The following is a 57,671-nucleotide window of genomic DNA, read 5'->3' on the forward strand; positions in this document are numbered from 1 at the left end:
GATCCGCGGGCGGGCGTCCAGTCCGTGGGCTCGTCATCGTGGACGACGAGAGCATCACCATCCGCCAATGAGATCTGGTGGCAGCGATGGGCCGCCTCACTGGGGTGATCGGCATGCCCCATCCGAGCCCCAATCAGGGTTTGTAAATGACCGCCCCGCAGGATCCGGTGCTGCTCAAACATGGGAATCGGAAAGTCCGCGAGCCAGCGACGGTCTGCCAGACGTCCCCCAATTGGAAAAATTGGCTCGGCAGATCCGTCTGCTGTGCTGCGCGACTCTTGGGCAACCGCGTAGTTTGTCGTACAACTATCCATCATGAAAACCATTCGTACCTTTCTCGCCATCCCGCTGCCCCCGCCGCTCGCACGCTGTGCGTCGAAGTGGATCCACGAAATGAAAGATGGGGCGGAAAAACTGAGTCGCCCAACGGAAAAGAATCCGGCGGTGAATCGGCCACCAGTGTCCCCGGAAACGCCCGTTTCCGCGATGGGTATTAAGTGGGTTCCCGAAGACAATTTACATCTGACACTCAAATTTTTGGGTGAGGTCGATAACGTCGAAGTCCCCCAGGTTTGTGACATCGTAGAGGCGGTTTGCGAACCATTCGACCCGTTTGTGTTGAATTTCGTGGGTGCAGGCTTTCTACCGGATAAGAACCGAGCCCGGATTTTGAGCGTGACGATCGAGGATCCCACGGACTCACTCACCAAAATTGTCAGCCAACTCGAGGATCGGTTCGCCGACATTGGCTTCAAACGGGAACCCCGTGACTATGTCCCCCACTTGACCCTCGGCCGGGCACGCAGCGGCAGCCGGCGGTTGTCCGAGCAGGCAATCGATCGTTGGAGTCAGCACGAAGATGATCCGCTCGGCGAAATGACGGTGGACTGCGTGCAAGTCATCGGCAGCTTCCTCGAAAAACGCGGCCCGACCTACAACATCATGGACACGGTCGAATTTTAATAAACCGCGTAACGACGTTCGCCAGAACGTGGACACCACCGTCTGACCGCGATATTTACGGTGAATTTGACATATCTAAAAGGTACAAAATTGTCTGATAGCGGCGACGATGTTCTGTTGGCGATTGAGTCCACCTGTGACGAGACTGCGGCGGCCGTGGTCAGCCGGAGCGGTCGCGTGCTCGGCGAGTGCATCGCCACCCAAGAGAAACTGCACGAGCGGTTTGGTGGTGTCGTGCCAGAGATCGCCGCCCGGGCCCATCTCGAACGCATCCTACCGGTGATCGATACCGCCCTCACCGATGCTGGCATCCGCGGCCGCGACCTGCACGCGATCGCCGTTGCCGATCGCCCCGGGCTGGCCGGCTCGCTGCTCGTCGGCGTCGTCGCCGCCAAGTCGCTGGCCTTGGCGTGGCAGAAACCGCTCGTCGCCATCAACCATTTACACGCCCACCTGTACGCGTGCCAGCTCAGCCATCGAGCCGCCAGCGTTTACCCAGCGATGGGTTTGATCGTCAGCGGTGGGCACACGACGTTGTACCTCTGCCACGACCCTGTCGATCTGGAGTATCTCGGGGGCACGATCGATGACGCCGCTGGCGAAGCGTTCGATAAAGTCGCCGCGATGCTGTCACTCGGCTTTCCCGGCGGCGTCGAAGTCGCCCGCTGGGCCGCTCGAGGCAACGATCGAGCGTTCGCGTTCCCCCGCTCGAAACAGCACGATGGTTCGGACGACTTCAGTTTCAGTGGTCTGAAAACAGCCGTGCGGTACGCCATCGTCGGTCCGGGACGTCAAGATTTTTCGACATTGGAATTGAGCGACCCAACCAAAGCTGATGTCTGCGCCTCGTTCGAAGCCGCTGTCGTTGACGTCTTGGTTGCGAAAACCCGCAAAGCGATCGCCCGCTGCGGCGTCCGTCGGTTACTCGTCGGCGGCGGCGTCGCGGCGAATCAACGTCTCAGACGGGACCTCGCCGCAGCCGGCGAGCAAGACAACTTCGAAGTCGTGATCGCTCCACCGGAGCTCTGCACCGACAATGCCGTCATGGGCGCGATCGCCTGGAAACAAATCGACCGCAACGACTTCGCCACCCTCGACCTCGACATCACTCCCGGTCTCCAGCGCGGGTTTTAAGCAAGTAGGGCCGGTTCCCACCGGCCACATGCGCCCCTTCCACAAACCACGGGAGTGGATACAGCAAGAAAAAAACCGGTCGGTGAGCCGGAGATGGCCGGTGGAAACCAGCCCTGCGCCACTGAATAAGCCGGTCACTCGGGAAGGGAAAAACGTCGCATGGCGAAGCGGCGATCGCAGCCGCTACGTGAGTTGGAATCAGGTGGGACGTGGGAGGTTAAGCCAATACTTCCTTGATCAAATTTCCATGCACGTCGGTGATCCGGCGATCCAGTCCGTTATGGTACCAGGTCAGTTTCTCGTGGTTGAAACCAAGTAGGTGCAGCACGGTAGCGTAGAAGTCCCAGACCGTTGTCGGATGGACTTCGGCGCGGCGGCCGAAATCATCCGTTGCCCCGTGACTGACCCCGGCTTTCACACCAGCGCCCATCATCCAGCAAGTGAATCCGTCGGGATTGTGATCTCGACCGGTCGTGCCCGCCTGATGTGTTGGCATCCGGCCGAATTCGGTCGTCCATAGCACGAGCGTGTCATCGAGCAACCCACGCTGTTTCATGTCGCTCAACAACGCTGCGGTGGGTTGATCAAATACCGGCAGGTGCCGCTCGTAGTCAGCTTTGAGTGTCTTGTGCGCGTCCCAATTCAATAGGCCATCAACACCACTGGCACGCGAGGCACAGTACAGATTCACGCAGCGTACGTCCCGTTCAAGTAGCCGCCGGGCGAGTAGGCAGTTGCGTGCATAGGCGGCCGTGAGTTTGTTCGGTGAATCGGTGCCGTAGAGTTTGTGAATATGCTGCGACTCCGATGCCAGATCGCTGACTTCCGGCGCAGACATCTGCATCCGCGCAGCGAGCTCATAGGCGCTGATCCTCGCGTGCAAATCACTCTCGTGCGGACGTGTGTTGGCATGCCGATTGTTCAGGTATGCCAGCAGTTCGCGAGTGCTTTGGTCCTCGGCGCCGCTGACTCCGGCGGGTAACGCGAGGTTGCGTATCGGCTGGTGACCAGCCATCACGATCGCTTGATGTGTCGCCGGCAGAAATCCATTGGACCAGTTCGCCTTACCGTTGGGCGGCTCACCGCGAATATCAGGAATCGCGACATAGGTCGGCAGATTATCGTTCTCGGAGCCGAGGGCATAGCTGAGCCATGCACCGGCGCTGGGAAAGCCCTCGGTTGAATGGCCGGTGTTCATGAAGATGCAACCGGGCCCATGCGTGTTGGTCGTTGAATGCATCCCATGAAGGAACGCGATATCGTCGACGTGTTTGGACATGTTCGGCATCATCGACGAAATCATCTTGCCACTGGCACCCGCAGGTTCAAATGCCCAGGGACTCTTCATCAGGTTGCCATTAGCGCCTTGGAAACTCTTGACGTTTTCCTCGCCCGGCAGTGGTTTACCGTGCCATTTCTCCAATTCCGGTTTGTGTTCCCATAAATCCATGTGCGACGCCGCACCCGGACAGAAAATCTGTAATACCCGTTTCGCTTTGGGTTGGTGATGGGTGAGGCCCTGGCCAGGACGCCATGATTCATCATCCGAGGTCGACGAGCCCTGGGCATCGCGACCGAGCAGCTGCGACAACCCCACGCCCATCAAACCAGTGGTCACGTTGTTGAAAAAACGACGTCGATTGAATTCTTCAAAAGCGATCATGGGAATCAATCCAGATAGAGTAGTTCGTTTGAGTTCAACAACGCCCGGCAAAACGCGCGAAGGCCGTGCGTTTGAATCACCTCGGTCGATCTGGATAGCTCATCGGGCTGCGGTTGACGCTGATAGGCGAGTTGAAAACCTCGAACAACCTGCAGCTTCAGATCATCGCCCGATTCCGTTTCCAGACGCTTCGCCAACGCATCGGCGGCGTCGACGGTGAAACTGTGATTCAACAACGTCAGTGCCTGAAGAGGCGTCGTGGTCTTTGATCGCCTGGGTACCGAGAAGGCACAATCAGGTTGGTCGAACTCAGACATCAGATCCACCACCGACGCACGTGCATTCTGGTGATAGACCGCCCGGCGATAGGTTTCCGGTCCGTGTTTGTCCAGCGGCACATAAGTGGCAACGTTGTCCTGCTGGTACTCGTACAGTCGGAAGCCTGGGCCACCCATCCTCGTGTCGATTTTGCCGGCGATCTGCAGCATTGTGTCGCGCAACTCCTCGGCCGACAAACGTCGTGGCGGGTACCGCCACAACCATCGACCACCTCCATCGATCTTCGCCGCCGGCTCGCGCCACGTTGATGATTGACGATAGGCCATCGAAGACATGATCAGCCGATGCATCGCCTTCAATCGCCATCCATTCTCGACCAGTTTTCCCGCCAGAAAATCGAGCAACTCCGGGTGCGTGGGACGGCCACCCATGTACCCGAAATCGTTCGGTGTATCGACGATGCCGGTGGTAAAATGGTGCTGCCAAATGCGATTGGCCAGCACCCGCGCCGGCACTGGGTTCTCCGGGTCTGTGATCCAATCGGCCAGTTCACGACGACCCTGTGATTCGGCAGCATCCTGTTCGAGTCGATAGGTTGGCGCGACGTTGCTGAGTGCGGATAGACTGGCCGGTACAACGGTCTGTCCTTTTCTCTCAGGGCTACCGCCGATAAATACATGGTGAATCCCCAGCGTGGGTTCGTGCCGGCCCAGCCACGCTGTCCGCAGTGGAGGAACCGCGTCGATCTGACGCGTTACATCCGCCAATTCACTTTCGATTCGCTTTGCTTCGGCGGTTTCTTCAGCATTTCGTTGCGTTGCCAAGGGATCGAGATGTGCATCGCTGAAGGGCAACCGATCGCCTGCATTGGCCACCTCCCGCCACGCCTTACCGTCGGTTGAAATCTCAACACGATAATCGATCGGAACACGATCCTTGATACGCCCGTCGCGATCTCGGCTCCAAACAACTCGATTCAATTCGATCGTGCTCGCAAATTCGATCTGCGCCCATCCATGAATGTCATTGCCGATCCAGCTATGATTGTTCCCGTGTTGACCATCGTTGAGATGATGAATTTGATGGATGGGATAGCCGGGTAGCAGGGACGACGCGGTCGCCTGACTGCCAGCGGAAGCTAACGCCAAATTCGATGGAGCGGCCGGCCCGTATACCTCCAATTCATCAATGCAGGGCTGGCCGCCGTTGGTCCGCAAAATCGAGAACCGTAGAAACTTGGCAGCGACCGCCGGAAACGTCTCTTCGTTGCGCTGTGCATTGACCGCCGGTCTGGGGTGCTGCCCACCGGACTGTGTTAACCGTTTCCTGGTCCTTTCGTTTAACGCCAACTGCTCCTGAGCGAGGGCGGACTTGCGTTCTTCGAGCGGCTTCAACTTTGCCGCACGTGCCGACCGCTCCTCCGGCGACGCCCATTCGGTGGCCCCGTGCCGGACGCCCGCGAAGGTCGCGTACATGCTGTAGTAGTCCTCCTGTGTGATCGGGTCGAACTTGTGATCGTGACACCGAGCACAACCTACCGTCATGCCGAGAAACGCCTCGCTCGTGGAGCGAATGATTTCGTCGATCGTGTTGGCGCGGATTTGCGCCGCCTGAACGGCATCCTGGTTTCCCACGTCGTCGTAGGGTCCCGCGACCAAGAACGCACTACCGATTTCCTGAGCCGGTTTTCCCTTCCCAATCACGTCGCCCGCGATATGTTCGCGAATCAGTTGATCGAACGGCTTGTCGTCATTGATCGACTTGATGACATAGTCACGAAACGGCCAGAGATCGTTGACAATGACGTTGCGTTCAAACCCGATACTCTCACCAAACCGAACCACGTCCAGCCAATGCCGTCCCCATCGCTCGCCGTAATGGGGCGACTCAAGAAGTCGATCGATTAGGTGGGCGTATGCCTCTGGCGATTCATCGTTGACGAACGCATCGACTTCGGCAGGCGTCGGCGGCAGACCGATCAGGTCGTAGGTCGCCCGGCGGATCAGCGTGCGCCGATCAGCCGGTGAATTGAACGCCAGCTCGTGTTCTGACAACGTTTTGTGAATGAAGTCATCGATCGTCAATGTCGCCTGTCGTTCCTCAACATCACCGTCCAGCCCCACCCCTTTCGGATCCCTAAAAACCGTTTGCAAGGGTTGCAACGACCACCAGGTTGCGTCGGACTTTGGCTTCTCCTTGACGACCAGACCATCAGGCCATGTTGCCCCTTCGGCTATCCAACGCCGTAGCGCTGCGACTTGGTCTTTTGAAAGCGGTTCCGCCTGCTGCGGCATCAAGGGCGGATCACCATCGAGTGGCGTTACCAATTCCAACAAATAACTGCCCTCCGGATCACCAGCGACGACATACTCGTTTGCCTTCAAGTCGTCAAAAGTCGCCAGCGACACGTCCCCCTTATCAATGCCGGGTGAGTGGCAGCGGACACAGTGTTCCTCCAAGATCGGAGCGATCTGATCTTGAAAGTCGATCGGTTGTTCGGCTGCGTACGATTGACGCTCAGCCACACTTAACGCCAGAACAGCGAGAAGCAAAAATCGCCAGGCAAACCGATGAGTGGATGAAATCATTGATGAAGGTCTTTTGGCGATTGATCGAAAAAAAGGTGGCCCAATGATTCCAAAGAACTCCCCGTATACCAGCCCGCAGCCGGGGAGTTCCTGGAGAGTAGAGGTTGCTTCCGCTTCTCCAGACGCAGCGATCCTACCACAGTTGCATCAGCGTGACAAAAAATTCGGACGCCACCGCCATACCTTGAAAATCCGGCACACCTGGATCACCGCTGCGAAACCCACGGTAAACCCGGATGGACCTTTGCGTTTCACGCGAGAAAACCGAGCCTAGCGCCCACCGGCTAATTCGGGTAAGCAGGTTCGGGTTATTTATTCCGCATCAACCTATTAGCCGTTTGGGCGTTAGCCTGGACCGCGAAACCTTTGGGGTTGCAATGCTTTTGCATTGCGCAAGTTTTCTTCTGCATCTCCGCCTCCTAAAGACCAGCCCCAATTGTCCAGTCTCCCCCACGCTTCGTGGGGGAGGCTGGGACGTTTTTGCTTCGCTTGGAATCAATCACTTGGCGGAAACGTCGTAGCAGAAAAGCAATCCTTGGTCGCGAATGTAGAGTTTGCCGTTGGCAACCACCGGATGCGCCCAGGCGGGTGCACTGCTGCGGTCGGGTTGTTCGAAGCTGCCTCGTTCTACCAAACGCTCGCGGGAGGGTTCGATCAATATCACCTTTCCATCTTCACTTCGCAGATAGAGTCGACCGTCCGCCATGACCAGCGCTCCTTTGGGGGCATCACGGTCTCGCCAGAGCAATTCGCCCGTTTTGAAATCCAAGCATGTGAGAAAACCGCCACCGTTCCCACCATTGGCACCGTACAACGCGTCGTCAAACACGATCGTTCCACCATGATGATTCTGCATGTTGGGAGTGAAGTAGACCTCTTCCGCCTCGATTTCGCCATTGGCGTCTTTCACGAGCCGGACCGCCCCACCCCCCGCACCGTAGGCCGATGACGCGAAGATCAAACCGTTCTTGAATATCGGCGTGGTGCAACTGATTCCCATCGCATTGGCTGGATGATCGTATTGCCAAAGCAGAGTTCCATCGGAGGCATCGACTCCGATCACTGTTTTAGCAGTGAACTGAACGTACTGACGTTGGCCTTCAAAATCGATGGCGATCGCCGATGCGTATGCTGCGGTTCCACCGTCCCCACCACGACCTCGACCTCGACCACCGCGCCGACCACCGGATTCTGTGTTGGAGGATTTGGCGACCGATTGGCTCGGACTCACCTCAGACATTTTCGTTTTCCAGATCACCTCGCCCGTCATTTTATTCAGAGCTAGCAGCGTGGTGTCTTTGCCGCCTGGGGTGCAGATAAGTTTTTCTCCGTCAATCAACGGTGATTCGCGATAGCTCCATACGGGCGTTTGGCCTCCGAAATCCGTCACCAGGCTCTTTTTCCAAATCATCTTTCCATCATCCGCGTTGAGGCATGCGATGGTTCCCCCCATGCCGATCACATAGAGTCGCTCACCGTCCACGGTGGGCGTGCAACCGGGGCCTTCCTGGGATTGACGCTTCTGTTGCTCGACCTGGTCACCGATCGCGGACGCCCATAACTCGTGACCATCGGTTTCTGATAAGGCCCAGACGATTTCTTTACCGTCTCGAGCACCCATGCCGAGGATTTTCCCGTCGGCGATCGACGGGGCACTATCGCCGCCCCCCAGACCGTCTACTCGCCATGCCAAGGATGGCCCACCGGCCGGCCATTGTTGCATCAGACCGGTTTCGTTCGAGATGGCGTCCCGATTCGCTCCCTGCCATTGAGGCCAATCGTCAGCCAAGCCGATTGCACTGGAGAATGCGACAATCATGATCGCACGACACGGGTTCCACATCTTTCGCTTCGTAATGATTGACAACATGACGGCTCTCTCGTCCATTCTTTCGATTGTTTCTGGTGCTGTGATTCTCTCTCGCCTGCGTGGTGCTAATTCTACACTGCCGCGGGCGAAGACACAGCAAATCCAACAATGAGCTGCAAACGATCGTCGATACGATCGCCGTCCGTTGTGACTGATCAAAGATGGTCGTCTCGAAACTCACGGCGGACGGATGAGCGAATGACGTCTCCGTTCTCGTCCCGAGCAATGCTTGGAATGGCTTATCGGACCAGTGAGGGGCTTTCGCGGAGAGGTCGTGCCGCTATTTTTAACCATCTGCCTTGGTAGCCTCCTCACCCCCGACACCCTCTCCCCACGAAGCGTGCGGGGCAGGGGAGACTGTTTTTTTGTGAAGTACGCAAACTCGTTGGGGCGAATCGTTGACTTCAGTCCTCACCTCTTATCAACCGCTCGCCGCCATGAATCTCGGTCCCCTGAACGCTCCCATCGCCGCGTGGCTAAGCCTGTCCCATCCAGTGATGATCGTGATCCTGGCTGTACTGGGCATTCTCGCCGGAGCGCTGGCCAACCATGTCATCACCTCCTGGTGTTGGTTTCGCCGCCCGATCTCCCCATGGCTGGGGTTGGCCGACTGGCCGTGGGATGAACCGCAGCGAGCGGTCGTGGCCGAGCTACCGCGACGCACTTGGCGGGATCGTGTACCGGTCATGGGCTGGCTGCGGTTGCGGCGTGAGTCGGACCTGTTCGGTCGAGGTTTTTGGATCCGGCCGCTGCTGATTGAATGCTCCCTGGCGGTCACTCTGCCGCTGATGCATCATTTTTGGATCGCGGGTCTGTTACTGCCAACGAATCTGACATCTGAAATGGTGGTCCACCTCTCCCCCTGGATGACGCTGTTATTTTTCGTGCATGCGATTTTGCTGACGATGATGGTCGCGGCGACGTTCATTGATTTCGATGAACGGACGATCCCTGACTGGATCACGATCCCTGGCACGATTCTCGCCTTGGTTCTCGCCAGTTTGGCGCCCTACATTTTTCTACCCGGCGTGGTGCTGCCCGATGCGATCGCCCCGGTCACGCTCGAACGGCCTTCGAGTTTGTCGCCGTGGTGGATGACCACCCGAGGTCTGTTCGTGTGCTTGGCGATTTGGTCGGTGTGGTGTTTTGCCTTGGCCGACCGCCGGGTGATTCTGCGGCGGGGTTTCTCCAAAGCAGTGACCTATTTCTTCGCCCGTTTGACGCGTCATCCGAGTTGGAAAGTCTTGGCCGCTATCTGGATCGCGGGCGTGATCGCCATCTCGATCGTCTTTCTCGTTGGCGATACTTCGTGGTTGGGCCTGGCCAGTTCACTGATGGGAATTGCCGTCGGGGGCGGGATCGTGTGGTCGATCCGCTTGGTCGGTAGCTGGGCGATGCAGACCGAAGCGATGGGGTTCGGTGACGTGACGTTGATGGCGATGATCGGCGGCTACATCGGTTGGCAAGCCTCGATCGCCGCTTTCTTTCTGGCTCCCTTCGCCGCCATTGCGATCGTGTTGGTGCAGTTCGTCATCACCCGCGACCGCGCCACGCCCTTTGGTCCCTATCTCTGTGCAGGCACCCTGTTGACGGTCGTATTCTGGGACCAGGTCTACAACGCCAACCTGCGGCTGACGATCGCCGATATGGACGCCATCATGGACGGCATGCTGCTGTGGCTCAGTCTCGCCCTGCTCGGTTTGCTCGGCAGCATGCTGTGGGTGTGGCGATTGATCAAGCAACGCATCTTCGCTTGAAGATGCCTCATCGAATGGTCTTCTGCGGAAACGTTTTCTATTTCGCTCGAACCGTGGCGGGTGGTCGATCTTAATGAGCCGAGTCGCCTAGGCGGCCGGGTGCCGGGCACGGGCACGGGCACGGGCACGGGCAAGACCGGTGGTTGATGGATCTGAGGGCGGTACGCGGGGCCCTCACAGCACTCGGCTCCATCGTGAGAAATGGCTGGTGCTCCGCATTGCCCTGCGGGGCGTTTTATCGAGTCTGCTCGACTACCCAGCGGGCGTATCCAGATGCCGCTGCGGTGACAGGGGTGATCAATATCTGAGGCTCGTCGTAGGGATGTTTTTGGGCCAAGTGGTCCATCAGGGCATCGGTCAACGACGCTCGCGATTTGATGATTAACCGGTACTCCGTATTCACCTGCACCCGGCCATCCCAACGGTAGTGACTCTCGATAGGCGAGTCTATTTGCACACAGGCAGCCAAGCGATTTTCCAACATCGATGCTGCGAGCTCTCGCGCCGCCTCGAGGCTGTCGACGGTCGTCCACACGATCATCATTGCTTCTTCGGCGTTTTTTTTCTCTGCCATTTTCTCCCCGTTTTGATGTCGGTCTAGCTTACTCTGACCATCTTACCCGCTGTGGAAAACCTGTCTTCCGGGTGTCTGTTAAATGTCTTCTTCTGTCGAGATTTTTCACCCGTGACTGAACCACCTGTCCGAAGTCGTCCGAAGCTCAGACAGATACAGACAGTTTCAAGACACTGGCTAGACAGGTTATCCACATTCCAATACGGCGTGCTTTTGTCCTTTTTTGCCTTGCCTTTGCTACCAGTTCTCCCATTCACCGACACTTCTTGGCCGCACATTACGACGACGACGAAGAAAGATATTAAGTTATTTGATGGCAAACCTCTGAGTGGTCTCCAACCGTTGCTAGCAACCCGCCAGCGATGGACGCCGCTCTGTTTGGAACTGGTGGGGGTGCATCGAGGGGGCGGCGGCGTTAAAACAGTCGTCGGTCATTGCTCACCGCTCCATTCAATCAGCCGCTCATGAAGATCACCTGCCAACGAGATATCCTCGCCAACGCTTTCGCACTGGCCGCGAGCATCGCGCCGACGCGCTCGCCCAAGGAGATTTTGCAGAACGTCAAAATCACCGCTGCGGGATCGAAGTTGACGCTATCGGCGACCGACCAAGAGGTGGGGATCCGCTTGGACGTGACCGAGGGTGTCGAGATCGAAACCGAAGGCACGGCGTTGTTGCCGGTCCAGCGAACGGGTGCGATTTTTCGCGAGAGCAGCGACGAGAAGATTACGATCGAAACCGACGAGTCCGGCATTCGCATTACTGGCAGCCGCAGCAAGTTTCGTTTGCCTGGGAACAACCCCGATGAGTTCCCGACGGTGCGGGAGTTCGATCAAGAGAAGTATCACCAAATCAGCACGCGGCTGTTTCGTGAAATGTTGCGGCGGACGGCGTTCGCGACCGATTCAGAATCGAGCCGCTACGCTCTCGGTGGGGTGCTGTTGGAGTTGGAAGAGAACTCCGTCATCGCGGTGGGCACCGACGGTCGGCGTCTGGCACGGATGGAGGGCACTGGCGAACCGGTCGGCGGTCACCAAACCAACGGCATGACCACGATCGTGCCGACCCGGGCGATCTCGCTGATCGAAAAAGCACTCAGCGACAAAGACGATACCGTCGAAGTCTCCTCGCAGGGAAACGATTTGCTGATCCGCACGCCGCGGGCAGTGATCTCGAGCCGGTTGGTCGAAGGGCGTTATCCGAACTGGCGACAGGTGCTGCCCTCTCGCGAGAACGCGGTGCAGATTGATATCACCGTCGGGCCGTTGTTCGCCGCCTTACGTCAGGCGGCGATCGTGACGGATATCGATAGCCGTGGCGTCGACTTCACCTTCGCCGATGGTACCCTCAAACTGGAAGCCTCGACGGCGGACCTGGGTGAGTCACAAATCGAATTGCCAATCACCTACGCGGGCGAACCGATCACACTGACGATGGACCATCGCTACCTGGCGGACTTTTGCAAGGTGATGGATTCGGAATCGAATATCGTGATGGAAATTGAATCATCGAAATCGCCGGCTCTGTTGAGCACTGATGATGGGTATGCGTACGTGATCATGCCGATGGCCCGCGACCGGTAGTCCATCAAGCGGATCGATAGAAATAGCGTCGCCGGCGTACAAGGGAGAGCACTTGAAGAAAAAAGTCCACCACGAGGAGACCGACCGGGGCAACAGTGCTCGCCGCATCGGGACCATTGTCTCACAATTGATGAGTCGGCGGGGGTACGCCAGTGTCGCGAGTGACAACGCGATGACCGGATCGATTGCCACGAGTGTGGGACCGGCACTCGCTGGCAGTATCATGGTCGGTAAACTCAGCCGCGGCGTGTTACACATCTACGCGATCGACAGTGTGGTGATGCAGGAGTTGACGTTCCAAAAACGAAAAATATTGAAAGCGTTGAGCAAAGATCATCCGCAAGCGAAAATCACAGACATCCGGTTCCGCTTGCAATCGCAAGTGAAGTCATAATCGGAATCGGTGTGTCTCTCCGAGGCACGCCTCCCAAAATCACTCAAGACGCCGTTCCGAGTCTCGGAGAGACACGGCTACTCACCCTGAACCCTCATTCTTCCATGCTTGCTGCTCGCATCATTCCCTGTTTAGACGTCCATGGCGGTCGGGTCGTCAAAGGCACCAATTTCGTCAACTTGCGAGATGCGGGTGATCCCGTTGAAGTGGCCCGGCGGTATGAAGCCGAGGGGGCCGATGAGCTGGTCTTTCTCGATATCACGGCCAGCCATGAGGAACGCGACATTTTGCTAGACGTCGTACGGCGAACCGCTGAGCAGGTATTCATGCCGCTGACGGTAGGCGGTGGCGTGCGAACGGTTGAGGATGTGCGGGCACTGTTGTCGGCGGGCTGCGATAAAGTCTCGATCAACTCGGCAGCGGTGACGGACCCGGACTTCATCCGCCGCGCCGCAGATCGGTTTGGTAGTCAGTGCATCGTCGTGAACATCGACCCCAAACGCGTCCAACGAGACGGCCAGGAGTTTTGGGAAGTGCACATCAATGGCGGCCGGAAACCGACCGGGTTGCAGGCTGTTGAGTGGGCAAAGCGGGTGGAGGAACTCGGAGCCGGCGAAATCGTCTTGACCAGTATGGACGCCGATGGGACCTGCGACGGCTATGATATCCCGATCACGCGAGCGGTCAGCGAAGCGGTCTCCATCCCGGTCGTCGCCAGCGGTGGAGCGGGGAACCCTGACCATCTGGGCGAAGCGATACGCGATGGCAAAGCCGACGCGGCACTGGCAGCGAGCATTTTCCATTTCGGCACCTTCACAATTTCCGAAACAAAACAGCGAATGAAAGAGATGGGCATCGCCGTTCGGCTGCCCCTCACCGCGACGTGACGGGCCTCCAGCCTGCCACATTGCGGTTCTAAAGCCCCCAGACGGCAGAGGTAGGCAAATTGTTGAGTTTCGACTCGCCGCTCGCCGTTATGCGATCGCAGTACTCCTTGACCGGTACTCCTTGACCTAGCGAGCAATCGCAAGGAACATGTCGGCAAAACTCACCCGTAGGCTTTTTCCCTTACCCGAAGTGATTGCTCGTGTCCGACGTTGTTCCAGTTCGTAATGCGTTGATCAGTGTCAGTGACAAAATGGGACTGACGGACCTGGCCGCCGGTTTGCGGGCCGCTGGCGTGACGATCTACAGCACCGGGGGAACCCGGGCTCACTTGGAAAAATCAGGGATCGACGTCGAAGACGTGGCCAACTACACGGGCTTTCCCGAGATGCTCGACGGGCGGGTGAAGACGCTGCACCCGCGAATTTTCGCTGGCATTCTGGCTCGTCGCGATCGCCCGGATCATCTCGAAACCATCGCCGAACACGACATCGAGCCCTTTGATCTCGTCGTCGTTAATTTGTACCCGTTTGCAGCCACGGCCAGCCGCGCAGGGGTCAGCCGCGAAGAGTGCATCGAACAAATCGACATCGGTGGCCCCAGCCTCGTGCGAGCGGCTGCGAAAAATCAGAACGACGTCGCCATCGCGACCAATCCCGAACAGTACAGCGAGATCATCGAGCAGTTGCAGAACAGTGGCGGCACCACCATCGCGCTTCGTCGCCAACTCGCCGCTGAAGCCTTCGATCACACCGCCAACTACGACCGAGCGATCGCGGAATACTTGCAAGATGACACTGCGATCGGCGAGTTCCCGCAAACCATGCACGTCAATCTGCGGCGAAAAACACAGCTTCGCTATGGCGAGAACCCGCACCAACGCGCCGCACTTTACAGTGACCGTAGCGATCGTTCGGCGAACCTCGTCTCAGCACGCCAAATTAGCGGGAAGGAACTTTCCTACAACAACTTACTCGACCTCGACGCGGCCTTGGACATCGTCCGTGGATTTGCCAGGCACGCGGCCTCGGTGATGAAGCACAATAATCCATGTGGTGCAGCGACCGCGGATACCTTGGTGGAAGCCGTATCGAAGGCCCTCGCCGGTGATCCACTGAGTGCCTTTGGCAGCGTCATTGGAATCAATCGGACTGTCGACGTAGCCACTGCCGAACTGCTATGCGAACCGGGGCTGTTCATCGAAGCGATCGTGGCCCCTGACTTCGAAGCCAGTGCCGTCGGCCTGTTAACGACACGGCCGCGATGGAAAGACAATGTGCGACTGATGCAGGTTGGTCGGCTCGACGATATTGGCCCCAAAATCTCACGCCGCTTCATCAGCGGTGGAATGTTGGTCCAAGACGCGGACCGTTTAAGCAGCTCGTCATTGCAGTGGAAAACCGCTACGCAAACACCTGTCGAGGACGAGTTATGGGACGATATCTCATTCGCTTGGGAAATGGTTCGTCACGTGAAGAGCAACGCCATCGTGCTCGCCAAGGACACTGCATTGATCGGTGTCGGCGCTGGGCAAATGAGCCGGGTAGACAGCGTGGAAATCGCGATCGATAAGGCTGGCGAACGCAGCGAAGGATCGATCCTCGCCAGCGACGCGTTTTTCCCATTCCCCGACTCGATCGAAGCGGCGGCCAAAGCCGGCGTCGCAGCGATCATTCAACCTGGGGGATCACGCCGCGATGATGAAGTCATCGCCGCCTGCGACGAGTTTGAAATCCCGATGGTGTTCACCGGTCGGCGTCACTTCAAGCACTAAGCGGCTGCCAAACAATCAAACGCGTTCAATAACGCCACGTAAGCACATTCGCATAAGTTCTGGATAACTGGCGTAGTGGATCTTGTCAAAGATCCATCCAGAACAGGATCTTTAACAAGATCCACTACGGTAAACCCGTCACTTATTGTTCATGGTATCCTTAGCTACCGTCGCCAGACGGTGGAATCCACGTTCTGGCGGGAACGTAGGCACGCGGTATCACTACGCCCACGCTATCATGCGGGGCGGCCCTTAACGATCACGTGGAGCGATGTCCACGTGGTTGAAAAAGTGAGTCGGCGGTGACTAGAAATCGGTACTGATGACTTCGTGTGCCGCGCGTGTCCCAAGAGCTCCCCACACTCCAAAGGGGCTGGCTGAGCCCGGGGCTAGGAAACCACTGCCATAGCGAACTTGAGCGCTGTTGGAGTCGCCGGCGTCAATCGATTCGGTGATGAATTTGATCGCTCCGTCGCACATCAGCACGTGAACACCGCCTTGGTGACGACTGCTCGGCATGACGTCCCCTTCACGTTCTTGACTACCATTGCCCGAAAAGCAGAGTTCAGTGTTGGGTGCCAAAATCGTAAACACACCGGTATAAAGCGGGCGAGCCAACGCCCACTTATAACCGCGTCGTTGCTCGGCCGTGCCGATGAACGGCGCGGTGGTCAACCAAAATTGCGGGCGTTCTGAATTGACGTATTGGCGGCACGACAACGCGTTGCCGGCGCGCCAGACTTCTGCCGATGTGTGCACTCCGTGAGACCGTTTGTCGAAATCGCCGAGGTCGGTGATGATTTCGCCCATGCAGATCGTGTTGGACGTGCCGTCGAGAATACTGTTGAAGCTCGTTTGCGTTCGCGGTACGAAGGCACCTCGACAAGCGCTTTCCTGGTAGACGCGGAGCCCTCGTGAGCCACCAAAGTCAGTGGTATCGCCAACATCGCCCAGCGTTCCGGAGTCGCCCAGACAGGCGGCATAGTTGGTGCGGCCGTGAGCAGGAAGGCCCTCGCCGGGGTCACTGGGGCAGCGGTAGCTGGGGATATTAGTCAGCCAGGGCGCGTAGGGCGTGACGGTGTTGTCCGCCAATTGTCGATTGGGCCACGGCCCCATCGCTTGGAAACCAGTCACTGTCGGATTGCTGATCACCTGCCACAATGCTTGCTGCTCGATGAAAGGCAAAATCCCGACTAAGCACATCTGGGTAAGTATTTCGGTATAACTGGCAAGCTTTTTGCACCCATGTTGAGTTGGGAATCCTTTCTGATTTGCTAGCAAATGCTCGATGGTCGAGATTATGCGAAGCATCATGTTTCTCCCTGTTTCACGAACCGGGAGATTCAAATGGCACGCCCCTCTACAAAATTCGCACAAATTGGCTCAGTCGAGCAAAAACAGCAACTGACGGAAATGTGGAAAAGTCATCATTGCCACTATACGCGAGTTCGTGCGCACGCAATCTTACTCAGCGACCAACAGTACGAAATAAGTTCCCTTGTCGATATCTTTGGCGTGGATCGAGATTCGGTATCCAGTTGGATTGACAGATTTTCAGAAGGCGGCCCCGACGCACTTGAAGACTCCGAGCATCCCGGTGCGCCGCCGATACTCAACGCCTCAGAGCAGCAAACTCTCCGGCGACTACTTCGAAAATACCCGAATCGACCAGCCAAGGTGCTGAAAGAGCTGAAAGAAAAAACCGGCAAGGAAATCAAGCGACCCACTCTGCGAGAATACGCGAGGCGGTTTCGGCTGAGTTGGAAACGTTATCGTCGAAGTTTGCGGCAAAAACGGGATGAAAAGAAATTTCAATTGGCCAAGGAAGAGCTAGCCGAGTTTCTCGAAGAACCGGATTTGAACGTTGTTTACTTTGACGAGGCGGGTTTCTCGCTCAAAGGAGTTGTTCCCTACGGATGGCAACCGATCGGTCGACGCTACGAAATACCCGTAACCGGGGCACACGGCAGCAACGTTCAAGCGATTGGGTTTCAGGGTCAAGACGGTGAAACCCACACCTATCTCCACAAAGGCTACGTGAACAGCGAAATGGTGATTGCAATTTTCGATGATTATTGCCAAACAATCGACGGTCCAACTGTTGTGGTCCTTGACAATGCCTCAGTCCACACGAGCGGAGCATTTCAAACTCGCATGGAAGACTGGGCAGAGAAAGGACTCTACATCTACCATCTGCCGCCATACAGTCCAGAGCTGAATGCAATTGAAATGCTTTGGAAAAAACTCAAGTACCAACTGCTCCCCGCTGGCGCCTGGGAGCGCTTCAGTACACTGCTAAACACACTTACGAAAACACTCAATGAGTTTGGAGAAGTGTCGTATATGCCTACGCTTTTTAATTATGCCGAATAAATTCACCCGACGTGCTTAACATCGACAGATCGCTACGGTTTCCGCCGGGAGGCTGAATCCCGTTGTCAGCAGGAAAGTCGGTGTAGGTGCCCGAACCATGCTTGGGCAGTTTGTTGTAAGTAGCGTGGTAGTTATGAATACCCAAGCCAATCTGCTTGAAATTATTGCTGCAGCTCATTCGTCGCGCTGCCTCACGGGCCGCTTGGACAGCCGGCAATAACAAACCTACCAATACGCCGATGATGGCAATCACCACCAGCAATTCAACCAGCGTAAAACCGGTACGTTTTATCCGGGATTTCATCGAAAAATACCTTAACAAACAAGAGAAAAGAAAGACGCCGAACGTCTGAGTGACGCCGGAAAGATTCATGGCCGCTGGACACATCGAGCCGATAGCGTCTGGCGAAATTCGGTGCCTTCGAAGGGCAACGCAGCACATCCTGATGGGTCACCCCGTGATTCAAGCCATTTATCGCCGGCACCCGACGGTTCATGCCGTACCGCGAAAGACAGCGGTACAGAGTGCTCTCCGAGCATACTGGAATGGTGATTTACTTACTGTTTCGTGGATCTGCTGGGGCCGCCTCGGTTTGGACTTCTTTTAACTCAGGATGAGCGTCGAGATATTGGGAGAGCTCGTCACCTGTTGTCGCTTCGGGCTTCGTCGAACCACCGCAGCCGACGCAAGAAATCATGAACAGGCAGGCAAGGAGCGGCAGCTGATAAAGGGTGTGGAAACTCATTCTTGGAATTATCCATTGACGGAAAGGGAGACTGAAAAATCAACCGATGACGAGTTGTCGTCAAATGCGGCTGCCAGGGCAATCGGTGTTATGGCAGACAAACTATACTTATAAGAGTATAATGAAACCTTACACTGGGTCCAGTGATTACTTTCTCGCTTCTTCCGCAAAATCGGTGGTTCGAGACGAAGTGTCAGCGGGTGCTCGTACGAACGCAGACAAAGGGTTCGTTCAGTCACCCCCCAGGTTCACTGCACAAGCTCGGCGCCGAAGGTGCGTTAAACCTCGGTCAAAACGGACTCTTTCAAGAGAGGCTCGTTTTCACACGGTATTCATGCTAAGCGTCAGCGAGCCCAATCGCCCACGTCGAATGCAAGGTCGCCACGTTCTGGCGAACGTAGCTACGCGGCCGATTGATTCGCGGCCGGTAACTCAAGAATACGCAGAAAGTCGCGTTTCCGATCAAACGGTCAGTCGATCTCGCTGCTTTCCTCGGGTTTCACGAATCGATCCTTCAGTTCCTGGAGCTTTTCAACGGACCAGTCCTTCGGGTGGGTGACGGCGACCCAGGCATCGATGTAGCTCGAAGGGGCGTAGTTGTGTCCGTAACCGGTCGGGACGCTGGTCGCCATCGGTAAATCGAATGCGACTTGGAGGAACGTGACGATCGGATACCAGCGGAGTGCCGGAGAGACGTCCGGGCCACGCGGGTTGGACAGCCACGCGGGCTGGTGCCACGCCAGTGAGGGCGAAAACCAAACCATCGGGTCGCTGGCGTGCTGAATGTACACATAGCGGATCGGCCCCCACGGCTTGCCACTATCGAGCGAATTTTTTCGTCCTGTGAAACGAATCATCGACTCATTTCGAAACGTCGGTAACCAGACCGGTGTTCCAGGGTTGCGTGAAGAGACAATCGATGCCCACTGGCGGCTGGGGAAGGGGGGACCGCTGAGTACGGCGCCAGCAATGGGATCCTGGAATGTCTCCATCAAGTCAGCCGAGTCCTCGCAGCCGTACGACCCGAGGCTCAGACCGAAGAGAAATAGTTCCGGTCGAGAATCTTTGGGCAGCGTCGTCCAATACGCATAGACTTCATCAAATAAGGCCGACGCTGATCGTTTCGAACGCGACGGATCGACGAGAATCGTGATCCAACTCGGCAAATAGGAATACTGCATGCTGACAATGGCCGTGTCACCATGGTGCAGATATTCAATCGTGTCGACGGCACCTTGGTCGAGCCAACCCGTTCCCGTTGGCGTGGCGACGACGAGTATCTTTCGTTCAAACCCGCCAGCGCGTTTGAGCTCCTCGAGTGCGAGTGCAGCCCGTGATTGATCGTCCTCGCCAGCATTCATGCCAACGTAAACGCGAATCGGTTGTTTCGGCTCCGCGGCAGTCGACTCGTCGCTATTGAAATCGGCGAGGTCATCGAGTGTGGGTCCACCCATGATGAAGTTCTTGCCTTGGCGACCGATCAAGTCCCAATCGACAAGCGACTCGTCACTCCCACACGCCGACGGGCGAGTCGGTTGAGCGATACCGTCATCGATCAATTTGTCGGCGTTTAAGAAAAAGCGATCGGCAGCACTCAGCAATCCACGCGCGACCACACCGTTTCCAACGAAGACCGCCACCAAAAAAATGAGCAGCGTGCTGAGAGAAATAGCGATCCGGCGGGGCAGATATCGCTCCAGACGGTGTGAAACCTTCATGCCCGCAAAAATCATCGTGCGTGCGAGAGCGACCAGAACGCATGCGACACAAAGGGCGATCAAGAAAAACCAGACCAGCTCTGCGGACTCGAGGGGAGGTAGTTCCATCAACTCGCGAATGGAGTTCTGCCATTCTGTCGCCCGCCATGTGAAGGTGACGAACACCACCGCAACGGCGGCAACGGCAAGCAGTTTCAAACGACGGGCGATTGCACGCCGTGGACGAGGCAGTTCAAGAAAAATCCAGAACCACACCCCACCAATACCGACCACATACCCGATTGCCAGCGCGAAGCCCGACAAGATGCCCTGCACAATATACGGCCGTGGCAACAACGAGGGCGTGACCGAACCGCAGCAGAACAACGTTGCGAAGATGAGTCCGACGAACGAAAATGAGCCCCAATAGGTCCATATTCGGGCATGCATGCAACGGGTGAGGCGGGAGATCATACTGGCGGAATATCCCCCGACTCCTCGTTCGTTGGAACTACCGAGAGCCACCGGTCAGCTGCTCGGTAACGGCTTCGATCGGGATCGGGATACCACGCAAGCAGCCTTCGAGGACAAGATTCTCGCCCACGACGCCTTGGAAGCGGGCGACGATCATACGGCCGCGACGCGCCTTTTCCAGACGCACCATCACGATCAATCGATCCCCGGGAACGACCACACCGCGAAAGCGCACTTCATCGACACCGCCGAAACCGACCATCGCGGCTCCGAGCAGATCGTGTTTTTGCGTGTAGTAGCTCGACAGTTGGGCAACCGCTTCAAGCATCATCACCCCCGGCATGAGCGGCATGCCGGGCATATGGCCCCGCACCCAGAACTCCTGGTCGGTGATCTGTTTGTAGGCTGCGCAGGAATGTGTCTCGAGATCCTCGTGTAGGATCGCGGTCAACTGTTCCATTTCGTGCCGCTGCGGATTGAGCTTTCGAATCGCTTCGATATCAGCAATGGGATTGTCGAAATCGAGCAGACTCGGCTCAATGATGAAAGGACTTTTCACCATAGAACTAGGTCTTGATCTTCCTGCGTCGGGCTTTGCGAGCTTTGGCGTTAGCGGGACGCCGCCCGTGGTTCGCTTTCTTCAGTTTATGGTGTGGTTTGGCCACGACAAATTACCTGGTGAGAGTGAACGGAACTCTTGGGGAGGTCCGCTACGTGGAGGGTGCATAGCAAAACTCTGGACGAGTTTCGCAACATCAATGTTGGATTCGGAAGCTTTGCGACAAGAAACGTCGTTTAACGCTCGCGATACACGATTCGACCCTTGGTGAGATCATAGGGTGACAACTCAACTCGGACTTTATCGCCAGGGACAATCCGAATGAAGTGCTTTCGCATCCGGCCAGCGACATGCGCGAGCACATCGTTGCCGGTTTCGAGTTGGACGCGAAATCGGGTATTGGCGAGTGCCTGGGTTACAGTCCCTTCTACTTCGAACGCTTCTTCTTTTTTGCTCAAAACGAACGCCTTGTTATCGTTTACTAAACTGGACGCCGCGACGAGCACCACGAAGACCCGGTTTCTTCCGTTCCTTCATGCGAGAATCTCGCGTCAGGAAACTGCCTTCTCGCATCGAGTCATGCAGTGCTTCGTCGTGGGAGCACAACGCACGGGCAACGCCCATGCGGATGGCACCACTCTGGCCGCTCATGCCGCCGCCTGAAACACGTACAAGCACGTCGATCTGATCGGCCAATCCAGCCGCTTCGATCGTTTCGAGAATGTCACGTTGGTGTTGATCGTTGACGAAAAACTCATTCAATGGTTTGCCATTGACGACAATATTGCCGCTGCCCGATCGAACTCGGACTCGTGCAACACTGCTTTTGCGACGACCCGTACCGAGTGCGTCGCCGTTGATCTTGTCTTTTTTTACTGCAATCATGGATTCGACACTCAGTACCTAATTGTTAACTTTTTTACTCTGACGAACCAATTCGGTTGGCTGCTGAGCGGTGTGCGGATGATCGGGACCGGCATAGATTTTGAGTTTAGCCAGCATTTGTCGCGCTAAGCGGTTTTTGGGCAACATACGGCGAACCGCGTGCAGCAGCAAGTCTTCGGGTTTGCGTTCCTGGCGATCTTGATAGCTCTCCAGCCGCAGGCCGGGGTATCCGGTGTACCAGGTGTAGTGACGAGCCTGCATTTTGTTGCCGGTCATCGCAATTTTTTCAACGTTGGTCACGATGACAAAGTCACCACAATCGACGTGCGGTGTATATTCGGGGCGGTGTTTGCCCATCAAAATGACGGCAATGTCGCTGGCCAAACGTCCGAGCACTTCGTCGCTTGCATCGACGATGTGCCATTGTTTCTGGACTTCGCCAGGTTTGGCCATGTAGGTTCGCTGAACAGCCACGGTGGGAACTTTTCTCGGGGAGGCATCAAAAATTTGAATCGCACAGCGTACCCGACGTACCGCTACCATGACAAGGGCTCCGACGCGGTCGCGCCGAAGGTTTTTTTCAAACCGCCGAGATTGTAGGGGTTTTTAGCCCATTTCGATGGCAAAACCGTCGCGATACGGACGGCTGAGCATGGCGTTGGCCTCGTCATCACCAACGATTTGCTCGATCGAGTCGTCCCATTTCAGCTCGCGGCCGAGTCGCGCACAGATTCCCGCGAGATGGCAGACGTTGAGCATCTCCATGTGAGAGTGCACGTCTGAAATCGGCATGACCTTGTTTTCGGAGCAATAGAGGAAGTTCGCCCAGTGCTGTTTCCGCTCGTTAAACTCCATCGGCATGTTTCGATATACCTTGGCAATCGCATCATCGGGCAAGGGATGGTTGGCCAGATCTTCGACGGGTTGACCCTGCAACGCACCGCGGCTGACAAAAATGCGGCCCTTGTCGCCGGTAATCAACACGCCGTTGCGGGTGTCATTGCGGATAATCATCTCGGTATCGCCGGGATACTGGACGTTGAACTGGAACGAGGTGGCCGTGTTGTAGCGGTCATCTTGCAGCGGCACGCCGTGCTGGTACTCGACGGGATGTTTGGCGGTGCCACTGATCGACGTCGGTCCCTCGGTCTGGCCGTTGAGTTTCAGTGCCCAATTGCAGATGTCGACGTGGTGGGCGCCCCAATCGGTGAGTTTGCCACCGGAGTATTCGTACCACCAGCGAAACTCGTAGTGGCAATTGGTAAAGGTTTTTTTGTCCTTTCGCAAATGCCGATAGTCGACTGCGGGTGCCGGTCCCAACCAACGATCCCAATCCAGATTGTTGGGGACTTCGGCGACCGGGATCGAGGGACTCGTCGGCGCGCCACCAATGGCGGCTTGGACCTGCTGGATTTTGCCGAGTCGGCCCTCATTGACGATCGCCAACGCTTTGACGAATAACGGGAAGGTGCTCCGCTGCTGCGTACCGACCTGCACGATGCGTCCGGTTTGTTTCTGCACTTTGCGAATCAATTTGCCTTCGTCGATCGTCAGCGTCATCGGCTTTTCGCAATACACGTCCTTGCCGGCGAGCATGGCTTCGACCAACGGCTTGGTGTGCCAGTGATCAGGCGTGGCGATGTGCAGGACATCGATGTCATCCCGATCGAGCATGGGCCGATAGTCGTTATACACGTCCGCCTTGCCGTCGCTGAACTTTTGATTGAAGGCGTCCGCCCGACCCGAGTCGACGTCCGCGATCGCGACCACATCGAGCCACTGGCGCGCGGCATTGAGATTTCCCGTCGCCATCCCCCCAGCACCGATGACTCCGATCGTCCGGCGATCGTTCTTGCTCTTGGTTTCATCGGCCAGGGTGCGTGGGCTCCATGCAAAATAAGGCGTGGCCACTGCCGCACCGGCGGCGACCTGGAGCACGCTCCGGCGGCGCACCTCGCTATTCGTGGGGGTTGAAGACGAAGCGGACACAGGGGGTATCGATGTTTTTTTCTGCGCAGTCATGGTGCAAGCCAGTGGGAGAATAGTGACAGAAGGACGCAACCTCAGACATTGTAACCATGGCAACGTGTCAATGGTACGCCTAGCCATGGTAGCCAGGCGGCTCCGTCCGCCTGAGCTGGTAGGCGCCCCGTCGCTCGCGCCCCGACGGAGCCGTCGGTCGAAAAAACATTCGCTTTTGCCTTGTCTCGCCGACCTGTTAGAATAGCGACTCCCGCCTCCCCACTCCCCTCTCCACCACTGCGTTCTTCATGTATCTCAAAATGGCTCGCCGGTTCGCGGTCGAAACCGACAAACGGCTGTTGGCCAAAGCCGTCTGGATGCTCGGTGTGAAGGGTTTGCGCAGCATCCACCGACACAAGCGGCGACTGAAGAAGGGCGAATTTTTCCCGCCGTTTCTGTACATGTCCGTCATCAATAGCTGCAATCTGCGCTGCCAAGGCTGTTGGGTCGACGTCGCGGCGAAGCAGAGCAAGATCGAACTGGATGCCGCCAGCAAGACGATTCGGGAAGCCAAAGCGATGGGTAATAGCTTTTTTGGCATCCTGGGCGGCGAACCGTTCATGCACAAAGACCTGATGACACTTTTTGAAACCCATCCGGACGTGTACTTCCAAGTCTTCACGAACGGGCATTTCATCACCGACGAAGTCGCCGCTCGACTTCGCAAGTGCGGCAACGTCACGCCGCTGATCAGTGTCGAAGGCAGTGAGATCATCAGTGACACACGGCGCGGCCGCGATGGCGTGCTCAATCAAACGATGGAGGGTATCGAAGCGGCTATTCGGAATAAATTGCTCGTTGGTGTCTGCACGAGCGTCTGTAAATCCAATATCGACGATCTGGTCTCCGATCGCTGGGTCGATCGCTTGATCGAAATGGGCGTGATGTATTGCTGGTTCCATATTTACCGCCCCGTCGGTCCCGAACCGAATCCGCAACTGGCACTCTCCAGTGAAGAACAGCGACGGGTGCGACAATTCGTTGTCGACACGCGGGCGACCAAGCCGATCGTGGTCATCGACGCTTATCATGATGACGCGGGCAACGCATTATGTCCCGCCGTGACCGGATTCACACACCACATCGGTCCCTGGGGCGATATCGAACCATGCCCGGTCATCCAGCTGGCGACCGAATCGATTCACGATGATCGGCCGCTCGCCGAAACGTTCAATAACTCCGAGTTTTTGCGAGACTTCCGAGAAATCACGGCGGGCACCACGCGTGGCTGTGTGATCATGGAACGCCCCGACCTGCTGGTCGAACTCGCCAACAAACACGGTGCTCGCGACACGACCGCCCGGGGCGCCGTGATGGAGGAGCTGAAGGCGATTTCCCCGCGCCGCAGCCAATACCAACCGGGCGATGAAATTCCCGAACGCAGCTTGGTCTATCGCTGGGCCAAGAAATACGCCTTCAACGATTTCGGTGCCTACGGCCGGCATTTCGATGCGGCCCGTTACCAAGACCCCGATCGGAAAACGTCGACGCCTGCAAATTCCGAATCACCGGAGGTGGTGTCGATCGGTCTACCAAAGTAGGTCGATTTCAATTTTCGCATTTGCGATGCTTCTCACATGAGAGGCAGTGGGTCTTTGCCGTGGTCAGACCCCAGCCACATTCACGACGACCCGGCCGCGGATCTTACCGGCGAGAATCTCGTCGATCTTGGGCGACAGGTCGTCCAAACCCACTTCGGTGGCCATGGCATCGAGGTCGCTGATTTTCCAGGGGCCGGCCAGTCGCTCCCAGATTTTCAAACGCTCGCCCATCGGGCACAGCGCCGAGGTGATCCCGGCCAACCGCACGCCACGAAGGATGAAGGGGAACACGCTCATCGCCAAGTCGCTGCTGCCGACCATCCCACACGCCGACACACAGCCGTTGACGTCGACCGATTTCAGCAATGAGACCAGCGTCGGACCGCCCACCGTATCGACGCCGCCACTGAACCGCGCCGACAACAGCGGACGCTGTGATGCGGTGTCCAGCTCATCGCGGGAAACGATCTCACTCGCACCGAGGCTCCGCAGCCACGCATCAGCATCGGGCTTGCCCGTCATCGCGGTGACCCGATATCCGAGCTGGCCGAGCAGTTTCACCGCCAACGAACCAACACCACCGGTGGCCCCCGTGACGAGCACGGGTTTCTCGCCGGGAGTGACCTCATTGCGGACCAACTCGCGAACGCACTGGGCAGCGGTAAATCCAGCCGTGCCGATGATCATGGCTTCGCGTAGCGACAGAGGATCGGGGAGCGGCACAACCCATGCTTCCGGAACGCAAATCCGCTCGGCCCAGCCACCCCAGTGTCTCCCGCCGAGATCGTAGCCCGTCACGAGCACTTTCGTGCCCGCGGGAAAGCGATCTGTACCGGTTTCAACGACACCTGCCGCATCAATCCCGGGAACGTGAGGCAGTTTCGGGGCAACGCCAGGATTGCCCGTCGCCGCCAGTGCGTCTTTGTAGTTCAAGCTGGACCACTGCACCGCGATGGTAACATCGCCGCCGGGCAGGTCCGTGCTGGGTCGCTTGGTGACTTGACGCGAGACAGCATCGTCGTCTCGAGTGACATACATGCAGCGAAAGTTTGGCGTCATGGTGGTTGGGGGCCCAGGGACAGTTGGATTTGAAATCGCAAAGCGATGACAGGAGATAGCCCTGGCCACCCGTCCGGGGACGCGGGCAATCAACCAATTGAAATCGCGAAGACCAGTTCCCCGGACTTGCGCCCGGGGCTGATGCTGTCCTAACCGGCCGCCAGTTCGATGGCTTCGGCAACGGTTTTCTTCCCTGCAGGGCGATGGTTTTTGAAGGGACCGTCTGAGCCACCCTTGGGCCACGTCACCGGGTCGGCGTACTGACCGTCGTCTTTGAACTCCTTCTGCAAGCGGACAATCTCAGTCTTCAGCTCGTTGAACTTCGCTGCGATCTCCGGCTTACTGGCTTCCTCGGCCGAGAACAGCAGGTTGTGTTGCTCGCTGGGGTCGTTGACCAAATCGAACATCTCGTAGGCGTCCATCTTCCAGTAATAAATCAGTTTGTGCGTCTTCGTTCGTACGCCCAGATGGGCCGCTGTGTTGTGGTGGCCGGGGTCATGGTAGTAACGGTAATAAACCGTCTCACGCCAATCCGAAGGCGATTCGCCGCGTAGCAGCGGGGCGAGCGAGCGGCCTTGCATGAACTCCGGGACGGGGAGACCGGCGAGATCGAGGAAGGTGGGGGCCAAGTCGATGTTCGCGACGAACTGATCGGGCGTGCTGTTGGCATCGATGCCAGGACCGCAGGCGAGCAAGGGCACCCGCAGGCCCGGTTCGTACATGAACCGTTTGTCATAGAGTCCGAGTTCGCCCAAGTACCAGCCGTTGTCGGCGCAGTAGATGACAATCGTGTTCTCGGCCAAACCCGATGTATCGAGGTAGTCGAGGACTTTGCCAACCCCGTCATCGACGCCTTGCACACAGGCGAGGTAGTCCTGCAGGTAGCGTTGGTATTTCCATTTCGTCAATTCATCACCGGTGAGTTTTTCGCCATCGATCGTCAACTCCTTGGGTTTGACGTTCAGCCATTGATTGCCCTCCCGGCCTTTCAGTTCGGTTGGCGGCAGGAGCTTCAGGTCGCGGCGAGTCAGGTCGTGGGCAACGGTTTGCTGATTCTCGGGGAGTGCGGCGGGGCGGGTCGCGTAGTCATCCCACAGCGTCTCGGGTTCTGGGAATTTTTTGTCCTTGAATTTCGCTTGGTTACGCAGGTCGGGCTGCCAATTCCGGTGCGGGGCCTTTTGATGCAGCATCAAGAAAAAGGGCTTGTCTTGCGGACGCGTTTTCAGGAACTCGATGCCCAGGTCCGTGGTGATATCGGTACAGTGCCCCTCGATCGTCAATTGCTTGCCATCGACGAGAAATTGGGGGTTCCAGTAAGCACCCTGGCCGGGGAGTACGATCCAACGATCGAAGCCGACAGGGTCCGAGCCGAGGTGCCACTTGCCGATCACGCCCGTGTGGTATCCGCCCGCCTGCAGGTGCTTTGCGACCGTGTCGCGGGAGGAGTCAAATTGATTGAACACCGGCACCCCATTGAGATGCGAGTACTGGCCCGTCAGCAGAGTCGCCCGGCTCGGCGTGCAGATCGAATTGGTGACAAATGAGTTGGTGAAGCGTGCCCCACGCTCGGCAATGCGATCGATATTGGGTGTCTGGTTCACCTTCGAACCGTATGCCGAAATCGCTTGCTCGGCGTGATCGTCTGAAAAGATGAATATGATGTTGGGCCGATCGGCAGCCGCGATGGTTGCTACGCAAGTTGCCAGCAACAGCGAGGTGACTATTCGTGGTATCGTCATGAATTGGCAATCCAAGGAGGGAAGCGGGAAGGAGTTGCACCGTATGCGTGACAGTGTACTGCAGTCCCACCCAACAAGCCAACTTTTGATCGCTGAGGGATTGCGATAGACTCGCTTCTAGCGAGATTTGCCCGGTCCGGTGCCGCCGCCTTTCGGCGGGCCAACAACTTACTCACCACATGCAACGAGAAGAGCTAAAAAATGAGATTGAAAAACTGGTTCGCCCCATCGATCGCCGTTCTGAGTCTGGTGTTCTCTGGAGCTGCTCAGGCTGAGAAGCCAACCGTTGAAACGGTACTCAAAGGTTTGCAGAACCCCTCGAGTGTCAGTTTCAACCAGGCGGGCGAATTGACGCTGTGCGATTCGCGTGGCAGCGTCATGGTGCTGCCCCTGGGCACGCTGCGTGAAAAAACGCCCATCGATTACATCCGAGGATTCGATACGGAATTCTGGAAGAGTGATGACACCGGAAAGAAGTGGTACGGCGTCGGTCCGCTGTCGGCGGTTTGGATTGGTAAGACCCTCGTCGTGACGGACTCGGGCAAGCTTGACGGCGAAGAAACGTTGTTGATGTTCGACGGACCGGGCGAAGCTTCGTCGGGCGTGGCCACCAACTCGGTCGGTCCGACGACTGACGATGAAGCGGACAAGGGCGAAGGCAATCTAACGGGCCTGAGTGTCTCCGAAGACGGCAAAGAAGTGTTCGTCTGCGGGCAGGGATTCGACGGAAAAACATGGGTGTTGTCAGCCAATCCTGCCACCAAAAAACTCGTGCCGCTGTTGTCCGCCGATGACAATGGAATCGAAACGAATTCGCCCATGCAAACGGTCGTGGGCCCCGATAACACGCTCTACGTACTCTACTCCGGCAAGGGCGGCGAAGCCGACGGATTGATTGTTCAGTGGGACTTGAAGACCAAGAAACCGGTCGCTCAGTGGAAACTCGCCGATTTGATCAACCCCATGGGCATGGCCCACATCGAAGGCAATAAGTTCGCAGTCGTTGAAAACAACTGGTCACTGACGAGCGTCAACGAGGGCCGCGTGGTTACCGTCGAACTCGGCGATGACGGCAAAGTTGACGTGACCGAGAGCGGCATCAAGCTCAAGGGCCCCGTGTCCTGTGCGTTCGGTCCCGACAATCGGCTGTACGTCACGCAACTCGGCGACACGTTCGATGCCGCCGATGGCAGCGTGGTCGCGATCAAAGGTTTGAAATAAACCCGATCGAGTGTCACCGTAGCTTGGGACCATTGTCCCGAGCGAGCAGGTCATCGTAGCTTGGGACCATTGTCCCGAGCGAGCATGTCATCGTAGCTTGGGACCCCTTGTCCCGAGCGAGCAGGTCACCAACCGTTTCATGCAATGGCCCCTCGGACGGGACAATGGTCCCATCCTACGGGCCTGGCTCATGCGCCGGGCACACTGACGCTAGGATGCATCCCGCATGTCACCGGAGTTTTTTATCGCCCGGAGGACGCGGCTGCCGAGGTGGACAGCGACGGCCGTGCCCAGGATACCGGGTATGGAGACGCCCTGGATGCGGGGCGGTACATTGCTGCTCCAAAGTTGGGTGGACCCGACGAATGTTGCCGCGGCCAGGATCCCCATCACCAATCGGTTGACGATGGTGCCAAGATTTCGATGGTCCAGATGGACGTCAAAACTACCTTGCCGGAGACGGCTGAGGATGTCAGCGGTGTCGCCAGGCAGCGTTTGGATCAGATGCGTCCAACTTCGATTCGTGGCGACAATGTGCCGCCACCATCGCTGGGGTGACAGGCGACTCTTGACCGCCTCGATGCGATAGGGCTCGAGCAATTCCTCCAGACTGAATTGCGGGCTGAGTTGGGTAGCGGTGCCCTTGAGCATCGCCACCATTTTCAGCAGCAGCGTGACGTCGGGCGGTAACACGATGTGGTATTCGCGAATGATCGTCGTGAAATCATCGATCACCGAGGAGGTGTCAATCTTATCGATCGAGCGGGAACCGTAATTGTCGAGGAACTGTTCCATGTCGCGTAACAGAGCCCGCCGGTCGAGATCCGCAGGCGGCTGGCCGATGTTCACGACCGCGTCGACCATCCGTTGGGGATCCCGCTCCACCGCCGCAATCAAGACATCTTCGATTTGCTCGCGCATCTCGCCGCCGAGCCGACCGACCATCCCGCAGTCCAGCACGCCGATGATCGATCCATCCAACACCATCAGATTTCCGGGGTGTGGATCGGCGTGATAGAAACCATGGCGGAACACCATCTGCAGAAACAGATTCGCTCCCCGGGATGCCAAATCGGCTAGATCGTAACCGGCCGCGATGAGCTCATCGCGGTGAGACACGCTGATTCCGTCCAGCTTCGCCATCGTCATGACGCGGCGTGACGACTCTTGTTCGTAGGGCAGCGGGAAGGTTACCGTGGGATCGTCCTTGAAATCATGTCGAAATCGTTGGAGACTACGCTGCTCGGTACTGAAATCCAGTTCGCTTTCGAGGGTTTTGCAAAACTGTTTCGCCGTGGCGGTGGGTTGATACTGAGCCAGGTACGCGGAGTTGGATTCAGCCACTCTCGCCAATTCGACCAGGATTTCCAAGTCGTTGCGGATTCGTTTTTCGATGCCGGCGTGCTGGACCTTGACGACGACGATGGTCCCGTCATGCAGTTCGGCATCATGAACTTGCCCAATCGAAGCGGACGCGAACGCTTCTGCATTGAAACGTCGAAAGATCTCCGAGGGGGGTTTGCCCAGCTCCTGAGTGATCATCTCGATCACCGTTTCAGGTGAGTCCGGTGGCGTGTTGGACTGTAATTTGGCCAGTTCGGCCGCCAGTTCCGGGCCGACCAGATCGGCTCGCGTGCTGAGCATCTGACCGAGTTTGATATAGGTCGTACCGAGTTCGAGCAGTGCCATCCGGATGCGGACGGGCCGTTCGAGCCCACTGATCTGGTCGCCATCGGTGGTGCGAAGCAGCCGCTGAATCCAATCCGCCGGCGCGTTGCTCAGCCACGGAGCGAGTCCGTAGCGAAGCAGGATGGAGACGACTTCGTTGAGTCGTTCGGCATTCCGCACGATTTGTGGCAGTGTGGATGAATCGATCATGAGCCGTCCTAATGCACGGAGCAGGGCAGAGAGTGAAGTTGCCTATTTCAATTGTCGACTATTTCGCTTCCTTGACAGCTTCGACTACTTTTTGCAGACCACTCTTCATTTCCTCGGCAGCCAATGTCAACGCTGCCAACACACCACCGGCCGATTCGGAGGCCGCGCTGCGGACGGGTTCGTATTGATCTGCCAGCTTGCTGATTTGATCGGACAAGCGATCGAATTCTTGCTTGGCTTCCATCTCGGCCAAATTCATGCGAACGCGAAGATGGTCGCGTTGTTGTTTGAGTCCGATGATCAGGTCATTCAAGTTATCGTGTTCAGTCGCCATTTCTGCTCTCTGTGGAAGTGTTCTCGGAAAAACATCGCCCTCGCAAAGGAACGAGCGGAAAATAAGTGGCCGAACGCTCCGCGGTCGGAATGGTCGACCGCGGAGCGTTCGACCATAACTTCAGACAGTAATTTTCCGCTCGTTCCTGACTTCGGGGCCGGAGTGGTGGGGCCCCGAGTCGGTCACGAATGACCCGCAAAGCGTGAATATCATCCATATCTAGCCATGAGGCAAGTCAGCCACTCAGCAAGACGCCTCGGAGCAGGGGCGTCGCAATTGTGATTGATGAGTATTTCCCTTAGCCTTGCAGCTCTCCATCGATTGACTAGTGACACCTATAAACGGAGCCAACGAAATGAAGAATGTTAGCGTGAGGACTCAGTGCCTGTGGATGATGGCTGTTGTGATCGGCAGTGGTCTGTTCTCCCTATCGGCCCCGGCAGCTGACCAAGGTGAGTCCCAGGCGCCCGAGTATACCGCTCACACAACGATCAATCCCAGCATTCCGCTGGACCAGTTGAAGGTGATGCTCAAACCGCTGACGAAGTCGGAGCTGCAGGTCGAGTCGGACGCTTGGTTCAAGTTGCTACGTGCGAAGGCACGCGAAATTTCGGCCGTCCGAATGGGTGTCAAGAAGGCCATTGAAGCGGTGAACTCCGATGACGATCAGGCGGCGAAGAATTCATTGGAGGTCGCCGAATCGATTACCAAAACGGGCACCGACGAAGCCCAGGCGGAAGAACAGGAGGTGACCGCAACCGCCCAGAAAAATCTGGGACTCAGCGAAGAGGCTATGAAGGCTGCGGCCGATGCGGCTGCGGAGGCCGATGCGGACAAAACCGATGCGGATGACGCCGGTAGCCAGGACGCCAGCGAGAAGGGGGCCACTGAAAACGATTCGGATGCCGATGCTGCGGCCGACAGCCAACCCTCGACGGCTCAATCGGCCACCGAACTCAAACGAAATATGCTGACGAACGTCAATAAATTGCAGGATCAGCGAACGGCGCTGAGTGATCGCTTGGGAGCGGTACTCGATTCGCTCGAAGCCAAAGGTGGCGATGTGAAGGAATATCGCTTGTATTCCGCCAGGGTCTCCGGCATCGAACTGGATACGTCCGATGCCGCTGCGGCTTGGGCGGGGATCGTCGGGTGGCTGGCCTCCAAAGAAGGCGGTCAGCGCTTGGGGTGGAACCTCGGTCGCTTTCTGCTGACCCTGTTTATCACCTACTTGATTGCCAAATTGATTGCCGGAATCGTCAACTGGTTGCTCGATCGCCGGCTCAAACTCAGCCAGCTCGCCGAACGATTGATCGCCAGCATGATCAAGAACATCGTCATGTTGGTTGGATTCGCCATCGCCCTGACTGCTTTGGAAGTCGATATCACGCCGGTTTTGGCGGCGATCGGGGCCACAGGTTTGGTCGTCGGATTGGCCCTGCAGGGCACGCTCAGCAATTTTGCTAGCGGGTTGATGATCCTCATCAATCGCCCCTTCGACGTCGGCAACGTGGTCAATGCCGGTGGCATTACCGGGACCATTGCCCAAATGAATCTGGTCTCGACCACCTTTCGCACCTTCGACAACCAGACCATTCATGTTCCTAATAACGAAATTTGGAACAATGTGATCACCAACATCACCGCCAACCCGACCCGCCGCGTCGATATGGAGTTTGGCATTGGCTACGACGATGATTTTGAGCAGGCCGAGAGCCTCATCAAGGACATCCTCGCGGCCAACGATCTCGTCCTCCGCGACCCCAAACCAGTCGTCGTGACTCACGAGCTGGCTGATTCCTCTGTCAACATCGTTTGCCGCCCCTGGGCCAAAACCGGTGACTGGTGGCAAGTCAAAACGGAGGTTACCCGGGAAGTCAAACGTAAATTCGATCAAACCGGTATCTCGTTCCCTTATCCACAACAAGACGTGCACTACTACGGCTCGGCGCCCACGCCGAGTGCAGACACCACCCGATGATCCGAATGCCGTAAGGCATCGGGTCCCGCACTAAGCGTCCTATCGCCGACCGCAGAGCGTTCAGCCACATTGGACACTGTTTCAGATGATCCGAATGCCGTAAGGCATCGGGAAACACAATGCGCCCGGTCACGAGCCGGATCCGCCAAACCGTTGAGCATACTGCATCTTTGGATTGTGCAAATTTCCTTCCATCCTCGATGCCAATCGAGGCTGTTTCTCAAACGATCCGATCGCCTCGCTCCCCTGAGTGTGGGGATCGCGATATCAGGCAAGATTGGGCCATCGTCCCGAACAGGACGGTAACTCTCTGCTCGGGGCCGTCAGTCTCCGGTGGCAGCGTTTTACCGAATCAAAGCCCGAGTTAGCAGCGGTGCCGATTCAGCACTTGGGCTCACAGCAGCGGTGCGAAGGTCGATTCAAACGACAGCCAGCAACCTTCAACAAGCGGCGTTTTTCTTCTTGCGTCGACGCAAGCAAACGGCAATCACGCCCACCGCGCAGGCAACCATTGTCGAGGGCTCGGGGACCGCGGCGCCGTTGCCCGCGATAAATGAACTGACGCCATTGAAATTCACAATCGGTACACCTCCCCCAAAATTCCAAGCCAAAGGACCGCTATATTGATTGGTCGCGGTCGAGGGAAGTAAGATTGGATTGAGAGGCGAGATTGTGTCGACGGTAACGAGCGGCCCGTTCGAATTCCACGCGCCCGAAATTGCTCCGATGCCGAAATTAGAAGGATTGACGAGCGTAATGAGCTGCTGGTCAGGGAGAATCCTTGCAAGCCTGATGCCGGTGACATTCGTTGACAGAGCATTGGTAACTCCCGTCGAAACCGGGATCGCACTGAGGTCCGTCAAGGTCAGTCGGGCCTGTCCACCGCCGAATCCGCCTGCTTCAGCGGCTGGGAGTTGATCCACCGCCGAACTGTCGATCGAAAAATTGATCGTGTAGTCCAAATTGCCGAAGTAGTTCCCACCAATCGTGGCCGACGCCTGTCCCGTAAAAACGTAGGTGACGAGCGAGGCGGACGCTGGAACCCATCCGGCAGCCAACGATAAAATGACTGCCGCAGTGGCGATTCGGATGTTCATTGTCGATTCGACGTGAGAAGAGAAACTTGAAGTTGGGTCTGGTAGGATAGGTAGTATATGCTGCGGTTGATGAGTGTCCATGAAAGATGTGGGGTGAAGTCATTAGGGCGTTCCTGTTCCCCGTATGGGATGGTTCTGAATGAATCGAACGCTTTGCAATGGGGCTTCGCATTTCGAACCGGACACTTCGTATAGGGAACGGTCGCTAATCGATCGAAATGACTCAAGTGATGCTGAATCAGAGTCCGAAGGAGAATATTCGTGCGAGATTCGTTGGCACGCTGGCGTGATGGGAAACTTTTAAGAAATTTGCACCGATTGGAGCCTTAAGAGGCTTTGACAAACCGTCAAAACTTCCTAAACTTCGACCCCTCTGGTTTCAACGCCAGAAACGCACGGGCGTGTAGCTCAGTTGGTTAGAGCGCGTCGCTGATAACGACGAGGTCCCAGATTCGAGTTCTGGCACGCCCATTGAAGAAGTGTTACGTTATCATTGTTCCAGTTCATTTGTTCTGGACGCTTGAGGTTTCAAATCTTCATCCATACCTCGGGGGTATAGCTCAGTTGGGAGAGCGCCTGCTTTGCAAGCAGGATGTCGTCGGTTCAAGTCCGTCTACCTCCACTTTGGCCAATTTGCGATTCGTCGCAAGTTGGCTTTTTTTATGGACTTACGGAAATTACCTTGCGAAAGGAGGCTGTTTCAAGTCAATTGGGTCCAATCGGAGGTCCAATTAGGTGGATCTCTGGGTCCAATTAGACGTCAGCGGACAGAGTTCCCGGAGGTCACCATTACCCAATCAAGCGGCAAAATCACGCGGCGGCACAGCCGTCAGAAATCGACCCGAGGCACCGATGCGAAGGGTGAGCGTTTCTTCCTTCAGGGTAAGCGGTGGCGGCTACCGCGTGGACTCACTCAGCAGGATGTCGAGACTCGCATCACGCGTCTCAGGGAACTGTGGAGTGATCATGAGTGTTTTTGCCTGAGCCAGGTCTTCATCGACCCGGTCGTATTAGCGAGCCTTCCTGAATTCGCATTAGAGGCTGAGGCGAAGCGATTTCTGAAGCAGCGAACTGCCGCCGCTGAGGCCAGCCAAGAGAGCAATGCAGACTCCCCCGCTGGGGAATGGTCAGCGTTCGGGGTTAGCGGACGAAACGGTGGCGTAACGACGGGTGATAAAACGGCCCAATGGACGCCCCTTGCCTTGTGGATTGCCGAGCAAATCAAGCAGGGCGTTCGGCCACTTCCACTTCCGCCATTGCCAGAGTTGCTCGACTCCGTCTTCCGCGACAACAAGGTCGATTACCGCTTTGGGCACTTTGCCAAGGTGTTTTCTAGCCCTGCTGAGTCACATCCGCCAACAACAGCCGAACTACGCTGGCAGGATGCATTTAATTTGCTCAATCGCCTCAACGAAGCCTACCCGTCGGTGTCGTGGGCCATGTCACAGCATCACGTTGACGAAACGGCTCAGTTCCACGAGCGGGCCGCGAGAGAAGCTATCGTCACCACCGCCAAGGTACGCTCCCAAACGCCACCTGCGGAAAAGATACCGCTCATCACGGGCACATTCCACGATGCCGTCCGAGAATATACGAAGAAACGCATCGCTGATTTCACCAAGGGCGGTGAGTTCGATGGCAGCGGCCACCATATGGTTGGCCTGATTGAGAACTTCGCGAAGCGACAGGCAGATGTGCCTCTGGCGATGTTAGATTTCACGCGGTGCCAGGAGATCTTTGACTTCTGGAGAAACCGTCCAATCAACCTGAGGTCAGACGAGCCACTCTCGTTTACGCACTGTTCCAGTCACATCGGCGAACTCAAGCGGTTCTTTAAATGGCTGCACACTCGCGACAAGTTTGCCTGGAGGCGGCCAGAAGACTTCGACTTGATTGAAACCAAAGTCCAGCGCCTATCCTCAGATCGACGTTCCATCCAGGACATCGAGCTCAAGACATTCAGCATCGATCACCTCAAACTTCTCTACAAGCACGCCTTGCCAGCAGAGCGATTGAAAATGATCTGGTGCCTGAATTGCTCGCATGGTGCGGCCGAGATCGGCCGAGTCGAATGGGAAGATCTGTCCTTGCACCAACCTCACCCATGGACGAAGGAAGGTCTCGAGATCGTCAGCAGCGATAACGACTCTTGGTGTGGGCTTCTCCGACCCAAGACTGACGTTGTCGGTTGGTGGTGGTTGTGGCCGGAGACCGTTCAGTTGGTCCAGTGGTGGAAAGCTGATCTCGAACGACGACTCAAACGACCACTGAAGTCTTCCGAACGAATGCTGCTGACGAGCACCGGTAGCAACCTCTACCGCGATTCATCCCGCAACGCCCAGTCCTCGTTCTCGAATAAATGGAGTCGATTGTGCTCTCGGGTTAACAAAGCTGAGGGGAAAAACGCAGTTCCCGGGCTCCCCTTCGGCACGCTCAGGGATCAGATGAGCAATTGGCTGGGCGGCGATCAGAACCGTGCCGTTCTCGCCAGCGTTGCACTGGCTCATGGGATTCCCCACAAGGGCGACAAGCTGCTCTTCAAGCATTATTCGAACCGGCCATGGGCTCATCTCTTCGAAGCCCAAAAAGAATACCGTCAGCTGCTTCAGCCGATCTTCGACGGGGTTCCTGACCCACTCGCAACTCACGATCCGCTCGCAGGCTAGATCGTTGGGCTTTAGGAACCCGACTCCGCCGCTTTGGTGAGCGCGAGTGCAGTTCCGCGGGCATGTTCTTGTCCTGTCCGTGCCTGGCGGGAAATCATCAGATACGTCCTGAGGATACTATCGGCGGATCCCGTGCCTGGCCTCAGAGGTTGACTCCAATGGATCTGGGTTTCTTGATGCGGGTCAGTTTCTTTCAGCTGCCGCAATTATTCAGTTGACGTTGAAGGACCACCTCGGGGCGCTTCTGGTCCGTTTTGAAGTTGGTGGCACGGGATCAGGCGATTGGGCCTGATCTAAGTGATTTCTTCGGATGCCGGGCCAGGGGGCGCTGTGGTCCCTTTTGAGTTTTTCTCGGCATTTTTTGCCGGTAGCTACAACCGGTGATCTTCGTGATCTCGGCTGGCTGCAAGAACCGATCTAGGATCGCGCTGACGCTGGGGACATCACCGATCAACTTGCCCCAGTCCTCCACGGTCGGTTCGTCGCCATCATCACGCTACGAACCTCGTGGCGGCGCATGATGATCTCGAAGAGATATTCGCCCGAGCGCTTCGGCAACTGCTTCATTCCCATGTCGTCGATGATCAAAAGGGCCGGTTTGAGGTATCGTGCGAGCACCTTCTCTTCACCGCCCATCGCCTCGTCGTCCAAGAAGTCTCGCACCACGTCAAAGATGCTGCGGTAGTAAACCAACGCACCGCTGCGGATCACCGCGTGACCGATCGCCTGCGCCAAATGACTCTTGCCCGTGCACGGCGGGCCGCACATCAGTACGTCCTTGGCACCTCACAAGGAGCGACGGCTGGCTAAGTCAAACGCCTTCGGTCGGTCGATACTGCTAGTGAACGAAAAGTCAAAATCCTCGAGTCGCCGAACATCGCGAAAGCCCGTGCGACGAACACCACGCTCGATCTTGCGGTCGTTCCGCACCAGTGATTCATCGGCCAGCACCAGTTCTAAGAATTCTAAAATGGGTGAGCTTACTAGTGGTCGTCTTGGCAAGACGCACCTCCAGCGATTCGGCCATGCCACACAAAGGTGAACGAACTGGTCGTAATCAGCCAGCGGTCGGATCAGTTCGTGGTCCTCCAATAACGGCATCAGTTCCTGAACCGGTCCACCGCGCTTGATCAACGTGCGAATCGTCCGCAGTCCGAGGTCGCCATGGCGCCACGCGATCTCGCACGCTTGTTCGATCTCTTCGCAGCGATGCCGGTTGGCCAGCGACAACAGACCTTGCAGAACGCGGTGTCCGGCGATTCCGCGACTGCGCAGCATCGCTTGGCTCCACCGAGTGCTATTACCCCCTATAAACGCGACCTCTCTGAGCAAGTACGCACCACCACGTTCGACGGAGTTGATCTTCTCGCTGGCGATGTGCTGAGTCTTGGTGTTGAACTTTCCCTGCTCGCTGCGAGCGAACACGGCAATGGTTTCTAAGTCGTTGTCGAGCAGACGCACGGTGCGAGCGTCCCACCTCACCCAAACTTCGCGGCCAACATATTCAGGCGGCGCACTGTAGAACGCGCGGTCGATCGCCACGTGACCGTCGCGGTTGACCTTGCGTCGTGCCTCGGTAAAGTTGGCGAAGCGATCGCTTCGCACTGACAACATCGTGTCCTTCTCCGACGCACTGAAGTGTGCACCGACTTGCTTGCGAGTGGTTCCATGAATTCGCAAGCCAGCGACCGTGGATTCCCAGTGTGCCAGGAAATCGTTCAGCTCGATCAGCGACTTGAACGGTCGGCCTCATAGTGCGTTCTCCTGAACGTAGTCGACACCGTGTTCGACTTTGCCCTTGTGGCGAGGCGTGCAGGCCTTCGTCGGCAGGATCGTTGTGCCGTAGTGCTTTTTCAAAGGCACGCAACTTGGGCACCAGTTCAGGGTCATACCAATCTGGCTTTTTTACGGCGGCGCGAAGGTTATCAATGACGACGGTCTTGGGGACGCCACCGAAATGCCAAAACGCATTCTCCAGTGCCGTGAGGAAATCATCGGTGGTCTGACGAAGGACGACCTCGGCGTAGCGCTCGCGTGAATGACTCAGCACATGGGTTCGCATATTCTTGCCATCTTTGCCGCTGACCGGCGCGCCGGTGCCGAAGTCAACTTGGGCTTCCCAGCCTGGCTCGACTTCGATGCGTCTAAACGCGGTCGGTTTTTCGGTCTTGAGTTTCTTGACGAAGCGGCGAACGCTCCAGTAGCTGCCTCGAAAATCATGTTCGTCTTGCATGTCTTGAAAGATCCGCAGGGCGTGCAGTCCTTGTGGTATTTGGCTTCGATGATTTCAAGAAACGGCTCGCTGTCGCTGGCCGAAGTGGCGGCAACCGTAGCTCCCGATTTCAGATCCGCCGTAACGTCTGAGCCGGTGGGCGCGGTGGTACCGCTTGACTGCGGCTCGGCTTGATCGCTGGTGCTGGCAACGGCCAGATGTCGCCGAACGGTCTTGCGATCGACGCTGAGCGTTTCAGCGACCTGCCGCTGCGACTGGCCCTGTTGATGCAACTTCTCGATGGCATTGGATTTCGTCACGCTTAAATGATTGGCCACAGCCTGCTGCTCTCCGTCTCGCAACGTGCAAAACGTCCAACAGTAGATCGGCCAACCCCCTCACAATGCGGAGGACTTTCAAGCGTCCATCACTGGTCCCTTTTCACCGCCCCGCGACATGTCACTGAGTTGACAGGGAAAGGCCACTGGGTATCATGGGGCCCTAGGGTCCCCCTTGTCCCGGAGGCCTTTTGTGATTTAACAACTCTAAACAGTCGCGAGCCGCGACGGGAACGAAAGTGCGATGAGCAAGAAAGAGCCAACCGCGAAGTCAGAAGGCAAAAGCCAGACCAAGCAGCTCAAGGTGTTCCTCTCGATCAATGAACACGCTGTGGTTACCGCGGCAGCAAACATGCAGGGGATGCAGGTCGGCGAATACATGAAAAAGGCAGTGATGGATCGGGCCAAGATTGACGCGAAAAAAATGAACGCGATCATCGACTCTCTTTAAAATCCGGAGTTTCACAAGAGGTTCGTAAGAATAGTGTTAAATGACGCTGAGCAAGGAACGCCGAACGTCTCCAGTCCCTTCACCTTTGTCCGTTAGGAAAGTTCAATTGCCATGCCGGAGTATCAGAAGAAGCCCACCCACACACCGCACGTGGAGGAGCACGAGGACGCCCTCGGTGAGTCCTGTGGCAAACACGAGTCCGACTACGCCCCGGAAGCCAAGTACCTCGCAGCCGTTCAAGATGTGAAAGCACTTGGACGTCGTCCTGTGGACTGGATGAAGAGGGAATTGCTTGCGGGGGCTGCAGGCGATGATCGCCGGAACTGGGCTCAACGGAAGGTTCTGAAAAACGATCCCTCATTTTTGCTCCAACCCTACGATCGATTGTCGGGAAAGGACCACAAATCCACCGTTCGCGAAGCACGAGCCTTCGATTACCTCAGCCGCCGTCACCTGCTCGCGATGCACGCGACGACGGAAAAGAGCACTCCTGAGTACAGGGCGGCGGCGAGTGCGACGGTCTGCCCAACGAGCCTTTATCAAACGTCCACCCAAATACCACACACGTACCGATTCGTCCGCAACTGCAACGTGTGCTTAAATCCATGGGTCTGCCCTCACTGCTTCGCACGAAAGATGGAAGAGGCCTTCCAAGACGCAGCGTGCCGCCTGGAGGAGCAGCAACCGAGATACATTGTTATCCTGTCACAAACGTGCAGCATCGCACTCGCTGATGAGGATCTGTGCAAATCAGAGCGTGCAGCGATGAGATCATCCCTCCAGTCAACAGCAGAGATGCTGGGCGGAACCGGCGGATTATGGACGGTTCAGCTAGGGCCAGTTCTGGAGCAAAAACAATTTTGGGCGGCGAACGAAGCTTGCTACGAGAATACGGAGGAGCTTGCCCTGCGTGTCGCGGTAATGGCATATATCCCCAATTCCCTCGCCTCGCTTACGAAGTTAAAGCAGTTTTGCGTGGGAAATTACGTCGCTCCCCCGGGCGTCTACATCGACTTGATTGAAGCCGGGCAAGTCGGGGAACTCCGGGCTGTCATGGTCAAGTGCCGAAACTCAAGCGAGCCGACAGTAAAGTTAAAGAATAACCCCCATGGACTGTTCCACTGGCCAACAATGACCCTCTGCTCGCCTCAGCAGTGGCACACCCGATTTCACATGACTCATTCCCAGAAGTCAGTGCGGAAGTGGGGGGATTGGTGTCAGACGCGAACGGCACGGCCTCGCGTCAAGCCTCGTTCAAGATCCCAAGAAACGCGAGAGCGACTGCTCGAAGCGGCGGGGCCCATTCTGGCCACGTTCGGCTATCCCGAAGTGCCAATGCCCGGGAGAACCATATTGCGAAAACTGCTTGAGGATGCAGGTATCAACGCGAGCGAAAGGGAGGTCCGTTGGCTCATCACTCAAAACCTTCCGGTGGGGAGCCTATCGTGATCCACAACATTCGATCTACCTACGTGCCGTTTCTCGACAAACTGCTCGGCGGTGGAACCGCCCCGACTGGCGTCTACGGCATTTTAGGCCCAACTGGCGTCGGGAAAACACATCTCGCGAGCATGATCGCATGCAATGGGGCTACCCGCGGCTCAGCTTTCCAGGACAGGTGCCACTGCTCCTTTCCCTGGGTGTTGCTCGATATCGAGACGGATTTTTGCATGCTGAAGCAGAGGGTCTTGTCCCATAGTGCAAAGATCGATAGAGATAACTTCGGGTGCCTTTCTGACCACATCCAACCCTACGAACAAGAAAGACACTCAGAGTTACCAAGTCAACAAAGCAAGCTTGTTTCCGAAATTGACCGTTATTGCCATGTACTTGAAGTGCTGTCGCGTCAGCTGCATCCGATATGCATCGAAGACCTATATGAAAACGGCCCTGACGGTCGCAATTGTAAATTCACGGATTTTCCTGAGTGGATTGCCGCCCGCGTCGGTGAACTCAGCTCAGTAAAGCCGCTTGGCGGCATTGTCATTGACGGCGTGTGCAACGTCTGGAACTATTCCTGGGAATCAAGCTCAAAGTCAGAGCGAGAGTTTATTCAAGACTTCGTCGACAAATTTTGTCGTGAGTTATCCATCCGAGAACAATGTCCGGTTTGGATCACCCATCAAGTTAACGGCACCGCCTGCCATGCCTCACCGTTGGCCAGTCTCTCGCATCATGACTCGGCCCGATGCAAGTCATTTGCACGCTCGCTCGATGCTTGCTTCGTTCTTGGCTCCCCTTCTGAAGAGAGTATGTTCGCAATTCAGTGCACAAAGAGCAACTCAGGTTCCGCAAAACTAGATCGACTGGTCCTCAGACATGACAAAGACTTCGCCACCATCGTCGAAGTCGACGACTACGATGAAGACAAATACCATCAGACATGGAAGCAGCGTCCTAAAGGCAATTCGTTGCTTACCCAAGGCGAGCTGGAATCTCTTGATGAAATGCTAGAGCAACTTCGAGAAGCATAGCGTGAAGAACAGGTGAGTGGTTCACAGCACCGTTGTGTAGTTCCACTCGGGAATAGCTTGATCGTGGACAATTTGTCGCTGAGATTTCATCTCGTCGCTGATTTCCTGTCCGGTCTGGTATACACAGCGAATGACGTTCAGTTCGCTCGCAACCCAGTTCGAGTGCTCGTCTGCCGCATGAGGTCAATGACCGTGTCGAGAGAATCAAGTAACCGGCCCGAGCAAGTTCGGCCTACAGCCAAAAGAGCCGACGCTCGATCCGATAGTATGTTCTGCAATAGCTCGGCAAATGAGCCACACGGATCGGAAACCGCCGTTAGTCCTTCGTGGACAAAGTCGCAAAGTAGGCGTTGCAACGCTGCTCGGAGGCTTCGTCGAGCTGATTTTCAAATACAAGCGCCATCCGTGACACCTGGGAACAGAAAAACGGAAGTGTTGACTTCAACCGACACGTTACCGGATGTTCCTAATCTCGTCACCTTTGGTTCACGCGATGCTAACTCACCCTCGTGGTACGGTTTTCAACAGAAAAAGTTTCCTATAACTAAAGGCCTTTATTTCTATAATATAGACTCAGCAGTCCCTGAAAGTAATAGGAGTAAGCGTCTTTAGTTATAGGAAAGTTTAAAATGAGAGAACCGTACCACGCTCACGAAGAGAGTGAATCATCTGAAATCCAAGTTCTCATCGCTGAGCCTGAGTTTCGTTAAATCGCTTCTTGACTATTCAGTGTTGACGATACTCCTGAACCGCGGTGAGGAATCACGTCAACATGACGATACGGAGTCCTGTGAACCTGACAAGAAACTCGACGCTGAGTATCATCACAACGTCTGTCCCCAGCTTAATCCATGCGCGGCCATTCAAACCTGAGCATTGCCTTCACAGGGATTGCTCGATTTGCTCTGGTGACTGCCTGGCGCCCAATGCAGGCGTTCTGATGCCTCACAAGCTCTGATCGCCCCACGAGCCGCCTCACGGCCCCACGCGGCGTCATACGCCGCACAAGGCCGGCTGACGGCCTTCTCAGTGTTCGTTACCACGCTGGCTACTCTCCCATTCTCTGGTGCTCGTCATCGTACTGACGAATGATTTGTTCATCCAGCTTCAGGGCAACGGCGATTTGGGTGAAACAGCTCCCACGCAAGGCGGTAAAACCCTGCACCGAAGCAAGCTTCCGGGCCTAAGCTACGAGCATGACTCGGCTGGCAACGCTCTTGCCGCGATGGTCAAACCGGCACTAATCAAATTTTGCCATCTTCGATCTTTCTCTAATGCTCGTGTGCGAATGATCGCCAGACGCATCATGATGCACCCCGACTCTTGCTTCACGGCGCTGTTCACCGTCACTTACCAAGGGCGAACTTTGATCGCGGGTGCCTGATAGTACGCTGGCCACCATTTTGCAATGGCATCGTTCGTCCCACATACATGCTCATTGCACGCTCATTGAGCAAAGTCGCGGCGGTTGACTTCCCTGATTGGCCGCTGGCCCCTAATTTGTTGCCAGCGGTTTTGCACGCTGGTAAACTGTATCTGATGCTACGCGTTCTCGCTTCGGTAACTAACGGCGTCGGCAAATCGTTCCGTTTCAAGAACTAGCCGATGGCATTTCCACTCAAGGGCTCAACCGCGATCTCCGTTGACGGTGTCGCGTACCGCTGGCGCATTCGTTCTCGTCTTACGTACGATCAGCAGGTTGACGCGCCAATGACGTTTGCCGTCCAAGCCACTGGTGACCCACATTGCGTCCTTCACGTGACAACCAATCGGGTGCGTCCGGATTCATCGTGCTCCGATGGCCCCGTCGCTATCACACCTCAGTTGGTTGCAGATTGCATCCGTGCGGCATTGTCGGATGGATGGAATCCTGGCTCGGATGGCAGTGCGTTCAAGATCTCTGCCGTCATTCCGCGATGATGGGGGAAAAAAACGGTTTTGGGGTAGCGGCCCTGTGAGAACGCCTGGGTTGTCAACTCAACACAAACATTTGCCTTCACAGGGATTGCTCGAATCGCTCTGGTGACTGCCTGGTGCCCAATGCAAGGCCACGTGATGCGTCGCGAGCTCTGGCTCTTCAAAAACTGCTTGAAGCCACCAATTACCAATGCCAAGTCATTCACGTCCTAAGCACCCTAGCCACACCCACTCACTTTGAAATCAACCCGTTCACCTTCGCGATCCTCGTCTTGATCGCTTTGAGCTCTTTGCTGATCTCCGGTCGAAGGGTCGGATTCGCTTTCAGGTGCAACTCCAGTCATCGGTCCCAGGCCCACAAGGTTCGCTTTGGTACGCCCTCGAACACTTCACCCGTGATGACAGTGGGCTTGCGGCCACCTTCCTGACGGCGACCATGGCGGGCGATGATCTCCGCTTGAAGCCGGTGGCTGCTCCACTTGCCCTTGAGTGGTTCACGGGTCAATCGATCACGCTCTCAGCCTCTGGGGACGCTGATGAGCCGGATAAAGTGGCCGATTGAAGGAGCATAGCTTTACTCTCGGAACTGCTTGAACAATTTGCCCAGCTCAGGTCGAGCGGCGGACGCGGAGAATCATCGCTCGGCGATTGAGTCAATCTCGCCAGTTCCAAGCGGACCACACACACTCACTCACTTCGCAATCAATCGGTTCACCTCCACGATTTTGCTTTTGAGCGAGTTGAGTTCTTTGGTGAGTTCGGGCTCCAGCTCCGGGTTCGCTTCGAGGTGAAGTTCTAGCCAACGACGCCACGTCCATAGCATTTGTTCCAGCTCAGCTTTGAACGCCTTGCCTGAAACGACTGTCGGCTTGCGGCCACCTTCTTGCCGGCGACCATGGCGGGCGATGATCTCTTTCTGAAGACGGTGACTGCTCCAACGGTTGGTCAGAGCGTCCTGAGTTAGACGATCACGCTCTTTTCCCTTGGGAACGCTGACCAGCTTGACAAAATGGCTGATCGACAGGGCATGGTTTTCTTTCCTGAACAGCCTGAACCAAGTGTTCAGCTCGCTCTTCATGTAACCCGTGTCCCGCGATGCCATCGCACGTAGCTTTTGAGCGGTATCACGATTGATCCGGTACTTCTTTGCCAGTTCAGCAATGACTCCAGGCAGTGAAGTCGGGCCGCATTGTTTCCGGATGTCCTTGCCGATGTCGTAACGCTGCTCGATTGTTTTGATCGCTGCTTCGACTGGATCATTTCGTTCGGTCTTTTTCATGTTTTCTGCAATCATGCTGTTGGAGTTCACCTGCCGACAACAATACGCTACAATTCCAATATCCAGATTTTAATTGTTGGGGCTTTTTGAAGAGTAGTACAAGGTGGGCTGGGAAACCAGAGGCAGCGACAGGAAGTATTTTTACCGGAGCGTGCGTCTGTCGGACGGACGCATCCGCAAAAAGTACATCGGCACCGGCGTTTTGGCTGAAGTTGAGTCACAGTGGTTGGCGCGTAAGGCTGCGGTCCGACGCCAACTAAGTGAAGAGCGTCAGCAGACTGCTGCTGCAGAATCGCTGCTCAAACGGCACCTTCGCAGTACGAGCGATGTGACTCATTCCCTCATGCTTTCAATCGGATACGCCAACCAACGATCTCGAGGATGGAGAACCTTAAAGATGATTGAAGCAAACGAAGTCGACAATGAAAACGTTCCTACCGCGACTGAGGACAATGAGCCTTCATTCGCGGATCTACGCGAAGCCGCTAGTCAGGGTGATCCTTCGGCGATTCCAGCCTTGCGACGGATTTTGCGTCAGCACCCGGAGTATGTCTGGGCCTGCGGCGACTTGGCTTCGCAGACCCAGATTGAGTGGATCAACTTGATTGCCGGACAAAATCTTTTCTGGCGGGAATGCCTGCTGCTGAAGATGGCTGAGCACAAGCGAGAACTGCTGGCCGAGACGAACGGTACGGTGGTCGAAAAGATGCTGGTCGACCAAGCCGTCGCGACCTGGCTTCAGGTTTACTTCCACGAGGGACGTGAAGCCAAGAGTCCCGCAGACAACGTCCAGATCAGCGAGCACCGACTGAAGAAGATCGAGTCGGCGTTCAACCGCCATATGAAGTCCCTGAACGCTCTGGCATCAATGAAGTCGATCAACTTTACGAAGAGTATGGTCGAGGCGATGAAATCGGTCGCTCAGGTTTCCGACAACGAGCCAACCGAATCAGTTTCCAGCCCTGAAGATCAGCCAGGTCACAATCGGCTCCGCGAGTCGTTCAGTCGAGCGTTCGAGTCGGCTCCGATGAATTGATTGGCGGCGATCGGTGGAGCAAATGCTGCGGTCGTGATGCTGATGATACGTAACCGTCCACCCGCACCATTCGGCCCGGTGGATTGACGGCTATTTTTTAAGTCGTCGACGGCGGGCGCGTCGGACTCGCTTACGGTCGGCCGCTTGTCGGCGTTCGTCTTACCGGTAGTCGCGGATGGATTCCGGGTTCGAGTCTCTCCCGGCAGGTGGGCTCAGCGCTGACCAGTCGGTTTCACCAGCAAGGGTTCGGCGCATCACATCATCCAAATACGCGTGAACATCCAAGTCATTGCGGATCGCGGTCCCGATGATCGTCATCAAGTTCGTCGCTCGTTCATGCGCCCAGCACGCTGCAAAGGTGATTCGCGAGTCGCTGCGAACATCGATCTTTGGAAAACCTGACCAGCAGTCGCCGATCAGCGTTCCTTCGCAATCCGCCAGCACATCATCCGGTCCGTCACGGTGACGACTGACCGTGAAGTCGAACGCGACCACTGGAAAGACGGGAGGCGTAGTAACCCCACATGTTTTGCTTGGCTTGCCAGAGGCGATCGCCTTTTCAAGCACCTCGCCGATTCGCTCAGCACGTGGATGATTCGACAAGCCGGGAATCGCCTGGGGCATGATCAGCACCACGCCAGTGTCATCACAGCCCACGCAAGCGTCTGTCTTGAGAGACGGCCGCAGGCGTTCAGCCAGTGGGCGTAGCGCGAACTCGACAGAGGTTTCGATATTCCCCAGCGTGCTGCGACTAGGCGTCCAGCCGCTGCCGGCGAACAGGTCTTGCTGGCGGTAAAACGGCAGGTGATAGAAGCGTTTCCAGGCAATGACTTCGGCACCGATCGAAGCAATCGCCAGCGACCAGTCCGGTAGGACGCTCGGGGCTGACAATGGACGGCTCATCGTCGACACGATTCTTTTCAACCGGCTGAACGTATTTGGCGTACTTATTGACGCGTACACGAAGCTCGGGCCGGATCCACTCGAGCGTTTCGATCTCGTCATAGCCGATCAGCTTCAAGCCCTCGCGTCGATCTTCGGGAAGGTCAACGATCCGCGGCAAGTGGTCAGGGAACTTGCGGTCGCTCTTGCGAGGCGGCTTCGGCTGAGAATCAGCTGGCACTTCGACACGAATGCGGATGCCACCGGGAAGTTCAATCGTCGCGATCACGTGATCGGCTGCGGGCGCGGGGCGATCCGGTGTGTCATGGAACGAGACGGGCACGAACTTGGCCACGGCGGAGGCTTTCGGATCTTGTGTCGCCCGCAGCTTGCGTTTCCAGTAGTAGAACGAAGGCTGCGAAACACCTTCGGCATCACAGAACTGAGCGACCGTCGTCTGAGCTTGTTCGAATCGTTGCAGACGCTCTGTCCAAAGCTTCGCGGTTTCGGCTCGATTCATGGGGTTCTCCATTGGGAAGCAAAGTAAACCCAGTAGTCTAGAACCCGCGTCTACAATGGTTCTGGTGAACGGCTACGATGATACTCAGGAGCTGGATGGGTATACGTCCTCAATGACCACTCGCTGGTGGTGGAAACAGATACGTCAGAGCAACCACCAGTTGAACAAGCACCGCTGCTCGTCCGTTCATTTGAAGACATTAAACTGATGGCGAGTCGATTGCTTTTTCCTTTTTGATCGCTTCGCCAACAATGTCTCCGATACGGGACAGGATTTTGCGGAGATTGCCACATTCCAATTGGTCCCTGGCTTCAATAGCTCTCCGGTGAATCTCCACCAACTCTCGAAGGGAAAACATAATCACCCTCGGGCTGGGCGTGATAAGCATGAGACGAAAATACAGTGTGGTCATCAGTAAACAAATGACTTTTCGCTGGCCAAGCGAAAGTTTTACTTTGATGGTTGCTTCTGACATTCGATTTCCAGAATATATATGCGATAGGTTGCTGAGACAAATAAAGCTCGACCGGGACAGCCAAATTACTTTGACTAGTCGCTATTCTACAACATAGAAAGTAATATGCCAATTCGTTACCAACACGGCAGAGCGTTTCTAGAGCAAACTTTCTCGTTAGTGCTGCTACGAGGCATGGTGTTGTTGTCTTTCTTTCGAGCCTTTCATCTGGTATCTGCTTTCCGGAGGATGTGCCAAGTCTCGTCGCAGGTGGCGCGAAGGATTTCTTTACTATCAAAAACTTGCCGTGCAACGGCTTGAATCATCTCGGTCGACTGCAGGAAGCGATGAAGGTTCTCTAGTACCAAGATGGAAGTGTTTTGCTCATCGACCATCGCACCCGCCGTATTGATCGCAGCGAGGAGATCGTTGACCGGTTCCTCGACCGTTTGAACACTGAGCTGCAATCTTGAGCCGATGTTCCAAGTTGCCAGACTCCAGCCACATTCGTGACAGAGTTGACCGATCTTGCGGACCGCTTCACCCTGTTCGTGCGACGTGATCCAGATGCTGGTGAAACACGCTCGGAAGCCTTGGTCGCCCATTACGCTGCTGACAACGCTCGTCGAGCGACACAAGCGGTTTTGGCAACATGGATGAAGTCGAGCGGATCGAACGTGACCTGGGTGAAACTGAGAGCACTAGGACGCTCGTCAGAGGCTGCGACGCGGTTGTCCATGCCGCTTTGCCGTCCTGGGGCCGGTTTTGGTGGAGACGACGGCGACATCATTAACTTCGTCCAGAAAAACGTCGTGGGCACACTGAAGCTGATTGGAGCCACACGCTCAGCGGGAGCCGGCCGTTTCATCGCGTTCGCGACGTGCGCCGTCCATGATCAAGTTCTTGACGATCGACCACTCGATGCAACTCATCCGCTGTGGGCCAAAAGTCGCTACGGTGCTCACAAAGCAGCCATCGAAAAGCTCGCTCATCGTTACGGGCTCGGACAGGGCAATCCGCTCAATCCCGATGGCTACCAGCACACCTTGAACCGGGCAGATACTTGCAGCCGAACGGTCTGAGTGGCAGTCTCTGATAGTCGCCACAACGAAACACTGCGACTGACTTGGATACGACTGTGCCGGGCCGCGTCGAAAAAGCTGACGTGCCGGACCAATGGAAAGGCTTCATCGAACTCAATGCGACCAGGTCGGCGGAATGTCCGTCTGCACACGAGTGAGCTTTGCTACCCAAGCAGGCGTCGCATGGCCGAGGCAACTCCGAGGGTGACTTCGGTCATGCGGGGGTAGTCGAGCGTGTCCGGAGTGTCGCTCGCTTGGTGATAGTTCGGGTTGCGCAGGTAGCTGGTGTCGGTAAGCATCAATGCTGGGTAGCCTTGGTCCCAGAACGAACTGTTGTCACTGAGCCGAATCTCGTTGATCTTTTCGGGCAGACAGATTGAGAACAAGGGCATCCGCCGTGTTCCTCGTTTGAAACCGCGGCGAAATTGCCAATTCAGCTTCCATGACGGCATGTTGCCAACTGCCGCGAGGAAGTCGCCGCGTTGGGGGAAGAAACGGTGCAACCATTTCGGGATCACTGGCGGGATGGCTTGCGAGCCTTTTGTTAGGCAGTAATAGCCGACCATTTCTAGGCACAGCATTCCGACGATGTTATCACCGCGGCGGCATGACTCGCGGGCGTGGTGTTGACTGCCCATCGCATCGACGTTGAAGTACGGTGGCTCTTCGCAGGCGAACGCGACATAGCGTGCGGTTCGCCGACCGGTGTGTTGGCGCAGGAGACGGCTGACTTCCAACATGACCGCCACTGCCGAAGCGTTGTCGTCGGCGCCGGGCGTTGAATAGACGGTGTCGTAGTGGGCTCCCAGCAACACGATCTCGCCGGACCGCTTGGTTCCGGGACGCTCGACGATCAGGTTGGTGGCTTCGTCACCGAGCGCATCGTAGTACTCACGTTCATTCGTATACCCCATCTCGGTCCACTGACCTTCAATGTAGCCAATGGTCGCTTGAATCGTCTTGGGCTTCTTCAACGTGCGTGGGCCGATCAGCCCCGCAAGTCGATCGACGTGCAGGCGGAGTTTTGCTTCGATTTCGTCACGGTCGACGATTTTTGATTCAGTGGGCATCAATATGGCGGAACAAGCCGGCGGAAACCGTGAAAGAGGACGACGAGAAGGAACAGCAGATTGCGAACGAGGACGCCGAGAGGATTGATGGAGGGAGCCTTCGTGACGGTGATCGGTTTCTCATCGATTGAGTCAGCCAACGATTCGCCGAGCGAACGCATCCATGCCACGCTGCGTGGCCATTCCCATAGGCCATCAATCCACTCTTCGGGAACACCCTCACCACCGACGCCAGTACCAACAATGCCGCCAACGATCGCGGCGGTCGTATCGGCATCGCCGCCGCAGCGGATGATCGTGGTGACGGCTTGGCGAAAGTCCTTCGGGTGCGAGAGCCAAGCATGGATCGCGACTGGAACGGTGTGATAGGTGTATCCGGTGACACCTTTGGCCAGCCCCATGGCTTGCGCAAAGTCGGGTGTGGTTTCTCCAGCCTGGATGCTCTGGACCGCTTTGCGAAGCAGATCGGTCAATTCGACTCCATCGTCACCGACTGCATCGACAACTTGATCGAGCCACAGGTTCGCATCAACGGTTTCGAGATCGCGAGAGTGCTTCGCTGCCAATGCCACGGCGATCGCTCCGTATGCCGCTTTCGGATCGCTGTGCGTCAGCCGCGAGGATGCTCGCACCATTTCAAGCATCGACGTCACATCGTCAATCGCCGCACCGAAAATGGCCGCTCGCATCGCTGGCCCGTTGCCTGCGGAGAAGACACCGGCATTTCGTGGCTTTGCGCCTTACCACAATTTCATCCCCGAACGAGCGGTCGCTTTGCCAACGCCCGCCGGCAGTGCCAAGATCCACCACCGTAACCGACTTGCGAAACGCTTGGTAAAGACGTCAACGTCGCCGCGAGCTTCAATCAGCGACTGGGCCACCATGCAAGTGTGTTCGGTGTCGTCGGAAATCATGCCGCGACCCAACAGGAATCGGTAGCGATCGGGCGGACCAAGCAATCGCGGTGCTCTTTGCGGTGAGACACCTTCGTAGGGCAGCCCCAACGCATCGCCCACCGCGGTTCCCAGGATGCATCCGGTAGTAGCTTCGCGTTTTGAGACTTTGTTCATGAATTCAGTGACATTAGACTCTCGATGGGCCGGCTAACCCGGTACCTGCATGCTGACCAGCAGCCTGAGCTGGTATTCAGTACTGTGTAAAGCGAATCGGGAGTCCTTTGAATGGCGAGATGCCGTGTTGCACCGGGTCATGCACGGGCATTGGAGCTTCGTGCGGAATGCCGGCAACGACTGGCCGCGAAACGGCCACCTCTTGATGAAAGAGCTGGAGAATGACTCGCGTGGCATATCGCTTCTCAATCTCACGAGCGGCTCCCAACGCAAAAGCGGGCAGACTGATGTTGCCTCGGTTCTCGATCTGAAACGCTAGTGGCGTTTCTCCGGACGGAGACTTCCTAAAATTCACACGTGAATACGAAAAGTTGGAAACGATCTTTCCGCTCTCGGTGAAGATGGTTGTTTGTTCAATCGCATCCGATTCGTTTCGTGGTACCGGTCCGTCATCAAAATGAATCACCACGGTTTCAAAAGCGATTGGAAAGGGGTTCAGGTTGCCAAGTTCGAGATTGAGAAACAGGGAATACGTCAGTTCGGAGGTCGGCTCCGTTCCCAGTCCCGGTGAAGTGAAGGGCGAATTGGGATCAGGATGGCTAACGCCAGAGCTGAACGGATCCGGGCTAGGTAGTTGCACGGTCGACGGATGCAAAAAACGCTGACCGGAGGCTTGGAGGACTTCCACAAAAATACTGGCGTGGGCATCGATCGGCCATGGCGGATCGGGGCGTTTGCGAGGTTCTGGGGATTTGTTAATCGCGATCATCGGTCTTCCTGGTCATTTCCACTGGGTGTGTGCCTGATTCAATGATAGATCAGTCAGTGCGTCGGGCCAACCAGATCGTTCCATCCACGGTCTGGCGACGGTTCTCGAACAAAGCACCCGCTAGAAGAGAGTAGCCCGTTGTTCCCTTCACGACCAGAGTCTCGTAGCTACTACGCGATAGACTCGACAGCATCGTCGCTGTTGCTGCGTTACTCGGCACGCAGTCCGCAGTGCAAAGGCAAAGGCAAAGGCAAAGTTCAACGCGACAGCTATCCGCAAGTCAGGCGGCCAGTCCAACCAGCAAGTTGGCTTTTTCATCACGTGACCAGCGGATGGACCGCAAATCGATACGCATGACGGAATCCAGGAATCGATCCGTCACTGTTCGGCAGTCCGGGGCACGTCCGTCTCGGCAGGCGGTCGCCTGCAACCGGCGGTTTAAAATCCGGATTTTACCCCGCGATTCGATCTGCCTGGCGGCGAAGAAGGGAGCATCCCCACGGTGCGTTGTTCATGAGCACCGAGAGGCAGCACGGCGGAACTCGTAAACGAGAACCACAAAAAGCAACAGCAAGCCGCGTCCAATGTTCAAGATGGATTGCGCATGCAGGAACAATGTTCCGATATCTAAACCGGTGGGCCTCGTCGCTACGTCTGTTAAAATCATACGACGGTTCCCTTAACCCGAGTCTGAGTTCGATCTACGCGGCGTCCATCTATTGCCGTTGGCGATGAGGGCTAGTTTTATGAACGGGCGTTTGGGATATCGGAGTGGCTTGGTCGCACCGCGGCGTTCGTTCTCTTCTTCGATCAGTCGCGTGGCTCGGTGGGCGTAAGCGACTGTCAGCAACTTGATGCGGGCAAACTTGTCGGGCTGTTTCGCACAGATTGGCCCGTGCTCGCCCACGGGGAAGCGGTGTCGCTTTAGTTTGAGTCGCGTCGTCTCGAGCTTGGCGAAAAACGTGAGGGCGGAGGCTGTGGGTAAGTTGCCGTTGGGGCAGGGTCGCGTCTGGGCCGCCATCGACAGCAATTTGCCATCAGGCATGATTTTTTGCGGTGGCAACCACGACGACGACTGCGAGGTTGCTACGGCCAAGCAGAAGCAACGAGAACCGCTGAGGATCGCACTTGCACTGCAGCAACCTCGTTGCGTTGTGCTACCGAACAGGAAGAGTCGATCTCCGAACGCTCTCAACGATTGGTACAGTGTGGAAGGTCGGCTACCACAGTTCCGCGCCAACGTGAATCAAAATTGTGAACTGTAGCGACCGTGGCTCAGCGGCGGCTGCGGCTGGCGATATCTGGTGGTTTGAACTGTCGATTAGCTTAACGGGGCGTATCCTTGCAGCAAATATGTCGCCGCGTGCCGCTGCTAACTGCTGAACCACGGTGACAAATTGATCACCGCTTTACGAAGATCGTCGGGGCTGGTTGTGGTTTTGCTGGCGAGGACTTCGAGGAGGTCTTCCTGGTTGGGTTGGCCGAGAGCTAGGCGGTAAAGCAGGCGTTGCTCTTTCATCCAGTGGAGCCAGTGGTTTTGCTCGCTGGTGGGAACCTCGAAGATGAATCGCTCGATGTTGCCGCCGGCGCAGACCCACCACGGTGCAAGGCCGGATTCGTCGCTCAGTTGTTCGTCGGCTTGCTTTGCGATGTTGGACCAGGGGCTTTGATGTAGGCCGGAGGTTTGGATTGGTGGGTCGGTGACGTTGGCGACGATGGCTCGTCGTATGGCGGAACCGCCGAAGCGTTGGATGCGGCCTTCTCTCTGCTCAAGGTCCGCGGGGTTGCGACAGAGATCCCAGTGAACCAAGCGATCGCACCAGGCGTGGAAGTCGAGGCCTTCTTGGCCGACGGATGTGGTTGCCAGGACATATGGCCAGAACGGCGTGTTGAAAGCGCGACGTAGGTCGTCGGTTCGCAATGGCTTGTCGGTTTTGTCGCCCCTGCCGTCTGATGATGCGCTGCGTTGCTGAGTGAACGGTAACGCGGCATGACATCGAAGCTGGAATGTGGCGTCGCGATCACCTTCGATGGGATGCAGGTTGAAACTGCCACTGCGGACGGTCATGCCCTCTCGTAATTCGGTAGCGAGCTCAGCTCCGTCAATGTTTCTTAGCTTCGATGTGATCCACAGGTGCTCGTCGAGCACGGCTTCGAGGTTTCCGTCTAAAACGGCTTGTTTGACCGCATCGGGATAGTCCTCGTTTTTGCGGCTGAGCGATTGAACGAACCATCGCTGGTCCAAATAGGTTCGCAAACCACGCCACGAGGCGTTCAAGGTATCAGCGAAGCCTTTCTGCGTGACAGCGTCGGGCCAATGGCGACGCAACGCTCGTCCGACGATCACACCCGGCGAGCTGAGCGCGTGGTCGACGAGGCCATCGAAAAGCGTGCGGGGGATTTCGCTCAGCGGTTCTTCACCGGCCGCGTCCCAATCGGTAATCAACTTGCCGAGGCCCGCGTCGTCGGAGTCCGCTTTCGAAGTGACGCTTTGCATTTGCAGCCACGCGTTGATGGTCCACCAGGAATGATCGGACAGATAATCGAGCTGAGCGAGCAGTTTCCAAAGTGGTCGGGAACGTGACTTTCGCGTCACGGTCACGCCCAAATCCTTCAAGGCGTCTTTCAGTTGTCGACGCACCGACCGCCTTGCCTCGCCGATGGCTGACACCGGTTCGGCAATGGGATCGGTGTTTTCGACCAGAAACGGTGAGGGGTGAAAAAGACCAAGGGTTGCGTGCCGTTTCGGTCCGGCGGTGAAGGCGCGTTGTTTGTTGGCATCGGCGTATGACTTGCTGTCTTTGGCGATCGTGGATGCTTCGACGCCGTAACTGAGCATCGAAGCAATGGCTTGGGGTACTGCTTGGAATCGACTGAACACGAGAGCCTTCCGCGGTCGCGTGTTCTTCCCTTCTGTCCATCGCCCCGCCAGCGGCCACCACGACCGCGACGGTGCCAACCACGGCGTCGCCAATTCGTCGGCGGTGATCATTTCCTCGAGTGCACGCATCCGTGGATGCGGCCAGTCGGCGGGGAGCTTGAAGCGATCTCGCATTTCTTCGGTGAAATGAAACGCACCGCGGCGAGTCGCCGAAGTCGCTTCTCGCCACGTCAGATAATGCCGCCCCATTGTTTGCATCGGAAGCGGGATCGACGTCCAGTAGTCGACCGCCGACGAGCGATGTTTGCTGGCGAAGCTATCGCTCAAGTGGCTGAACAATCGCAAGTCGTCGCTTTGAATGGGCGCGGCGACTGGCACGGTGGTGAAGTCGGTCCAGCCATCGGGGTGTGAAGCGCGTTCGGTGCGGGCCATGACGGGACGCAGCAAACGTTCGACATCTGTGCGAGCTTGGCTGGCCCGATCCGATGTCGTTTCACCCTTGCGCAGTTCACTTTCCAAAACCTGAAACGCATCCTCACATTCCGATCGCTTCTTCTTGGCCTGGCGTTGGTTGCCGTACAAGAACTCGATCAATTCAAAGAACTGGCTGCGATGCGATGTGCCGGACTCTTCTTCCCACCGCCGCGAGAACAACTGATAAGGCGTCGCCGACAACATCAGCAATGCGGGCGGAACGTTAACGTCATCCCCGCGAAGCTGGCCGATCACTCGCCGTTCGGTCTCCGGCAAATCGGGCTTCAACAGATCTCGAAAGCGTTGAAACTCATCGAAGATCACCAAATCGGGGCAGATCCGTTCGACCGTGCTCGCCGCCAACGCATTTCGCATGTGGGCGATCAAGGCGAGTGCGGGATTGGCATCGTCGATCTCGCGCAGACGTGGAATCAACTTCTGTCGCGGCAGCAGTCCAAACTCTTTGCGGACCGACGCGAGGAACGCCTGTTGAAGACGGTGATTCGACGCCGCATCACGTTGTTGCTCGACGGCCAAGTCCCAATAGGTGTGCGCCCCTTGCTGAAAGACGTCGTGCCCCCAAGCTTCCTCGTCGAACAAGCCAGGCCACAAGTTCTCGACCAACGCATGAACCAACGCACGTTCTTCCTTGCGACCATCCCGACGCCGATTCTTCCGCATCGGCACGGACGTGTCCGGCGTGAGAGAATAAAGATGCAGCCGAGGGTGTGTTGGCTCGTCGACATCGGTGATCAAAGCCAGTCGATCGATCCGACAGCACGCTCGGTCGCGTTCTTCCTTCGGCAGAACTTTTAAAAGGCTCGATTGATTCTGACCTCGGATTGCTAAGTTGCTGCAAACGTAGACGACCTTCAGCGGTCGATTCAGCTTGTCCATCAGCCCTCGAATCACCTCGCGAGCGACGATTGTTTTTCCAAGCCCAACCTCGTCAGCGACCAAGAAACGCCGGCACGCACGCTTGCTGCCAAACGATTTTAACACCGCCTTGACCGTCGCCTGCTGAAA

Annotated in this window: 48 protein-coding genes, 2 tRNA genes and 4 pseudogenes (2 of these 54 only partly in view); 22 read left to right on the forward strand and 32 right to left on the reverse strand. The window is 56.6% G+C overall.

Features of this window, described 5'->3' with window-relative positions:
- Window positions 1-122, reverse strand: partial view of a YheT family hydrolase gene (locus SH410x_RS28880; RefSeq protein WP_473677432.1) — the 5' portion only. It extends 928 nt beyond the left edge of the window; 122 of the gene's 1,050 nt are visible here — the first part of the coding sequence; the start codon lies at window positions 120-122; its stop codon lies beyond the left edge, outside the window.
- A gap of 193 nt (window positions 123-315) precedes the next feature.
- Here SH410x_RS28880 and thpR point away from each other — a divergent pair, with 193 nt between their 5' ends.
- Both thpR and tsaD read left to right on the forward strand, forming a co-directional pair.
- Entirely contained in the window at window positions 316-963 is a 648-nt protein-coding gene (gene thpR / locus SH410x_RS28885) for an RNA 2',3'-cyclic phosphodiesterase (RefSeq protein ID WP_473673141.1), read from the forward strand.
- A gap of 90 nt (window positions 964-1,053) precedes the next feature.
- A complete protein-coding gene (tsaD, locus tag SH410x_RS28890) occupies window positions 1,054-2,097 on the forward strand; it encodes a tRNA (adenosine(37)-N6)-threonylcarbamoyltransferase complex transferase subunit TsaD (RefSeq protein ID WP_473673143.1) in 1,044 nt (347 codons plus the stop codon).
- Between the two features lie 217 nt (window positions 2,098-2,314).
- Here the strand turns inward: tsaD and SH410x_RS28895 are convergent, their stop codons facing one another.
- The 3 genes from SH410x_RS28895 to SH410x_RS28905 all read right to left on the reverse strand — a co-directional run bounded on the left by SH410x_RS28895 (window position 2,315) and on the right by SH410x_RS28905 (window position 8,497).
- Complete coding sequence (locus tag SH410x_RS28895; RefSeq protein WP_473673145.1) at window positions 2,315-3,760, reverse strand: DUF1501 domain-containing protein; 1,446 nt, start codon at window positions 3,758-3,760, stop codon at window positions 2,315-2,317.
- A gap of 5 nt (window positions 3,761-3,765) precedes the next feature.
- The gene (locus tag SH410x_RS28900) at window positions 3,766-6,627 is read right to left on the reverse strand and encodes a DUF1553 domain-containing protein (RefSeq protein ID WP_473673147.1); all 2,862 of its coding nucleotides are present in this window, start codon (window positions 6,625-6,627) and stop codon (window positions 3,766-3,768) included.
- A 499-nt stretch (window positions 6,628-7,126) separates the two neighbouring features.
- On the reverse strand, window positions 7,127-8,497 hold the full coding sequence (locus tag SH410x_RS28905) for a PQQ-binding-like beta-propeller repeat protein (protein ID WP_473673149.1): 1,371 nt from the start codon (window positions 8,495-8,497) through the stop codon (window positions 7,127-7,129).
- A gap of 437 nt (window positions 8,498-8,934) precedes the next feature.
- Here SH410x_RS28905 and SH410x_RS28910 point away from each other — a divergent pair, with 437 nt between their 5' ends.
- Window positions 8,935-10,254, forward strand: a complete 1,320-nt coding sequence (locus SH410x_RS28910; RefSeq protein WP_473673151.1) for a prepilin peptidase — start codon at window positions 8,935-8,937, stop codon at window positions 10,252-10,254.
- A 235-nt stretch (window positions 10,255-10,489) separates the two neighbouring features.
- On the opposite strand, the gene cutA is transcribed toward SH410x_RS28910, so the two are convergent.
- Window positions 10,490-10,828 (reverse strand): divalent-cation tolerance protein CutA, encoded by a 339-nt coding sequence (gene cutA / locus SH410x_RS28915; protein ID WP_473673153.1) that lies wholly within the window; start codon window positions 10,826-10,828, stop codon window positions 10,490-10,492.
- 464 nt (window positions 10,829-11,292) lie between these two features.
- Between cutA and dnaN the strand changes: the two genes are divergently transcribed.
- From dnaN to purH, 4 genes are all read left to right on the forward strand, one after another.
- Entirely contained in the window at window positions 11,293-12,411 is a 1,119-nt protein-coding gene (gene dnaN / locus SH410x_RS28920) for a DNA polymerase III subunit beta (RefSeq protein WP_473673155.1), read from the forward strand.
- 52 nt (window positions 12,412-12,463) lie between these two features.
- The gene (locus SH410x_RS28925; protein ID WP_473673156.1) at window positions 12,464-12,805 is read left to right on the forward strand and encodes a DciA family protein; all 342 of its coding nucleotides are present in this window, start codon (window positions 12,464-12,466) and stop codon (window positions 12,803-12,805) included.
- Window positions 12,806-12,909: 104 nt separating this feature from the next.
- Entirely contained in the window at window positions 12,910-13,692 is a 783-nt protein-coding gene (hisF, locus tag SH410x_RS28930; protein ID WP_473673158.1) for an imidazole glycerol phosphate synthase subunit HisF, read from the forward strand.
- A 200-nt stretch (window positions 13,693-13,892) separates the two neighbouring features.
- Window positions 13,893-15,464 carry a bifunctional phosphoribosylaminoimidazolecarboxamide formyltransferase/IMP cyclohydrolase gene (purH, locus tag SH410x_RS28935; RefSeq protein WP_473673160.1) on the forward strand — a complete coding sequence of 524 codons (1,572 nt, stop codon included), beginning with the start codon at window positions 13,893-13,895 and terminating at the stop codon, window positions 15,462-15,464.
- 306 nt (window positions 15,465-15,770) lie between these two features.
- On the opposite strand, the gene SH410x_RS28940 is transcribed toward purH, so the two are convergent.
- On the reverse strand, window positions 15,771-16,775 hold the full coding sequence (locus SH410x_RS28940; protein WP_473673162.1) for a DUF1559 family PulG-like putative transporter: 1,005 nt from the start codon (window positions 16,773-16,775) through the stop codon (window positions 15,771-15,773).
- On the opposite strand from SH410x_RS28940, the gene SH410x_RS28945 reads away from it, so the two are divergent.
- The gene (locus SH410x_RS28945; RefSeq protein WP_473668492.1) at window positions 16,746-17,837 is read left to right on the forward strand and encodes an IS630 family transposase; all 1,092 of its coding nucleotides are present in this window, start codon (window positions 16,746-16,748) and stop codon (window positions 17,835-17,837) included. The genes SH410x_RS28940 and SH410x_RS28945 overlap by 30 nt on opposite strands.
- A 76-nt stretch (window positions 17,838-17,913) precedes the next feature.
- Here the strand turns inward: SH410x_RS28945 and SH410x_RS28950 are convergent.
- From SH410x_RS28950 to SH410x_RS28990, 9 genes and pseudogenes are all read right to left on the reverse strand, one after another.
- Window positions 17,914-18,141, reverse strand: a pseudogene (locus SH410x_RS28950) (pilus assembly FimT family protein); the annotation flags it as partial.
- 250 nt (window positions 18,142-18,391) lie between these two features.
- Window positions 18,392-18,583 carry a hypothetical protein gene (locus SH410x_RS28955; RefSeq protein WP_473673164.1) on the reverse strand — a complete coding sequence of 64 codons (192 nt, stop codon included), beginning with the start codon at window positions 18,581-18,583 and terminating at the stop codon, window positions 18,392-18,394.
- Window positions 18,584-19,053: 470 nt separating this feature from the next.
- Window positions 19,054-20,754 carry an alpha/beta hydrolase gene (locus SH410x_RS28960; RefSeq protein WP_473673166.1) on the reverse strand — a complete coding sequence of 567 codons (1,701 nt, stop codon included), beginning with the start codon at window positions 20,752-20,754 and terminating at the stop codon, window positions 19,054-19,056.
- Window positions 20,755-20,791: 37 nt separating this feature from the next.
- The gene (locus tag SH410x_RS28965) at window positions 20,792-21,316 is read right to left on the reverse strand and encodes a 3-hydroxyacyl-ACP dehydratase FabZ family protein (protein ID WP_473673168.1); all 525 of its coding nucleotides are present in this window, start codon (window positions 21,314-21,316) and stop codon (window positions 20,792-20,794) included.
- 4 nt (window positions 21,317-21,320) lie between these two features.
- Window positions 21,321-21,419, reverse strand: a complete 99-nt coding sequence (locus SH410x_RS28970; RefSeq protein WP_473673170.1) for a 50S ribosomal protein bL37 — start codon at window positions 21,417-21,419, stop codon at window positions 21,321-21,323.
- Between the two features lie 130 nt (window positions 21,420-21,549).
- Window positions 21,550-21,771, reverse strand: a complete 222-nt coding sequence (infA, locus tag SH410x_RS28975; RefSeq protein WP_008681989.1) for a translation initiation factor IF-1 — start codon at window positions 21,769-21,771, stop codon at window positions 21,550-21,552.
- Between the two features lie 13 nt (window positions 21,772-21,784).
- Window positions 21,785-22,198 carry a 30S ribosomal protein S9 gene (gene rpsI, locus SH410x_RS28980; RefSeq protein ID WP_473673172.1) on the reverse strand — a complete coding sequence of 138 codons (414 nt, stop codon included), beginning with the start codon at window positions 22,196-22,198 and terminating at the stop codon, window positions 21,785-21,787.
- 18 nt (window positions 22,199-22,216) lie between these two features.
- Window positions 22,217-22,672: a 50S ribosomal protein L13 gene (rplM, locus tag SH410x_RS28985; RefSeq protein WP_473673174.1), complete on the reverse strand. Its 456-nt coding sequence runs from the start codon at window positions 22,670-22,672 to the stop codon at window positions 22,217-22,219.
- 132 nt (window positions 22,673-22,804) lie between these two features.
- Window positions 22,805-24,220, reverse strand: a complete 1,416-nt coding sequence (locus tag SH410x_RS28990; RefSeq protein ID WP_473673176.1) for a Gfo/Idh/MocA family protein — start codon at window positions 24,218-24,220, stop codon at window positions 22,805-22,807.
- 260 nt (window positions 24,221-24,480) lie between these two features.
- Here SH410x_RS28990 and SH410x_RS28995 point away from each other — a divergent pair, with 260 nt between their 5' ends.
- Window positions 24,481-25,761: a radical SAM protein gene (locus SH410x_RS28995; RefSeq protein ID WP_473677433.1), complete on the forward strand. Its 1,281-nt coding sequence runs from the start codon at window positions 24,481-24,483 to the stop codon at window positions 25,759-25,761.
- A 63-nt stretch (window positions 25,762-25,824) separates the two neighbouring features.
- On the opposite strand, the gene SH410x_RS29000 is transcribed toward SH410x_RS28995, so the two are convergent.
- Both SH410x_RS29000 and SH410x_RS29005 read right to left on the reverse strand, forming a co-directional pair.
- Window positions 25,825-26,820, reverse strand: coding sequence for a YhdH/YhfP family quinone oxidoreductase (locus SH410x_RS29000; protein ID WP_473673178.1), 996 nt, complete (start codon window positions 26,818-26,820; stop codon window positions 25,825-25,827).
- Between the two features lie 149 nt (window positions 26,821-26,969).
- Entirely contained in the window at window positions 26,970-28,559 is a 1,590-nt protein-coding gene (locus SH410x_RS29005) for a sulfatase family protein (RefSeq protein WP_473673180.1), read from the reverse strand.
- 201 nt (window positions 28,560-28,760) lie between these two features.
- Here SH410x_RS29005 and SH410x_RS29010 point away from each other — a divergent pair, with 201 nt between their 5' ends.
- A complete protein-coding gene (locus SH410x_RS29010; RefSeq protein WP_473673182.1) occupies window positions 28,761-29,780 on the forward strand; it encodes an NHL repeat-containing protein in 1,020 nt (339 codons plus the stop codon).
- 210 nt (window positions 29,781-29,990) lie between these two features.
- Here the strand turns inward: SH410x_RS29010 and SH410x_RS29015 are convergent, their stop codons facing one another.
- Complete coding sequence (locus SH410x_RS29015; protein WP_473673183.1) at window positions 29,991-31,658, reverse strand: ABC1 kinase family protein; 1,668 nt, start codon at window positions 31,656-31,658, stop codon at window positions 29,991-29,993.
- Window positions 31,659-31,716: 58 nt separating this feature from the next.
- Window positions 31,717-31,992: a hypothetical protein gene (locus SH410x_RS29020; protein ID WP_473673184.1), complete on the reverse strand. Its 276-nt coding sequence runs from the start codon at window positions 31,990-31,992 to the stop codon at window positions 31,717-31,719.
- Between the two features lie 355 nt (window positions 31,993-32,347).
- On the opposite strand from SH410x_RS29020, the gene SH410x_RS29025 reads away from it, so the two are divergent.
- Window positions 32,348-33,973, forward strand: a complete 1,626-nt coding sequence (locus tag SH410x_RS29025; protein ID WP_473673186.1) for a mechanosensitive ion channel family protein — start codon at window positions 32,348-32,350, stop codon at window positions 33,971-33,973.
- A 440-nt stretch (window positions 33,974-34,413) separates the two neighbouring features.
- Here SH410x_RS29025 and SH410x_RS29030 read toward each other — a convergent pair whose 3' ends face one another.
- A complete protein-coding gene (locus tag SH410x_RS29030; protein WP_473673188.1) occupies window positions 34,414-35,070 on the reverse strand; it encodes a PEP-CTERM sorting domain-containing protein in 657 nt (218 codons plus the stop codon).
- Between the two features lie 397 nt (window positions 35,071-35,467).
- On the opposite strand from SH410x_RS29030, the gene SH410x_RS29035 reads away from it, so the two are divergent.
- From SH410x_RS29035 to SH410x_RS29045, 3 genes are all read left to right on the forward strand, one after another.
- A tRNA-Ile gene (locus tag SH410x_RS29035) sits at window positions 35,468-35,541 on the forward strand.
- Between the two features lie 78 nt (window positions 35,542-35,619).
- Window positions 35,620-35,692: transfer RNA gene (locus tag SH410x_RS29040), tRNA-Ala, on the forward strand.
- A 40-nt stretch (window positions 35,693-35,732) separates the two neighbouring features.
- A complete protein-coding gene (locus tag SH410x_RS29045; protein WP_473673190.1) occupies window positions 35,733-37,736 on the forward strand; it encodes a hypothetical protein in 2,004 nt (667 codons plus the stop codon).
- A gap of 274 nt (window positions 37,737-38,010) precedes the next feature.
- Here SH410x_RS29045 and SH410x_RS29050 read toward each other — a convergent pair.
- Window positions 38,011-39,350, reverse strand: a pseudogene (locus SH410x_RS29050) (ATP-binding protein).
- Between the two features lie 424 nt (window positions 39,351-39,774).
- On the opposite strand from SH410x_RS29050, the gene SH410x_RS29055 reads away from it, so the two are divergent.
- On the forward strand, window positions 39,775-40,143 hold the full coding sequence (locus SH410x_RS29055) for a hypothetical protein (protein WP_473677450.1): 369 nt from the start codon (window positions 39,775-39,777) through the stop codon (window positions 40,141-40,143).
- 74 nt (window positions 40,144-40,217) lie between these two features.
- On the opposite strand, the pseudogene SH410x_RS29060 reads toward SH410x_RS29055, so the two are convergent.
- Window positions 40,218-40,286, reverse strand: a pseudogene (locus SH410x_RS29060) (hypothetical protein); the annotation flags it as partial.
- A gap of 244 nt (window positions 40,287-40,530) precedes the next feature.
- On the opposite strand from SH410x_RS29060, the gene SH410x_RS29065 reads away from it, so the two are divergent.
- From SH410x_RS29065 to SH410x_RS29080, 4 genes are all read left to right on the forward strand, one after another.
- Window positions 40,531-40,737, forward strand: a complete 207-nt coding sequence (locus tag SH410x_RS29065; RefSeq protein ID WP_473673192.1) for a hypothetical protein — start codon at window positions 40,531-40,533, stop codon at window positions 40,735-40,737.
- Between the two features lie 111 nt (window positions 40,738-40,848).
- On the forward strand, window positions 40,849-42,186 hold the full coding sequence (locus SH410x_RS29070; protein ID WP_473673194.1) for a hypothetical protein: 1,338 nt from the start codon (window positions 40,849-40,851) through the stop codon (window positions 42,184-42,186).
- A complete protein-coding gene (locus SH410x_RS29075) occupies window positions 42,183-43,211 on the forward strand; it encodes a hypothetical protein (RefSeq protein WP_473673196.1) in 1,029 nt (342 codons plus the stop codon). The genes SH410x_RS29070 and SH410x_RS29075 overlap by 4 nt, the downstream gene beginning before the upstream one ends.
- 2,245 nt (window positions 43,212-45,456) lie before the next feature.
- A complete protein-coding gene (locus SH410x_RS29080) occupies window positions 45,457-45,690 on the forward strand; it encodes a hypothetical protein (protein ID WP_473673197.1) in 234 nt (77 codons plus the stop codon).
- 129 nt (window positions 45,691-45,819) lie between these two features.
- Here SH410x_RS29080 and SH410x_RS29085 read toward each other — a convergent pair whose 3' ends face one another.
- On the reverse strand, window positions 45,820-46,407 hold the full coding sequence (locus SH410x_RS29085; protein ID WP_473673199.1) for a hypothetical protein: 588 nt from the start codon (window positions 46,405-46,407) through the stop codon (window positions 45,820-45,822).
- A 397-nt stretch (window positions 46,408-46,804) separates the two neighbouring features.
- On the opposite strand from SH410x_RS29085, the gene SH410x_RS29090 reads away from it, so the two are divergent.
- The gene (locus SH410x_RS29090) at window positions 46,805-47,443 is read left to right on the forward strand and encodes a hypothetical protein (RefSeq protein WP_473673201.1); all 639 of its coding nucleotides are present in this window, start codon (window positions 46,805-46,807) and stop codon (window positions 47,441-47,443) included.
- Window positions 47,444-47,602: 159 nt separating this feature from the next.
- Here the strand turns inward: SH410x_RS29090 and SH410x_RS29095 are convergent, their stop codons facing one another.
- The 4 genes from SH410x_RS29095 to SH410x_RS29110 all read right to left on the reverse strand — a co-directional run bounded on the left by SH410x_RS29095 (window position 47,603) and on the right by SH410x_RS29110 (window position 49,937).
- Window positions 47,603-48,301, reverse strand: a complete 699-nt coding sequence (locus SH410x_RS29095; RefSeq protein ID WP_473677434.1) for an IS66 family transposase — start codon at window positions 48,299-48,301, stop codon at window positions 47,603-47,605.
- Window positions 48,195-48,845: an IS66 family insertion sequence element accessory protein TnpA gene (gene tnpA, locus SH410x_RS29100; protein ID WP_473673203.1), complete on the reverse strand. Its 651-nt coding sequence runs from the start codon at window positions 48,843-48,845 to the stop codon at window positions 48,195-48,197. Before tnpA ends, SH410x_RS29095 begins: the two co-directional genes overlap by 107 nt.
- Window positions 48,846-49,044: 199 nt before the next feature.
- Window positions 49,045-49,320 (reverse strand): hypothetical protein, encoded by a 276-nt coding sequence (locus tag SH410x_RS29105; protein WP_473673205.1) that lies wholly within the window; start codon window positions 49,318-49,320, stop codon window positions 49,045-49,047.
- A gap of 203 nt (window positions 49,321-49,523) precedes the next feature.
- A complete protein-coding gene (locus SH410x_RS29110) occupies window positions 49,524-49,937 on the reverse strand; it encodes a hypothetical protein (protein ID WP_473673207.1) in 414 nt (137 codons plus the stop codon).
- Between the two features lie 99 nt (window positions 49,938-50,036).
- Here SH410x_RS29110 and SH410x_RS29115 point away from each other — a divergent pair, with 99 nt between their 5' ends.
- Window positions 50,037-50,381: an NAD-dependent epimerase/dehydratase family protein gene (locus SH410x_RS29115; RefSeq protein ID WP_473673209.1), complete on the forward strand. Its 345-nt coding sequence runs from the start codon at window positions 50,037-50,039 to the stop codon at window positions 50,379-50,381.
- A 164-nt stretch (window positions 50,382-50,545) separates the two neighbouring features.
- On the opposite strand, the gene SH410x_RS29120 is transcribed toward SH410x_RS29115, so the two are convergent.
- The 3 genes and pseudogenes from SH410x_RS29120 to SH410x_RS29130 all read right to left on the reverse strand — a co-directional run bounded on the left by SH410x_RS29120 (window position 50,546) and on the right by SH410x_RS29130 (window position 53,290).
- The gene (locus tag SH410x_RS29120) at window positions 50,546-51,451 is read right to left on the reverse strand and encodes a M28 family peptidase (RefSeq protein WP_473673210.1); all 906 of its coding nucleotides are present in this window, start codon (window positions 51,449-51,451) and stop codon (window positions 50,546-50,548) included.
- Window positions 51,451-52,521, reverse strand: a pseudogene (locus SH410x_RS29125) (ADP-ribosylglycohydrolase family protein). The gene SH410x_RS29120 and the pseudogene SH410x_RS29125 overlap by 1 nt, the downstream one beginning before the upstream one ends.
- Window positions 52,522-52,597: 76 nt before the next feature.
- Entirely contained in the window at window positions 52,598-53,290 is a 693-nt protein-coding gene (locus SH410x_RS29130) for a hypothetical protein (protein WP_473673212.1), read from the reverse strand.
- A gap of 138 nt (window positions 53,291-53,428) precedes the next feature.
- On the opposite strand from SH410x_RS29130, the gene SH410x_RS29135 reads away from it, so the two are divergent.
- The gene (locus SH410x_RS29135; RefSeq protein WP_473673214.1) at window positions 53,429-53,647 is read left to right on the forward strand and encodes a hypothetical protein; all 219 of its coding nucleotides are present in this window, start codon (window positions 53,429-53,431) and stop codon (window positions 53,645-53,647) included.
- Between the two features lie 322 nt (window positions 53,648-53,969).
- Here the strand turns inward: SH410x_RS29135 and SH410x_RS29140 are convergent, their stop codons facing one another.
- Window positions 53,970-54,335 (reverse strand): hypothetical protein, encoded by a 366-nt coding sequence (locus SH410x_RS29140; RefSeq protein ID WP_473673216.1) that lies wholly within the window; start codon window positions 54,333-54,335, stop codon window positions 53,970-53,972.
- Window positions 54,336-54,662: 327 nt separating this feature from the next.
- A protein-coding gene (locus SH410x_RS29145; RefSeq protein ID WP_473673219.1) for a helicase-related protein crosses the window boundary here: on the reverse strand, window positions 54,663-57,671 show its 3' portion. The gene runs 36 nt beyond the window's last position; only the last 3,009 of its 3,045 coding nucleotides appear in the window; its start codon lies off the right edge, out of view; the stop codon is at window positions 54,663-54,665.

It is taken from the genome of Rhodopirellula sp. SH410 (assembly GCF_055811895.1).

Coding starts and splice junctions, on each gene's coding strand:
- thpR (WP_473673141.1), top strand. CDS start 316: ATGAAAACCATTCGTACCTTTCTCGCCATCCCGCTGCCCCCGCCGCTC.
- SH410x_RS28895 (WP_473673145.1), bottom strand. CDS start 3,760: ATGATCGCTTTTGAAGAATTCAATCGACGTCGTTTTTTCAACAACGTG.
- SH410x_RS28900 (WP_473673147.1), bottom strand. CDS start 6,627: ATGATTTCATCCACTCATCGGTTTGCCTGGCGATTTTTGCTTCTCGCT.
- SH410x_RS28905 (WP_473673149.1), bottom strand. CDS start 8,497: ATGTTGTCAATCATTACGAAGCGAAAGATGTGGAACCCGTGTCGTGCG.
- SH410x_RS28910 (WP_473673151.1), top strand. CDS start 8,935: ATGAATCTCGGTCCCCTGAACGCTCCCATCGCCGCGTGGCTAAGCCTG.
- cutA (WP_473673153.1), bottom strand. CDS start 10,828: ATGGCAGAGAAAAAAAACGCCGAAGAAGCAATGATGATCGTGTGGACG.
- dnaN (WP_473673155.1), top strand. CDS start 11,293: ATGAAGATCACCTGCCAACGAGATATCCTCGCCAACGCTTTCGCACTG.
- hisF (WP_473673158.1), top strand. CDS start 12,910: ATGCTTGCTGCTCGCATCATTCCCTGTTTAGACGTCCATGGCGGTCGG.
- SH410x_RS28945 (WP_473668492.1), top strand. CDS start 16,746: ATGCTCGATGGTCGAGATTATGCGAAGCATCATGTTTCTCCCTGTTTC.
- SH410x_RS28940 (WP_473673162.1), bottom strand. CDS start 16,775: ATGCTTCGCATAATCTCGACCATCGAGCATTTGCTAGCAAATCAGAAA.
- SH410x_RS28955 (WP_473673164.1), bottom strand. CDS start 18,583: ATGAGTTTCCACACCCTTTATCAGCTGCCGCTCCTTGCCTGCCTGTTC.
- SH410x_RS28960 (WP_473673166.1), bottom strand. CDS start 20,754: ATGATCTCCCGCCTCACCCGTTGCATGCATGCCCGAATATGGACCTAT.
- SH410x_RS28965 (WP_473673168.1), bottom strand. CDS start 21,316: ATGGTGAAAAGTCCTTTCATCATTGAGCCGAGTCTGCTCGATTTCGAC.
- rpsI (WP_473673172.1), bottom strand. CDS start 22,198: ATGATTGCAGTAAAAAAAGACAAGATCAACGGCGACGCACTCGGTACG.
- SH410x_RS28990 (WP_473673176.1), bottom strand. CDS start 24,220: ATGACTGCGCAGAAAAAAACATCGATACCCCCTGTGTCCGCTTCGTCT.
- SH410x_RS28995 (WP_473677433.1), top strand. CDS start 24,481: ATGGCTCGCCGGTTCGCGGTCGAAACCGACAAACGGCTGTTGGCCAAA.
- SH410x_RS29000 (WP_473673178.1), bottom strand. CDS start 26,820: ATGACGCCAAACTTTCGCTGCATGTATGTCACTCGAGACGACGATGCT.
- SH410x_RS29005 (WP_473673180.1), bottom strand. CDS start 28,559: ATGACGATACCACGAATAGTCACCTCGCTGTTGCTGGCAACTTGCGTA.
- SH410x_RS29010 (WP_473673182.1), top strand. CDS start 28,761: ATGAGATTGAAAAACTGGTTCGCCCCATCGATCGCCGTTCTGAGTCTG.
- SH410x_RS29015 (WP_473673183.1), bottom strand. CDS start 31,658: ATGATCGATTCATCCACACTGCCACAAATCGTGCGGAATGCCGAACGA.
- SH410x_RS29020 (WP_473673184.1), bottom strand. CDS start 31,992: ATGGCGACTGAACACGATAACTTGAATGACCTGATCATCGGACTCAAA.
- SH410x_RS29025 (WP_473673186.1), top strand. CDS start 32,348: ATGAAGAATGTTAGCGTGAGGACTCAGTGCCTGTGGATGATGGCTGTT.
- SH410x_RS29030 (WP_473673188.1), bottom strand. CDS start 35,070: ATGAACATCCGAATCGCCACTGCGGCAGTCATTTTATCGTTGGCTGCC.
- SH410x_RS29045 (WP_473673190.1), top strand. CDS start 35,733: ATGGACTTACGGAAATTACCTTGCGAAAGGAGGCTGTTTCAAGTCAAT.
- SH410x_RS29055 (WP_473677450.1), top strand. CDS start 39,775: ATGACTCAGCACATGGGTTCGCATATTCTTGCCATCTTTGCCGCTGAC.
- SH410x_RS29065 (WP_473673192.1), top strand. CDS start 40,531: ATGAGCAAGAAAGAGCCAACCGCGAAGTCAGAAGGCAAAAGCCAGACC.
- SH410x_RS29070 (WP_473673194.1), top strand. CDS start 40,849: ATGCCGGAGTATCAGAAGAAGCCCACCCACACACCGCACGTGGAGGAG.
- SH410x_RS29085 (WP_473673199.1), bottom strand. CDS start 46,407: ATGAAAAAGACCGAACGAAATGATCCAGTCGAAGCAGCGATCAAAACA.
- SH410x_RS29090 (WP_473673201.1), top strand. CDS start 46,805: ATGATTGAAGCAAACGAAGTCGACAATGAAAACGTTCCTACCGCGACT.
- tnpA (WP_473673203.1), bottom strand. CDS start 48,845: ATGAATCGAGCCGAAACCGCGAAGCTTTGGACAGAGCGTCTGCAACGA.
- SH410x_RS29105 (WP_473673205.1), bottom strand. CDS start 49,320: ATGTCAGAAGCAACCATCAAAGTAAAACTTTCGCTTGGCCAGCGAAAA.
- SH410x_RS29115 (WP_473673209.1), top strand. CDS start 50,037: ATGCCGCTTTGCCGTCCTGGGGCCGGTTTTGGTGGAGACGACGGCGAC.
- SH410x_RS29120 (WP_473673210.1), bottom strand. CDS start 51,451: ATGCCCACTGAATCAAAAATCGTCGACCGTGACGAAATCGAAGCAAAA.
- SH410x_RS29130 (WP_473673212.1), bottom strand. CDS start 53,290: ATGATCGCGATTAACAAATCCCCAGAACCTCGCAAACGCCCCGATCCG.
- SH410x_RS29140 (WP_473673216.1), bottom strand. CDS start 54,335: ATGCCTGATGGCAAATTGCTGTCGATGGCGGCCCAGACGCGACCCTGC.